The sequence below is a fragment of the Aquiflexum lacus genome (assembly GCF_015476655.1).
Lineage (GTDB): Bacteria > Bacteroidota > Bacteroidia > Cytophagales > Cyclobacteriaceae > Aquiflexum > Aquiflexum lacus.
The window spans coordinates 1-57,671 of the sequence record NZ_JABFHF010000035.1 but is presented as its reverse complement, the minus strand read 5'-3'; the positions used below and the strand labels follow the sequence as shown (position 1 = coordinate 57,671).

At 38.3% G+C, this 57,671-nt stretch carries 53 protein-coding genes and 1 tRNA gene (1 of these 54 running past the window's edge); 34 read left to right on the top strand and 20 right to left on the bottom strand.

The genetic code is table 11. The features are described from left to right. Positions 1-1,012, bottom strand: partial view of an ATP-dependent DNA ligase gene (locus HMJ38_RS22375; protein WP_194976675.1) — the 5' portion only. The gene continues 581 nt to the left of window position 1, outside the view; only the first 1,012 of its 1,593 coding nucleotides appear in the window; it begins with the start codon at positions 1,010-1,012; its stop codon lies beyond the left edge, outside the window. Positions 1,013-1,148: 136 nt separating this feature from the next. Between HMJ38_RS22375 and HMJ38_RS22370 the strand changes: the two genes are divergently transcribed. Beyond that, positions 1,149-1,661: a hypothetical protein gene (locus HMJ38_RS22370; RefSeq protein WP_194976674.1), complete on the top strand. Its 513-nt coding sequence runs from the start codon at positions 1,149-1,151 to the stop codon at positions 1,659-1,661. Between the two features lie 77 nt (positions 1,662-1,738). Here HMJ38_RS22370 and HMJ38_RS22365 read toward each other — a convergent pair whose 3' ends face one another. The 3 genes from HMJ38_RS22365 to HMJ38_RS22355 all read right to left on the bottom strand — a co-directional run bounded on the left by HMJ38_RS22365 (position 1,739) and on the right by HMJ38_RS22355 (position 5,126). Continuing rightward, complete coding sequence (locus tag HMJ38_RS22365; protein WP_194976673.1) at positions 1,739-2,155, bottom strand: hypothetical protein; 417 nt, start codon at positions 2,153-2,155, stop codon at positions 1,739-1,741. An 84-nt stretch (positions 2,156-2,239) separates the two neighbouring features. Continuing rightward, positions 2,240-2,848, bottom strand: coding sequence for a hypothetical protein (locus tag HMJ38_RS22360; protein ID WP_194976672.1), 609 nt, complete (start codon positions 2,846-2,848; stop codon positions 2,240-2,242). A gap of 28 nt (positions 2,849-2,876) precedes the next feature. Then, positions 2,877-5,126, bottom strand: a complete 2,250-nt coding sequence (locus HMJ38_RS22355) for a TonB-dependent receptor (RefSeq protein WP_228780212.1) — start codon at positions 5,124-5,126, stop codon at positions 2,877-2,879. Between the two features lie 303 nt (positions 5,127-5,429). On the opposite strand from HMJ38_RS22355, the gene HMJ38_RS22350 reads away from it, so the two are divergent. Beyond that, entirely contained in the window at positions 5,430-7,010 is a 1,581-nt protein-coding gene (locus HMJ38_RS22350; protein ID WP_194976670.1) for a S8 family peptidase, read from the top strand. A gap of 46 nt (positions 7,011-7,056) precedes the next feature. Here the strand turns inward: HMJ38_RS22350 and HMJ38_RS22345 are convergent, their stop codons facing one another. Further along, the gene (locus HMJ38_RS22345) at positions 7,057-7,287 is read right to left on the bottom strand and encodes a DUF3820 family protein (RefSeq protein ID WP_194976669.1); all 231 of its coding nucleotides are present in this window, start codon (positions 7,285-7,287) and stop codon (positions 7,057-7,059) included. Positions 7,288-7,411: 124 nt separating this feature from the next. Here HMJ38_RS22345 and HMJ38_RS22340 point away from each other — a divergent pair, with 124 nt between their 5' ends. The 3 genes from HMJ38_RS22340 (at position 7,412) to HMJ38_RS22330 (ending at position 10,765) form a co-directional block, all read left to right on the top strand. Continuing rightward, positions 7,412-8,818 carry an alpha/beta hydrolase family protein gene (locus tag HMJ38_RS22340; RefSeq protein ID WP_194976668.1) on the top strand — a complete coding sequence of 469 codons (1,407 nt, stop codon included), beginning with the start codon at positions 7,412-7,414 and terminating at the stop codon, positions 8,816-8,818. Positions 8,819-8,894: 76 nt separating this feature from the next. After that, a complete protein-coding gene (locus HMJ38_RS22335) occupies positions 8,895-9,857 on the top strand; it encodes an aldo/keto reductase (protein ID WP_194976667.1) in 963 nt (320 codons plus the stop codon). Then, positions 9,857-10,765 carry a YihY/virulence factor BrkB family protein gene (locus HMJ38_RS22330; protein WP_194976666.1) on the top strand — a complete coding sequence of 303 codons (909 nt, stop codon included), beginning with the start codon at positions 9,857-9,859 and terminating at the stop codon, positions 10,763-10,765. The genes HMJ38_RS22335 and HMJ38_RS22330 overlap by 1 nt, the downstream gene beginning before the upstream one ends. 130 nt (positions 10,766-10,895) lie before the next feature. Here HMJ38_RS22330 and HMJ38_RS22325 read toward each other — a convergent pair whose 3' ends face one another. Next, entirely contained in the window at positions 10,896-11,189 is a 294-nt protein-coding gene (locus HMJ38_RS22325) for a hypothetical protein (RefSeq protein ID WP_194976665.1), read from the bottom strand. A 176-nt stretch (positions 11,190-11,365) separates the two neighbouring features. On the opposite strand from HMJ38_RS22325, the gene HMJ38_RS22320 reads away from it, so the two are divergent. Beyond that, positions 11,366-12,619, top strand: coding sequence for a PAS domain-containing sensor histidine kinase (locus HMJ38_RS22320; protein WP_194976664.1), 1,254 nt, complete (start codon positions 11,366-11,368; stop codon positions 12,617-12,619). Positions 12,620-12,647: 28 nt separating this feature from the next. On the opposite strand, the gene tamL is transcribed toward HMJ38_RS22320, so the two are convergent. Further along, a complete protein-coding gene (gene tamL / locus HMJ38_RS22315; RefSeq protein WP_194976663.1) occupies positions 12,648-15,062 on the bottom strand; it encodes a translocation and assembly module lipoprotein TamL in 2,415 nt (804 codons plus the stop codon). 18 nt (positions 15,063-15,080) lie between these two features. Between tamL and HMJ38_RS22310 the strand changes: the two genes are divergently transcribed. Both HMJ38_RS22310 and HMJ38_RS22305 read left to right on the top strand, forming a co-directional pair. Next, positions 15,081-15,848 carry a TrmH family RNA methyltransferase gene (locus HMJ38_RS22310; protein WP_194976662.1) on the top strand — a complete coding sequence of 256 codons (768 nt, stop codon included), beginning with the start codon at positions 15,081-15,083 and terminating at the stop codon, positions 15,846-15,848. A gap of 3 nt (positions 15,849-15,851) precedes the next feature. Continuing rightward, complete coding sequence (locus HMJ38_RS22305) at positions 15,852-16,859, top strand: bile acid:sodium symporter family protein (protein WP_194976661.1); 1,008 nt, start codon at positions 15,852-15,854, stop codon at positions 16,857-16,859. Positions 16,860-17,050: 191 nt separating this feature from the next. Here the strand turns inward: HMJ38_RS22305 and HMJ38_RS22300 are convergent, their stop codons facing one another. Then, positions 17,051-18,901, bottom strand: a complete 1,851-nt coding sequence (locus HMJ38_RS22300) for a gamma-glutamyltransferase family protein (protein WP_194976660.1) — start codon at positions 18,899-18,901, stop codon at positions 17,051-17,053. A gap of 2 nt (positions 18,902-18,903) precedes the next feature. Then, positions 18,904-19,899, bottom strand: a complete 996-nt coding sequence (locus tag HMJ38_RS22295; RefSeq protein WP_317174585.1) for a carboxypeptidase-like regulatory domain-containing protein — start codon at positions 19,897-19,899, stop codon at positions 18,904-18,906. Positions 19,900-20,096: 197 nt separating this feature from the next. Between HMJ38_RS22295 and HMJ38_RS22290 the strand changes: the two genes are divergently transcribed. From HMJ38_RS22290 to HMJ38_RS22280, 3 genes are read left to right on the top strand one after another with little or no spacing between them, the layout of a single operon-like run. Next, on the top strand, positions 20,097-20,441 hold the full coding sequence (locus HMJ38_RS22290; RefSeq protein WP_194976658.1) for a DoxX family protein: 345 nt from the start codon (positions 20,097-20,099) through the stop codon (positions 20,439-20,441). An 11-nt stretch (positions 20,442-20,452) separates the two neighbouring features. Further along, positions 20,453-21,862, top strand: a complete 1,410-nt coding sequence (locus tag HMJ38_RS22285) for a DEAD/DEAH box helicase (RefSeq protein ID WP_194976657.1) — start codon at positions 20,453-20,455, stop codon at positions 21,860-21,862. Next, entirely contained in the window at positions 21,862-22,650 is a 789-nt protein-coding gene (locus HMJ38_RS22280; RefSeq protein WP_194976656.1) for a PhzF family phenazine biosynthesis protein, read from the top strand. Before HMJ38_RS22285 ends, HMJ38_RS22280 begins: the two co-directional genes overlap by 1 nt. 189 nt (positions 22,651-22,839) lie before the next feature. Here HMJ38_RS22280 and HMJ38_RS22275 read toward each other — a convergent pair whose 3' ends face one another. Together HMJ38_RS22275 and HMJ38_RS22270 are read right to left on the bottom strand one after the other, a co-directional pair. Further along, positions 22,840-23,922 carry a 3-oxoacyl-ACP synthase III family protein gene (locus HMJ38_RS22275; protein WP_194976655.1) on the bottom strand — a complete coding sequence of 361 codons (1,083 nt, stop codon included), beginning with the start codon at positions 23,920-23,922 and terminating at the stop codon, positions 22,840-22,842. A 118-nt stretch (positions 23,923-24,040) separates the two neighbouring features. Beyond that, positions 24,041-24,676 (bottom strand): peroxiredoxin, encoded by a 636-nt coding sequence (locus HMJ38_RS22270; RefSeq protein ID WP_194976654.1) that lies wholly within the window; start codon positions 24,674-24,676, stop codon positions 24,041-24,043. A gap of 382 nt (positions 24,677-25,058) precedes the next feature. Here HMJ38_RS22270 and HMJ38_RS22265 point away from each other — a divergent pair, with 382 nt between their 5' ends. From HMJ38_RS22265 to HMJ38_RS22245, 5 genes are all read left to right on the top strand, one after another. Further along, complete coding sequence (locus tag HMJ38_RS22265; RefSeq protein ID WP_194976653.1) at positions 25,059-25,391, top strand: arsenosugar biosynthesis-associated peroxidase-like protein; 333 nt, start codon at positions 25,059-25,061, stop codon at positions 25,389-25,391. 64 nt (positions 25,392-25,455) lie between these two features. Further along, positions 25,456-26,499 carry an arsenosugar biosynthesis radical SAM (seleno)protein ArsS gene (gene arsS / locus HMJ38_RS22260; RefSeq protein WP_194976652.1) on the top strand — a complete coding sequence of 348 codons (1,044 nt, stop codon included), beginning with the start codon at positions 25,456-25,458 and terminating at the stop codon, positions 26,497-26,499. Between the two features lie 3 nt (positions 26,500-26,502). Further along, a complete protein-coding gene (locus HMJ38_RS22255) occupies positions 26,503-27,129 on the top strand; it encodes a TIGR04282 family arsenosugar biosynthesis glycosyltransferase (protein WP_194976651.1) in 627 nt (208 codons plus the stop codon). Between the two features lie 10 nt (positions 27,130-27,139). After that, positions 27,140-27,742, top strand: a complete 603-nt coding sequence (locus HMJ38_RS22250; protein WP_228780210.1) for a DUF6134 family protein — start codon at positions 27,140-27,142, stop codon at positions 27,740-27,742. A 6-nt stretch (positions 27,743-27,748) separates the two neighbouring features. Further along, positions 27,749-28,441, top strand: coding sequence for a TIGR04283 family arsenosugar biosynthesis glycosyltransferase (locus HMJ38_RS22245; protein ID WP_194976650.1), 693 nt, complete (start codon positions 27,749-27,751; stop codon positions 28,439-28,441). Between the two features lie 321 nt (positions 28,442-28,762). On the opposite strand, the gene HMJ38_RS22240 is transcribed toward HMJ38_RS22245, so the two are convergent. Further along, a complete protein-coding gene (locus HMJ38_RS22240) occupies positions 28,763-30,100 on the bottom strand; it encodes an amidohydrolase (RefSeq protein WP_194976649.1) in 1,338 nt (445 codons plus the stop codon). 434 nt (positions 30,101-30,534) lie between these two features. Here HMJ38_RS22240 and HMJ38_RS22235 point away from each other — a divergent pair, with 434 nt between their 5' ends. The 3 genes from HMJ38_RS22235 to HMJ38_RS22225 all read left to right on the top strand — a co-directional run bounded on the left by HMJ38_RS22235 (position 30,535) and on the right by HMJ38_RS22225 (position 34,149). Next, positions 30,535-31,500 (top strand): YheT family hydrolase, encoded by a 966-nt coding sequence (locus HMJ38_RS22235; protein ID WP_194976648.1) that lies wholly within the window; start codon positions 30,535-30,537, stop codon positions 31,498-31,500. Between the two features lie 1,191 nt (positions 31,501-32,691). Continuing rightward, positions 32,692-32,991: a cupin domain-containing protein gene (locus tag HMJ38_RS22230; protein ID WP_194976647.1), complete on the top strand. Its 300-nt coding sequence runs from the start codon at positions 32,692-32,694 to the stop codon at positions 32,989-32,991. A 108-nt stretch (positions 32,992-33,099) separates the two neighbouring features. Further along, positions 33,100-34,149: an LLM class flavin-dependent oxidoreductase gene (locus tag HMJ38_RS22225; protein ID WP_194976646.1), complete on the top strand. Its 1,050-nt coding sequence runs from the start codon at positions 33,100-33,102 to the stop codon at positions 34,147-34,149. Here HMJ38_RS22225 and HMJ38_RS22220 read toward each other — a convergent pair. The 5 genes from HMJ38_RS22220 to lhgO form a co-directional block, all read right to left on the bottom strand. After that, complete coding sequence (locus tag HMJ38_RS22220; protein ID WP_194976645.1) at positions 34,109-35,482, bottom strand: serine hydrolase domain-containing protein; 1,374 nt, start codon at positions 35,480-35,482, stop codon at positions 34,109-34,111. The genes HMJ38_RS22225 and HMJ38_RS22220 overlap by 41 nt on opposite strands. Before the next feature lie 282 nt (positions 35,483-35,764). Next, positions 35,765-36,598, bottom strand: a complete 834-nt coding sequence (locus tag HMJ38_RS22215) for an MBL fold metallo-hydrolase (RefSeq protein ID WP_194976644.1) — start codon at positions 36,596-36,598, stop codon at positions 35,765-35,767. Beyond that, positions 36,595-36,990: a transcriptional regulator gene (locus tag HMJ38_RS22210; RefSeq protein ID WP_194976643.1), complete on the bottom strand. Its 396-nt coding sequence runs from the start codon at positions 36,988-36,990 to the stop codon at positions 36,595-36,597. Before HMJ38_RS22210 ends, HMJ38_RS22215 begins: the two co-directional genes overlap by 4 nt. Positions 36,991-37,263: 273 nt before the next feature. Further along, positions 37,264-38,076, bottom strand: a complete 813-nt coding sequence (locus tag HMJ38_RS22205; protein WP_228780209.1) for a hypothetical protein — start codon at positions 38,074-38,076, stop codon at positions 37,264-37,266. A gap of 260 nt (positions 38,077-38,336) precedes the next feature. After that, positions 38,337-39,536 (bottom strand): L-2-hydroxyglutarate oxidase, encoded by a 1,200-nt coding sequence (lhgO, locus tag HMJ38_RS22200; RefSeq protein ID WP_194976642.1) that lies wholly within the window; start codon positions 39,534-39,536, stop codon positions 38,337-38,339. A gap of 108 nt (positions 39,537-39,644) precedes the next feature. On the opposite strand from lhgO, the gene HMJ38_RS22195 reads away from it, so the two are divergent. From HMJ38_RS22195 to rplT, 5 genes are all read left to right on the top strand, one after another. After that, entirely contained in the window at positions 39,645-40,865 is a 1,221-nt protein-coding gene (locus HMJ38_RS22195; RefSeq protein ID WP_194976641.1) for a 6-bladed beta-propeller, read from the top strand. Between the two features lie 111 nt (positions 40,866-40,976). Then, on the top strand, positions 40,977-42,926 hold the full coding sequence (gene thrS / locus HMJ38_RS22190; RefSeq protein WP_194976640.1) for a threonine--tRNA ligase: 1,950 nt from the start codon (positions 40,977-40,979) through the stop codon (positions 42,924-42,926). An 88-nt stretch (positions 42,927-43,014) separates the two neighbouring features. After that, positions 43,015-43,566, top strand: a complete 552-nt coding sequence (gene infC / locus HMJ38_RS22185) for a translation initiation factor IF-3 (protein WP_194976639.1) — start codon at positions 43,015-43,017, stop codon at positions 43,564-43,566. Between the two features lie 21 nt (positions 43,567-43,587). After that, entirely contained in the window at positions 43,588-43,785 is a 198-nt protein-coding gene (rpmI, locus tag HMJ38_RS22180) for a 50S ribosomal protein L35 (RefSeq protein ID WP_194976638.1), read from the top strand. Between the two features lie 111 nt (positions 43,786-43,896). Further along, the gene (gene rplT / locus HMJ38_RS22175) at positions 43,897-44,241 is read left to right on the top strand and encodes a 50S ribosomal protein L20 (RefSeq protein WP_194976637.1); all 345 of its coding nucleotides are present in this window, start codon (positions 43,897-43,899) and stop codon (positions 44,239-44,241) included. A gap of 257 nt (positions 44,242-44,498) precedes the next feature. On the opposite strand, the gene HMJ38_RS22170 is transcribed toward rplT, so the two are convergent. Beyond that, complete coding sequence (locus tag HMJ38_RS22170; RefSeq protein ID WP_194976636.1) at positions 44,499-44,753, bottom strand: GIY-YIG nuclease family protein; 255 nt, start codon at positions 44,751-44,753, stop codon at positions 44,499-44,501. 42 nt (positions 44,754-44,795) lie between these two features. Further along, positions 44,796-44,869, bottom strand: a tRNA-Met gene (locus HMJ38_RS22165). A gap of 91 nt (positions 44,870-44,960) precedes the next feature. Here HMJ38_RS22165 and HMJ38_RS22160 point away from each other — a divergent pair. The 8 genes from HMJ38_RS22160 to bshB1 all read left to right on the top strand — a co-directional run bounded on the left by HMJ38_RS22160 (position 44,961) and on the right by bshB1 (position 53,794). Further along, positions 44,961-45,356: an START-like domain-containing protein gene (locus HMJ38_RS22160; protein ID WP_194976635.1), complete on the top strand. Its 396-nt coding sequence runs from the start codon at positions 44,961-44,963 to the stop codon at positions 45,354-45,356. Positions 45,357-45,429: 73 nt separating this feature from the next. Beyond that, complete coding sequence (locus HMJ38_RS22155; RefSeq protein WP_194976634.1) at positions 45,430-47,310, top strand: LptF/LptG family permease; 1,881 nt, start codon at positions 45,430-45,432, stop codon at positions 47,308-47,310. A gap of 64 nt (positions 47,311-47,374) precedes the next feature. Continuing rightward, positions 47,375-47,650, top strand: a complete 276-nt coding sequence (rpsO, locus tag HMJ38_RS22150) for a 30S ribosomal protein S15 (RefSeq protein WP_194976633.1) — start codon at positions 47,375-47,377, stop codon at positions 47,648-47,650. 107 nt (positions 47,651-47,757) lie between these two features. Further along, positions 47,758-49,899 carry a polyribonucleotide nucleotidyltransferase gene (gene pnp, locus HMJ38_RS22145; protein ID WP_194976632.1) on the top strand — a complete coding sequence of 714 codons (2,142 nt, stop codon included), beginning with the start codon at positions 47,758-47,760 and terminating at the stop codon, positions 49,897-49,899. Positions 49,900-49,982: 83 nt separating this feature from the next. Continuing rightward, a complete protein-coding gene (locus tag HMJ38_RS22140) occupies positions 49,983-50,846 on the top strand; it encodes a sigma-70 family RNA polymerase sigma factor (protein WP_194976631.1) in 864 nt (287 codons plus the stop codon). 194 nt (positions 50,847-51,040) lie between these two features. Further along, positions 51,041-51,985 (top strand): thioredoxin-disulfide reductase, encoded by a 945-nt coding sequence (gene trxB / locus HMJ38_RS22135; protein WP_194976630.1) that lies wholly within the window; start codon positions 51,041-51,043, stop codon positions 51,983-51,985. A 9-nt stretch (positions 51,986-51,994) separates the two neighbouring features. Then, entirely contained in the window at positions 51,995-53,032 is a 1,038-nt protein-coding gene (locus HMJ38_RS22130; protein WP_194976629.1) for a M23 family metallopeptidase, read from the top strand. Between the two features lie 45 nt (positions 53,033-53,077). Next, on the top strand, positions 53,078-53,794 hold the full coding sequence (gene bshB1, locus HMJ38_RS22125) for a bacillithiol biosynthesis deacetylase BshB1 (RefSeq protein WP_194976628.1): 717 nt from the start codon (positions 53,078-53,080) through the stop codon (positions 53,792-53,794). A gap of 1 nt (position 53,795) precedes the next feature. On the opposite strand, the gene pdxH is transcribed toward bshB1, so the two are convergent. Further along, positions 53,796-54,431, bottom strand: a complete 636-nt coding sequence (gene pdxH / locus HMJ38_RS22120) for a pyridoxamine 5'-phosphate oxidase (protein WP_194976627.1) — start codon at positions 54,429-54,431, stop codon at positions 53,796-53,798. A 90-nt stretch (positions 54,432-54,521) separates the two neighbouring features. On the opposite strand from pdxH, the gene HMJ38_RS22115 reads away from it, so the two are divergent. Together HMJ38_RS22115 and HMJ38_RS22110 are read left to right on the top strand one after the other, a co-directional pair. Continuing rightward, positions 54,522-55,091: a YqgE/AlgH family protein gene (locus tag HMJ38_RS22115; protein WP_194976626.1), complete on the top strand. Its 570-nt coding sequence runs from the start codon at positions 54,522-54,524 to the stop codon at positions 55,089-55,091. Between the two features lie 54 nt (positions 55,092-55,145). Further along, positions 55,146-57,416 (top strand): DUF349 domain-containing protein, encoded by a 2,271-nt coding sequence (locus HMJ38_RS22110; protein ID WP_228780207.1) that lies wholly within the window; start codon positions 55,146-55,148, stop codon positions 57,414-57,416. Positions 57,417-57,671 lie beyond the last annotated feature (255 nt).

The following is a 57,671-nucleotide window of genomic DNA, read 5'->3' as shown; positions in this document are numbered from 1 at the left end:
TTAATTTTTCTCTGCGGTCAGAGAGGATATAATTCCTTAAATCTATTCCATTATGTTCCATTACATCATAGGCTATAAAACTTACCGGAGCATTTTTCAGGATTTTAGGGGTTAGATTTTTTCTACCAATTCTGGTTTGCAAAATGGAAAAGGGTAGGGGCTTTCCATCCTGGTACCCAATGATCTCACCGTCCAAAACAGTCCCTTCCGGAAGATGCTGAGCCATTTCTTGAAGTTCAGGGAACTTTTCAGTAACAAGTTCTTCACCCCGGGACCAAATGAATATTTCATTTTTCCGGTTAATGACCTGTCCTCGGATACCGTCCCATTTCCATTCCACCTGCCACTCTTCAATTGCTCCAAGTTCTTCCAAATCCTTATCAATTGGATGAGCCAAATAAAAAGGATAGGGCCTTGACAGGTCAGCAGTTTTGCTTTTGGAAAGTATGAGTTCCTGAAAGCTGACTTTGTCAGGCTTCCAATCTCCCATTATCCTATGGGCGATTTCGGTTTTCTCCAATTGATAAGCGTCTGCAACAGCCTGTGTGATCAGGTTTTGGCTTACTCCAATCCGGAATCCTCCTGTGATGATTTTGATAAAAATAAAACGCTCTTCCTTTGTCATCACATCCCAGGCATGGAGAATCTGTTCCTTTTTCTCGGATTCCTCTTTTCCTTCCAAATCAATCAAATACCTGATCCAAAAGTCCAATGACCTCTCCATTGTTTTTGTATTTAAAGGTAAAAGAAGGGCTATGGTTTCAGCTAAATCCCCAACCGTTTGGTAGGATTCCTCAAAAAGCCAATCAGGAATATTAGCGAGTTCAGTACACCATGTTCGCAAAAGGCGGGTATTGACTTGTCTTTTTGGCCTTTTGTGGGTGAACAATGCAATGGCCCAAACTTTATCTTCATCAACTGCATTCATAAAAAAACTCTTCAATGCCTCTATTTTATCAGAAGTTTTATTGCTCTGATCCAAGCGCATGAAGAGGGATGCAAAATGCTCCATTATTTAATTGATGTGGTGAGAAATATATTTTCCTTATGTGATTTGGTTCACATTGCTGAAAACTATATTTACGTATCTTTAAAACGCTGATAACTTCTTAGAAAGTTAACCGTATTTAATTCAAAACACTATTCAAATGAAAAAGTTGGCTTTGGTATTCCTGATAGGTTTATTCCTCGTAGGATGCAATCAAGAAAAAGATGAGTTATACACTACAAATGAAATTGGTTATGACCTTTATCAAAGTTCGGATTTTGATTACTCCGGTAAGGTAACAGTTAGAGAATTGATTGGCGGTGAATTGGAGCTAAGCCTGGAACTTATAGGGAACAAAGAAGATTCTGACTATTTTTTCCCGGCACATCTTCACTTTGGAACTTATGATGACCCCAATGCTCCTATAGCTTTTTTGCTCAATCCCATTGACATCAAAACATTAAAAAGTGTTACTGTTTTAAGTCAGCTTTCATCCGGTACAAAACTGGACTTCAATGATTTTAGAAATTTTGATGGACATGTAAAGGTACATTTGGCAGATTCAGGACCTGAGTACCAAGTAATTCTCTCAGCCGGAAACATCGGCATAAATGACAACAGCCCGCAGGCTTTTAAGAAAGAAAACATGACAGTTTGTTCACCTTATTATTAAAAAAAATAACAACTACTTTAACTTATATTATAAAAAAGGCCCGATTTTGAAATCAGGCCTTTTTTATGATTTTCTTCTTACTTGTCCGTGATTTCATTTTCCATCAATTTTTTCATTCGCTCAGATAAGTCAGCTATTTCCTCATACATAACTTTCTGGTAATTGAGATGCTCTACATCAGAAAAGGGCTTCATGGCATTGTGCACATGATAAGCTCTCTGATGCTCATCATCATGGGAATGCTCAAAACCTGGAACTTCAATAATATCTTTGTCCCAGATTTTCAATTCATCTTTTAATTCGGAATAGTCAATTTCTGCGGCTTTAAGCTGTTTTTCAGTTTCCATCAAATCCTCCCTGATATCGAGTGATTTTTGAAGATATTCATTTGCTTCAGTTAATTCAGGAGTGATTTCCCTTGAAGTATTTGAAGAACATGCTACGAGAAGACTCACTGCAAATAAGGTAAGGAAGGCGTAAGTTAATTTATTCATGGATAGGTATATTTATTAGTGATAAATAAACCTAAATATAAAAAAAATGGCTACTTGAAGCACAAGTAGCCATTAATATTTGAATTAGTTTAATACTAGTGGAAAAGTTATATCCAAATCAGTTTCACCTCCTGCTTCCACAAAATTTTCGAAATTTGGATTATTCGCGCCCACAAAACTTTTGTTGAGGTCGTGACGCAGGATCAACCTGAATTGGGCATTGTTAAAAGAAGGTACGGAAGCAACAGTTACAAATCCCCGAAGTCCAATTGGATTACCATCACCATCCTCATCGTCATAGATATAAGTCAAAATAGGGGAACCTACAAAGGCTGATCCTAGGAAAAAAAACTGATGTTCGTCCGCTTCTTCCTCAATTTCTTCGGTGATGTCCTCATTTTCAATTCTGTTGAAAAGCGATAATTCCAAAAGGTAGGTTTTGCCAATTTCCAGATTAATGGTTTCTATTGTTGGATTATTTCCTAATTCAAGGCCATCAGGATCAGATGCTTGTACTTCAAATGGGGTACCTATAAAACCTTGAGCTGGATCCACTTCTGTAAACTTTAAGGTAACATCAGTAATCAATTCGCCTTCATTTTCATCTTCAGGATCATTGCTTTCACATGAAGAAAAAATCAAAACTGATGCTGACAACAAGAGTAATAAGATGTTAAAATTTAACTTTTTCATTGGTTTGCTTTTTTTGTTTTTGATTGATTTAAAACTCATAATTGAATTTGATAAGGACGTTTCTTCCCAACTCATGGGTGAAATACCTGAATCTATTCATATAATCTTTATAGACTTCATTCAATACATTATTGGCATACAAGCCCATATTCAGCTTATTTTTCCCCAAATTGACACTGGTCTGTGCACTAAGATTCCAGAGTTGATATCCAGGTGGGGCAGGGGCAAGGTCAAAGTCCGGTTCACGGTTTTGTCTTGCAACAGCTAAATTGCTGATGCTGAATTTGGTGTTGTTTTTAGAAGCAAAAGAAGTAATCTGATAGCTAACGCCAGTTTCTAACCTATCAGCAGGTATGAATGGTAAATAGGAATCTTCTATTAAGTTTTTGGCTCGGACGATAGACCCCCTTGAAAACACTTCCCAACGAGAAGAAACATTCCAGATGGCACTCAGATCAGTCCCTAAAAAATTGGCATCCGTTTGTAGGTATTCAAATACATTAAATGTCCCCCTTAGGGATACAAATTGCTCTTCAGTTGGGTTGAGGTAAATGTAATTATCAATACGATTGGCGTATGCTGTCAATTCAATGTTTAAACTATTGCCAGTATAATTCAAGGTATTCAGCCATTTGAAGGATTGCTCACTTTCAAAATCGGGATTTCCTATTTCTATGGCTGCCAGTCCATGGTGTAGGCCTTGGCTGAACTGTTCATTTATATTAGGTGGCCTCCAAGCAGAAGCTAAAGTCGAATTGAAAGTAAAGTTTTTTGAAAGTGCATACACTCCTCCAAAAAATGCTGAGAAATTATTTAATGTGAAATCTCTCTCCTGTAAATCACCCCGAATAATCCTTGCAGCTGCCACTTGCCTCGAATCAAATCTCAATCCACCTTCCAATTCCAGAGGTCCATTGGTGAATTTTTCTATGGCATAAATTCCCAGGTTGAGCATGTCAAAATTCGGGATCAAAGGAATAACGCCTGTACCGGGGATGTTAGAATTGGCTTGTTGCATGACTTGTGCACCCAATACACCATCCCAGTTTTTCCGGGTTTGATGGTTATAACTTAAATCTATAGAATTGGTAAAAAGTACCATGTCCAAGGAAGCTCTATTATTAAATTCACCTCTTCTCCGGTCAAACTCCTGTCTATGGTTCCTTTGGAATGAATATTGAAAATTCAGCTTTGATCCATCATTCAAATGATAATGGATTTTAGCTTTCACAAGTTGATGATCGACTTCTTGTTTGGGATTTTGAATATCATAGCTGAAACCCGTCTCTCTAAAGGGTCTACCATTTTCAATGATACTTTCCAAATCACTGAGATTTCCTGTATGAGAATCAGGTAAAATGCCAATAGTAGTCCTGAAATTACTGACATAGAGTTCAGTCCCCAATCTGCTGCGACTATATCCAATTGCTCCAGAAAAGTTTAGCTCCTGAACTCCTGTATTGGCAAGCATATAATCAGGAGTTTGAATATTTCCAGCGATTTTTGAGGATCCCTGAAGTCTATAACCGAGACCTTTGATTTTTTCCGATCCACCCGTAAAAGATGCCGCTCCATTTAATCCTAAACCATTTGAAAAACCTATCAGGTCAATTTCACCTTTTTTGATTGCCTTAACTGGTAATGGTGCAGGATTTACGAGAATAACACCTCCCATGGCATCAGCTCCAAACCGTACTGTTTCAGCACCTTTTACCACAGAGATCTCATTGGCTATAAATGGATCAATCTCCGGTGCATGGTCTGCCCCCCATTGCTGTCCTTCGAGCCTGACTCCATTGTTAAGAATCAAAATCCTATTACTGTGAAGTCCATGAATGACTGGTTTTTGGATGGTGGATCCTGAGGAGTAAGTGTTGACTCCGGGAATTTTTTTAAGTGATTCACCCAAACTTTGCCCCCTGGCTGATCTCAATACTTCACCATATATAGAGGAAACTGAATTGGTCGTGAGTAAGGCGTCCTGATGGCCATGAATTTCAACTCCGTCCAAGGCGATGTCTTCTGCAATCATTCTAAAAGTATAATTACTGTTGTTTGAAATTTCCAGTTTTTCAAAATAATCTTGATGGCCTAAGTATTGAATTTTGATTGTATATATTCCGGGACATAGATTGGAAAACCTAAATAACCCATTGAAGTCCGAAACTGTACCAATTTCACTTTCAATGATCCAAATGTATGCTGACTCTATTGGCTCAGTATTTTCAGCATGGATCACTTTTCCTCTAATGGTCAAGTTACAATCTTGCTGTGCCATAACCGGCATGACAAAGAAGATGAATATTAAAATTATACCAGTAATCCGCATATATGAAACAGAGTTGCAAAAATAAATACTCTGGAAAGGAATACCTAGCATTAATGCAACTTTGTTTCAAAAATAAGACATGAAATATTTCACCATCTAGATTATTTTAAAAGTTATTACAGAACATTATCAAAATTCTGCAAAACATTTAATTTTCTTACTTAAAATATGCTGGGTTTTTAATTAATTTATTTAAGTTACGTTGTTGAAAAATTAATGAAAACATATTATTAACCATTAACCATCCAAATCATGTTTAAAAATGTTTACCAAAAAATGTTGAGACCTGCAGTTTTTTCACTGCTGGCATTGGCAATTTCCGTTAGTTCCTGTCAGGATTCTGTCGAAGAGTTGAATATTCAGGATATTGATCAGGTAGCCTTAGGGCAGCAGGAAGGGATTATTCCCGGAAAATTCATTGTTGTTCTTCATGATGAAAGCCTCAGCTTTAGAAAATCTGACCGGTACGAGGATGTCCAAATTGGAATGCGAAAAACTGCTCATGAACTTGTTGCCCGATATAATATCGAAGAGGGTAAAGTGGAGAAAGTATTCGGCAATTTGTTGACAGGTTTTTCTGTTGAACTATCAAACCTTCAATTGGAAGCTCTTGAGAGAGATCCAATGGTGAAATATGTTGAGCCGGACGGTTATGTGAGTATCAGTGCCACCCAAAACAATGCTACTTGGGGATTGGATAGAATTGATCAGACTGCCTTGCCTCTTAATAGCACCTATGTTTACAATGCGACAGGTTCAGGCGTAAAGGCTTATATTATTGATACCGGAATAAAAACAGGTCATAATGAATTTGGGGGCAGAGCACTGCAGGGATATGATGCTTTTGGAGGAAATTCAGAAGATTGTAATGGACATGGCACCCATGTAGCAGGAACTGTTGGAGGTACTGTATATGGAGTTGCAAAAGGTGTAACGCTAGTTGGTATCAGAGTACTTGACTGTAATGGATCAGGATCATTTAGTGGAGTTATTGCAGGGATGGATTGGGTAGCCTCTGATGCAAATGGTCCCTCAGTAGCCAATATGTCCTTAGGAGGTGGCGCTAGTACAGCGGTCAATGACGCAGTAGAAAGAATGTTTAATGCAGGCGTACCGGTTATTGTTGCTGCTGGAAACGGGGATAGAAGAGGTAGGGAGCAGCCAGCCTGTAATTTTTCTCCAGCAGGAGCAGCTAGGGCCTACACTGTTGGCGCTACAACTACTTCTGACTCCAAGACATCTTGGTCCAATTATGGTGATTGTGTGGATATTTTTGCTCCAGGGGCTTCGATTACCGCAGCTTGGTATACAAGCAATACAGCTACCAATACCATTTCTGGAACTTCCATGGCTTCGCCTCATGTAGCTGGAGTTGCAGCACTTTATCTGCAAACCAATACTACAGCTTCAAGTCAGGCGGTATATAATTTCCTTACTGAAACATCCATAAAAAATATTGTTTCAAATTCCAGAACGACTAACAATCACATGTTGTATTCATTAGGAGAAAGTTCGGGAGGTACAGATCCACAACCTGAAGATCCTACCAATCCAGATCCAGAAGAGCCAACTGATCCTGGTGCTTTTAGTTTGACCGGAGAGGCAAGTAAGGTACAAGGAAGATGGCGATCAGATTTATCTTGGTCAGGAGCAACAACTGCCCAGGTTGATATTTATAGAGATGGTACCAAAATCGCAACTGTCAATAATTCAACTTCCGGATCAAATTCATACACTGATCAGACCAACAATAAAGGTGGTGGTTCTTTGACTTATCAAGTATGTGAAGCAGGATCAAATACCTGTTCGAGTACTGTTACGCTGAATTTCTAGTTTTAAAAATTAACTCATTTTAAAGATTAAAGGCCATTCTGAAATTTCAGATTGGCCTTTTTTTATGCATCTCCTTTAGTTCATACAAAATAGATTCGAGCCCGTTGAGTCTGATCTCATAAAGGGTATGGAGCCACATCCCCAATTTCCCATCCGGGAAACCCTTACCATGCATCCAAACCAAATAATGCTCAGGTATATCACAGAGGAGCCTTCCTTTGTATTTTCCAAAGGGCATTGTTTTGGTCACTAAATCCAATAAAATCTGCTTATCCATTGATTGTTGATTAGATTTGAGCTTAATTTTACTGAAGCGATATTAGCAGGATTTATTGAATAAGCAGGTCTATGCTTGTCTTTTATTATATAATTCAAATAATCCAAAACCTAATAACTTGATCATGAAAACATTAATTCTTTCTTTTTTGATTTTTATAAACTTCTCAACGGGTACGATTGCCCAAGAACTTCAAGGAAGTTGGAAAGGAACGCTAGAGGTGATGGGGCAAAAGTTGCCATTGATATTTCATTTTGATTTGGACGGGGAGGAATGGAAAGGAACAATGGATAGCCCAAATCAAGGGGCAAAAGGAATTCCCTTAAGTAAGGTTTTGTACAATGGTTTAATGCTCAATTTTGAATTGGCCGTTGGGGGAATTAGCTATGAAGGATTGTTTGTAGATGAAAATATAAAAGGCACATTCAAACAAAGTGGCATGTCTTTTCCTCTTGACCTGACAAAAGACATCAATGAGAACAATCAAAACAAACAGGTCAATAGGCCTCAACATCCTAAACCTCCATTTGAATATTTAGAAATTCCAATTGCTTTCAAAAATGAAAAGGGAGGGATTCAATTGAATGGTTTGATTACCAAACCCCATGGAGAAGGTCCTTTTCCTGCTGTCGTTTTGGTGACCGGTTCGGGACCGCAGGATAGAAACTCAGAAATTTTTGGCCATCAACCATTTTTGGTCATAGCAGATTACCTGACCAATCAGGGAATTGTCGTTTTACGATATGATGAAAGGGGAGTAGGCGAGTCTGAAGGCCAATTTTCCTCTGCAACTTCTTTGGACTTTAAAGATGATGCTTTATTTGCCTTGGAATATTTAAGGAGTCAATCATTCGTGGATAACCAAAAAGTGGGAGTGATCGGGCATAGTGAAGGAGGATTGATTGCCTGGCTGATAGGGGCAGAAAGAAGTAAAGTTGATTTTCTGGTTGCATTGGCACCACCTGTTGTTCCAATACCTGATTTGATGCTCAAGCAAACTGAAGATATTTCAAGATCCTCCGGTTCTCCACAGGAATTGGTAAGCCAACAGGTATCGATTAATAGAAAGTTTTATAATCTGATTACTACCAGTAAAAGTAGTGATGAGGCTTTGTCCGGAATACCTGACTTAGTGGATGAAATTATGAGTGGATATGGGCTCGAAAAAGAAATTTTGGAACAACAAGCCAATTCGTTGAGTTCTACTTTTGAAAAAAGCATCAATCCCTGGTTTTATAATTTCATCAAAACCAATCCTGAAGAATATATTTCCAAAATCAATGTCCCGACATTTGCGGGTTTTGGAGGGAAAGATTTACAAGTCAATGCCTCACAGAATGGTAATAGGCTAGTCGAACTTTTTCAATTGAGGTCAGATTTATTGGAATTAAAAGTTTACCCTGAACTAAACCACCTTTTCCAAAAAGCCAATACAGGAGCAGTTTCTGAATACGAAAAGATTGAGGAGACCTTTAACTTAGAGGTTCTTCAGGATATAGCATTCTTTATCAACGGGATTTCAGGAATTTAAAATTCATTTCTTTCGTTCAAAATATGAGATTATATAAATAAATTAGTGAAAAATCAAAAAATAAATAGACTGCCTTATGAAATCGATCAAATTTAGTAATGGTGATTCAATGCCAATAATTGGCCTAGGAACTTGGAAATCCAAACCGGGGGAAGTTTACCAAGCGGTCCTCTGGGCAATAGAATCAGGTTACCGTCATATTGATTGTGCAGCTATCTATGACAATGAAAATGAAGTGGGAAATGCGCTTCAATTTGCCTTTAAAAGTGGATTGGTAAGCAGAAATGAAATGTTTATTACCTCCAAGCTCTGGAATAGCAATCACCGCTTGGAAGATGTTCAACCTGCCCTAAAAAAGACACTCAAAGATCTTAAATTGGATTATTTGGATCTTTACCTGGTTCATTGGCCGATAAGTTTCAAGAAAGGTATAGGATTTGCCCAAAACAGAGAAGACTTTTTTACCTACAATGATGTCCCTTTATCCCAAACTTGGGAGGGCATGGAAGATTGCAAAAGTAAAGGACTGACAAAACACATTGGTGTATCCAATTTTAATATTTCCAAATTGGAAGAAATTTCAAGAACCGGAAGTCAAGGGCCTGAAATGAATCAGGTGGAAATGCACCCTCTCAATCCACAGCATAAATTGGTTGAATATTGTAGATCAAAGGGCATTCACATGACTGCTTATTCTCCGCTCGGATCCGGGGATAGGTCTGCATCTGTCAAAAAGTCTGATGAACCAAGTTTATTTGAAAATCCGGTAGTGGTGGAATTGGCAGATAAGTATCAAGTCAGTGCCGCACAGATTTTGATTGCTTACTCTATTCATAGGGACATTGTTGTCATTCCCAAATCTGTGAATGAAGGAAGAATTAAACAAAATCTGGCTGCGGAAGAAATTCAATTTGATAAAGAAGATTTTGAAAAATTAGAGAAAATTGATTTGAGATATCGATTCATTGATGGATCTTTTTTTACAGGTTCAAAGAGTCCTTATACGCAGCAGGATCTTTGGGAAAATGATATCAGCTAATGATTCAGAAGTTAAAAAAATTAACGGTTTTTCAAATAATCAAGGACAGCTTTAAGGATTTCTTCTCAGGGGAATCAATGGGACTGGCAGCTGGAACTGCATTTTATACTATTTTTAGTTTGCCTGCATTATTGATCATTATTCTAAATATAGGAACAACCTTATATTCAGAAACAGAGATCAAAAATGAAATCTTGCAGCAAATTGAAGAATTGGCAGGAGAGGAAAGCAGATCTACTTTGGAAAATATTCTGGACAATTTTAACAAGGAATCCAATGGTGTTATCTCAAATTTTGTAGCTTTTTTGATTCTTGCGTTCAGTGCCACTACGGTATTTGTTAGCCTTCAAAACGCCATCAATCACATTTGGCATATCAAGCCCAAGCCGGAAAAGGGGATAATTAAATTTATTGTCAACCGACTGTTAAGTTTTTCTTTGGTTGCATCTATCGGGTTTATTCTTTTGGTATCACTTATATTGGATGCTGTACTGGTAATTGTTAATAATTACTTTATCGAAAATGTGATGGATTTGCCGATCAACATGATTACAATTGCAAATTTTGTGCTCTCACAGATTATTTTAGTTGTTGTTTTTGCATTGATGTACAAGATACTTCCCGATGCAAAGGTGAGGTGGAAAGATACTTGGATAGGGGCTATTATAACCATGGTGCTATTTGGTGTTGGGAAGTACTTAATTGGTATTTACATGGGAAACAGTGATTTGGGGTCGTCCTATGGGGCGGCAGGTTCTTTGGTGATTTTACTGATTTGGGTTTATTATTCTTTGATAATTTTCTTATTTGGTGCACAAATCACCTATTACATCGCAGAACATTTAGGCGGTGGTATTAGCCCGAAAGACCAAGCTATCAAAGTTCAAATGAGGGAGATTGAAGATTGAAATGTTGCTGAAGTTTGATTACCCTAACTGCCAAAAGGTAAGGAATTACCGGGTGTTTTAGTTTTCAAGCAGGAATTAAATTCAATTACTGTTTTTCTGAAATCATTTCGTCCATTCATGTCAAGAAACATTAAGTTTCATCTAAAATTCTACTGACTAAATTCTTCCACTCTTCATTCAGGCTTAAATCAGGCCTTGATTCTCCTGATCTTTTATACCAATAATCAGCGTTCCATAAGTCTCCTTCTTTTCGGTGGAGGTAGGCATGAACTCTCGCTGATAATTGATCAGAGGGACCATCTGCCAGGTCATGTGCTTTTTTCCAATCCCCTTTGCCGTCGTGCCACAAGGCTTCTAATTGGGATGATATACCCTTAGGAGGATTTTTGTCTTTTAAAGACGCTATAAATTGACCAAGTTTCATAAAATATTATAATTAGTAAAGTTTCAGCCAGCCTTTTTGCGACAGTTGTTTACTGACAAAGCAGCGTGTAACCATGTTTGCATATTATGTATTCAGTAAATGATACAAGTTATATATAATTCTATATAATTTCTTTCTTGGGTATTTTTTCAATCTTGCAAGTTAAATTTATTGCTATGAATTATAATTTTTCGACTTTACAAAACACTGATATTGAAATGCTAAAAGAAAAAATAATCCCAAAGGAACCTAAATCCAAATATATACCCTCCTCCGAATTCTACAGTCAAATAATTGATAGCCTTCAGGATTATTCTGTTTTTACTCTTGATAAAGATTTAAAAATCAATAGTTGGAATTCGGGTTCCAAAAATATTTTCGGCTGGGAAACCGATGAAATTATAGGAGAGAGTTTTGGCATCATATTTACAAAAGAAGATTTAGAAATGGGTATTGAAAATCAAGAAATTCAAATCGCACTTTCCAAAGGAAGGGCTACAGATGATCGCTGGCATGTAAAGAAAGATAATAGTAGATTTTTTGCTCATGGATTGGTTTTTCCTCATAAAGATGAAAATGGAGAAATAATAGGATTTGTCAAAATCTTGAGAGACCTGACTGAGATGAAGAAATCTGAAAAGGTTATCGAAACTTACATCAAAGACCTAGAAGAACTCAATACCCACAAAGAAAGTGTACTTTCCATCATCTCGCATGACCTTCGGACCCCATTGACGGGAATAATTGGTTTGGCGATGCACCTAAAGGAAAATATCAAAGAAATGAGTGAAGAAGAGCTTGATGAAATGCTTGAACTTCTGCTCAAAACTTCCCGAGAAGAATTGGCAATGTTGGATTATCTTGTCGATTGGGCAAGGGTCAAATATGCCAATGAGGCCTTTACACCTCAAAAGATCTCCTTGACTAATTTTGTTCAAAAAGTATTTGATCGAATGAAAGAAACAGCACAGTTGAAAAACATTAACCTTGTTCAGCAAATAGATGAAAATGAAACTGTATTTGCAGATCAGAAAATGTTGCTTTCTGTTTTTCAAAACCTGATTTCCAATGCGATCAAGCATACTGATTCAGGAGGAGAAGTCAAGATATCTACTAGTAGGAATGAAAAAGAACTTGTTGTTCAGGTCAAAGATTCAGGTAAAGGCATGTCTAAAAAGATTTTAGAAAAACTTTTCAAACCACAGTTGAGAGCATTATCGAATCCGATGAAAAAGAATAAAGGTGCTGGTATAGGATTACTTCTATCGAAAGGCTTTTTAGAAAGAAATGGTGGGAAAATATGGGTTGAAAGTGTCGAAGGTGGAGGCTCTTCGTTCTTTTTTACGCTACCCATCAGCAAACCTATCAATGGACATTTAGTTTCTGATGGTGTTGAAACTTCTTCGTTGGGAAAAAATTCCAATATCTAAAGGCCTTCACACAGATCTGAAATCTCATTTAAAAAGGATATCCGATTCCAATATTGAAAACAGTCTGTCCTCGATCGCCTAAGAAGCTTTTGAAGAAATTGCCTAATATAAATCTTTCTCCAAGTGGTCTTGCGGGGTCCACGGCTTTGACACCCATATCTAATCTTAGGACAAGAAAATCAAAATCCATCCTTAATCCCAATCCAGTCCCGACGGCTATTTCTTTGTAAAATCTATTGAATTCAAAATTTGCTCCGGGCCTTGTAGGATCTTCATTGAAAGTCCAACTGTTTCCAAGGTCTATGAAAAATGCACCATCAAAATATCCATATATTTTTGATCTGAATTCAAACATTCCTTCGAACAAAATATCACCAGGCTGTTCAAATCTATAATCAAAAGAGCCATCTTCAAAGGTATTAGGGGTGAAGGAACCTGGTCCTAGCCGTCTTGGTTGCCAAGCCCGAATTCCGGTGCTTCCTCCAGCAAAGAAATATTTTTCATAAGGCAAAATCCCATTGCTCACACCATAAGGCTTGGCCATACCAAGATTGAGCCGGTAAGCAAATGTCTGCTGTCTCGTAATCGGAACATATCGTCTAAAATCTGCTTGAAACTTGAGAAACTGGAAATATGCAAGACTTCTTGCCTCGACAAAATCCGTATTGACAAAGTTCAAGGTTGTGCCACCACTTTCCAGAAACAGCCTGAATAAAGAAGCCCTGTTTCTTTGAAATGCGCCATACTGGTTAAAGTTGAAAATCACTTGCCCAGAAATACTACTTACATAGGAGGGTAAAAATGAATTGATCAGGTTGTTTCCTTGGTCTTGAAGTCCTTCCAATAATATCCTGAATTCATCACTGAGGCTGGAGCGAATGAAATTGGCATCAAGGACATTAAGCGTATATTGCTGCTTCAGGTTTCTGGTGTTCCAGTTGTAGCTAATTACACCATTGACACTTTCTCGGATATATTCTGGCCTGTTAACATAATTGTAGCCGATCAGGGTCCTAGTTCTAGGGTTATATCTTCCGAATCTTTCAAGGGAATTAATGCTTAAGGGGAGCAAAAACTGCGGAAATATGATGGAAGCGGAAGTATTGAGTTCGCGGCTTCGAAAAACTCCTCCTTCACCTGTCGCTGATACCACACCTTCCAAACCCGCTCTGAAAAAGAACTCAAAAATCTCGGACCCACGGAAAAGATTTCTGTTTCTGAGAGAATGGCTGAAAAATGGTCCTGGAACCTGTTCTGTAATACTGGCACCCACTTGATTGGTGATTTGGTATTTTTGATTGGGTTGGGTATAGATTCTTGGCCTAAGGATGTTCCCAATGGTATCAAAGGCAATATTGACAAATCTAAAGAGGTCAAGGTTGGCCAGTTGTCTTTGGGTCTCAATGACGTCAGTTCTGTTGTAAAGGTCTCCTTTTGACATGAAAATCCGGGAAGAAATTATTTTTTCAGAGTATTTATCCTCATAAACTTCAAAGTTGATATCCTGATAAATATGCTTACTTCCTGAGTCAATAAATTCATTTGATGGAGGATCAATGGAAAAATAAATTGAATCAAGGGTATATACCTGATGGTTATCTGCATACACAGGTTTTCGGATCACCTGTTCAACATTGACTGTTTTTTCTACAGTATCCTTATAAATGTTGTATTCAATATAAGACCTAGAAAAAGTGTAGTACCCATTTTCTTTTAAAAGATCTTCAACCCGTTGCCTTTCTTTGGATATGTTGCTTTGTTCATAGATCCGAGAGGATTTGATATTTGTGTTGGCATTATTTTTCAACAAAAGATCATAAATGTCATCGTCATCAGATCTTGTGTAAAATGTATCAATAATATAGGGCTCATTTTCAATTATATAATAAGTGATTTTAGCTTTCTTTTTTGATTTGGTAACCTCATAGTCGGTCTCAGCATCAAAGAATCCATTGTTGAACAAATAAAATTCCATTTGTTTACTGCTTTCCGCTGTAATGGCACTGTCATAAATGACTCTTGGATTTCCTGTTCTCATGTAAAAATTACCAAACTCCAACTTTTTTTCAATCGCAGCTATATTGGTATTGAGTTTATTGAGTCTTTTAATCTGATTTCTATCCAGCTTATTTTCTTCATCGATTTCGATCAGGTTTCTCCTTTCTTCCTCCAAATTCGCCTTCCTATTGAGATGCTTGGTACTGTCGAAAGTCCATTCTCCAAAGCGGTAAAGTGAAACTCCCACAGAAGTATTGATTAAAGGGATTCTGGTGTTTGGATTTTGCCGGATTAGGTTTTGCAGGGATGATTTATCACTTCTCTTTACACCGCTTAAATTGACATCATAAACCAAATACTGACCTTCTTTAAGCCCTTTGGTCAAAGAACAGCCTGAAATAAAAATAAGCAGAAAGAGAAAGTTTATATATTTGGCTTTATTCACTATTTGGCAATTAACCGAATGTTAAGCAAAAATACGCTTAAGTTTATTAAATCCTTGCACCAGAAAAAATTCCGGAAACAGGAAAACGCTTTTTTTGTGGAAGGTGGCAAAAATGTAACGGAATTACTGGCTTCAAATTTTCAGGTCAGCCATCTTTTGTTTACATCTAAATTTGCTGATGAAAACCAATCTGTCATCAATAAGTTTACTGGGGAAGCTATTGAAGTAAATCAAAAAACATTGGAGTCCTTAGGTTCTTTCCAAACCAATGATTCCGCTTTGGCAGTTGCTTCCATTAAATCCAACGAACGAATTGAATTGAGTTCAAATGATTGGGCTATTGCCCTTGATGATGTCAGAGATCCTGGAAATTTAGGGACAATTATCAGGATTTCAGATTGGTATGGGATCAATAATATCATCCTTTCCAACGAGTCAGCTGATTTTTACAATCCAAAAGTCCTACATGCAAGCATGGGCAGTTTTACACGGGTCAATATATTTTATACAGATCTCAAGCCTTATTTAATGGCATCAAAACTTCCTGTTTATGGTGCTTTTCTGGAAGGCGAAAATATTTACAAACAAGGTTTTGGGAAGTCGGGTATCATTTTGATGGGCAATGAATCAAAAGGAATTTCTGACAATCTGGAAAAATTAGTCAACCAGAAAATCACGATTCCAAGATTTGGTAATGCTGAATCACTCAATGTAGCAGTGGCCACAGCTATCATCTGTGACAATGTCAGGAGGCAGTCTTTTTTGAATTCCCAAAACCCACAATAAATCATGTCCAAGTTTAAAGATACACTGAAAAGGGCCGGACTGAATACATTTTTCTTTTTGTTGGTGGGGATGATTTTTTTGGCAAAATTCTTTCCGGAGTGGGGGACATCAGAAAGTCCTTTACCGCTAAAAACCATAACAGGAGCAGGTATTTCTTTTATATTCTTTTTTTATGGCGTCAAGCTTAGCCCACAAAAGTTGAAAGAAGGTCTTTCCAATTGGAAATTACATCTCTTGGTCCAATCGACTACATTTTTGATTTTTCCTTTGATTATCTTAATCCTGTATACCATTTGGGGCAGTGAGGAAAGTTATCTTTGGATAGGAACCTTCTATTTGGCTGCTTTGCCTTCAACTGTTTCTTCCTCAGTGGTCATGGTCAGTATTGCAGGAGGTAATCTTCCTGCGGCGATTTTCAATGCCAGTATCTCCAGCATGGTAGGGATATTTATCACGCCACTTTGGATGGATTTGATATTGCCTGAATCAGCCGTTGGATTTGACCTGACGGATACTTTTATCAAACTGAGCCTCCAAATTTTGTTTCCTGTTATCATTGGATTATTTGTACATCCCTATCTGATAAAGTTTGTAAATAAATATCAGGCTGCTCTCAAAAACTTTGATCAGGCCATTATTTTATTGATTGTTTTCACCGCTTTTGCTGAATCTTTTGCTGAGAACATGTTTGAGGGGCAAAGTGCAGGTGAATTGATTTGGCTTGGAATATTGATGTTGGGTTTTTTCTTTTTGATGATGGGCTTGATGTACGTGGTTTCAAGGTTTTTCAATTTTTCCAGAGAAGACATGATCACTTTGGTTTTCTGTGGAAGTAAAAAATCCCTTGTCCAAGGTGCAGTAATGGGAAGGGTAATGTTTCCTGACCCTGTTATCTTCGGAGTCATTCTTTTACCGCTAATGGTTTATCATTCTCTTCAGTTGATGGCAGGATCAGCCATTGCGCAGAAGTTGGGGGAGGGGAAGACGCCTGTCCGCCGCCCTGGCGGATGAGATTTGAGAACCCAAAGATAAGAAACAGAAGCCAAGAGACGAGATGAGTTAGGGTTAAACCTTTGGGGTTTTCAATACCCCAAAGGTTTTTATCAGAAAATGCAGTTAAAAGTGTCAAGAATTTTCAGATCGAGACATTTATATTTCCCCCAAAATCTACATCCTTAAATCTAAATTCTAAAATTATTCAACTACCAAGCAATCCCATAATCCTCTCCATTATTACTTGATCCTCCCCAGAAGGTGCCATGTTTCCAATCAAACCAGATTCCATTAAGCGGACCTGAGGTTCGGTCTAAAAAGTCCATTTTATAACCTCGGGTTTTTAAATCACTTCTCACCCATGATGGAACCTGACTATTGAGGGTCAAACCTCCAGGTTTGATTTCATGTGCACCAAAAGATGACTGCATTTGATAACTGTTGATATTGGCTGCTTCTGCAGCCTCCTGAACCGTCATCCCAAATTCAACAATATTCAAGAACATTTGAAGTAAATTTTGGTCTTGGGTATCGGCTCCCTGCACTGCAAAGGAGAGAAATGGCTTTCCGTCTTTCAAGGCCATACTCGGCGTCAGGGTAACCCTTGGCCTTTTGCCCGGCTCGAGCACATTGTATGGATTCATTGTTTCATCAAGCACAAAACTCTGCATCCTTTGACTTAGGCCTATGCCTGTATTACCGGCAATGGCAGCAGGTATCCATCCTCCCGAAGGGGTAATTGAAACTACCCAACCTTCCGCATCGGCAGCTTGGATAGAAGTAGTACCTGCCTTGAGGAAATGATCTAAAAAGGGATCCTCAGGACCTTGAATTGGCAAATCCGGCTGATAGTAAGCCAAAGCATCTTTTCTCTTTTCAAGTAAATGCATGAAGGGATTTTTTTCGCCCTGAAAAGGGTAGGGGTCTCCGGGGCCTATTTCTTCATTGTTTTTTTCACTGATCAATTTTGCCCTTTCTTTGGCATATTCCTTTGACAATAGACCTTTCATAGGGCTTCGGGGTAAAAATTCCGGATCTCCATAGTAAAAGTCCCTGTCCGAAAAAGCTAGGCTCATGGTTTGATAAAGGGTGTTGATGTAATTGGCAGAATTATAACCCATTGACTTTAAGTCAAAGTTCTCTAAGATGTTGAGACTTTGCAGCAATGCAGGGCCTTGAGTCCACTCTTGAAGCTTGTAAACCTCAATACCCTTATAATTTACCATGAGCGGTTCCTCAATCTTGACTTTCCATTTGGCAAGATCTTCCATGGTGAATAGGCCGCCCTGTTCTCTAGTACCTTTGACAATCTCTTCAGCGATATCTCCTTTATAAAATCGCTCATTTGCTGCATAAATCGCCTCCTTTCTGGATTTTCCCTGAGCCAAAGCCTGCTTTTCTGTATCCACCAATTTTTTAAGTGTCTGATAAAGATCTTCCTGCACAAATACTTCCCCAGCAAAGGGGGCCTCTCTTTCTTCACCCAAGTGCGGTAAAAACACTTTTTTAGAATATGGCCATTCTTTGATCAGGTCTTTTCTGCTTTCAATACTGTTGGCTGCTTGGGCTTCAATGGGATATCCTTGAGCCATTTCCATGGCAGGAGCAAGAATTTGTTCCAAACTCATGGTACCATATTCTGCCAGCATGGTCATCAATCCTCCAGGAGTTCCTGGAGTCGTTGCTGCCAAGGGACCGAATTCCGGTGGGTATGGCATATCTTTTCCCTTGAAAAATTCCACAGTAGCACCTGTTGGCGCTATGCCCATGGCATTGATGGCAATCACTTTTCCCGTTTTGGGATTATATATCAGGGCCTGCGTTTCACCTCCCCAACTGAGGACATCCCACATGGTGCATACTGCGGCCAACATGGCGCAAGAAGCATCCACGGCATTTCCACCTTGGTTGAAAATCATGGCTCCTGCTGTAGCTCCTAATGGCTTTCCAGTGATGGCCATCCAATGCTTGCCGTGAAGCGGTGGTTTTTGAGTCTGGGCTTGGTTATAGCCAATCAAACCCAAGCAAAGTAAGTTGATGAAAATTATTTTTTTGATCATGGTCAATTGTCGATTAAGTCAGGTAAAAGCGGTTTAAAACCTTCAAATTTATTGTTATAATGTGTAAACAGATTGAACCAAGTGGAAGGCTCGCGCAAGTTCATATTATTATCCTTAGCAAATACCTCCATTTCTTGGGACTTCTCTCCAAAAATCTGGAAGAACTTTTTCTTTTTCTTTGGTATTTCAAATAAGTTATTGTCTTGTATGTAATAATAGACAAACCGCTTGATGATCTCATCATTTCTGTTTCCCACCATCAGTGCTGCATTGTAATTGGATTCTTTGATAGTTGCTACAGTCCTCCTTACCAAAGGCATTTTACCATCTACCAATACTTCAAAAAATCCGGCAATCGGAACTCCTTCATCCCTAAGATCCATACCATTGACAAAATATCTTGGTACCATGTGTCTTGAATCGACCCAAACGATGTTTCTGATCCTAAAACCTGGAATGGCAGTAGCTTCATCAGAATCTTCGGCCCTCAATTCAAAATTATTGGAATTGATATTGTACCTGACAAAATACCCCTCAATGATTTCATCGTCTTTATAAAGGAGAATTGAAGCTTTATTCCATTTGGTGTCAAGGTAAAAATTCCCAATCAATCGCTTTGGGTCAGGTGGAATTCCGAAGACAGAGTGACCTCCAATGAAATTTGGCCTTTTGCTGAAAAGTTCTGCAACATTTGTAGCCCGAATTGTTTTTTGAAGCGCTTCCCCGGATCCATCTTCATAGCCAAAAGGAAAAAGAGTGATAATCCCAAGGTTAAGGTCTTCGCTTACTGTGATTTGGGATTGATACGATTGGAATCCATTTACCTGGATGTTTAGTATAAATTTTTCTTCAAATACCCCTTCAATTGTAAATACTCCAACATCATTGGAAATACCGGAAAAGGCTGTTTCTTTAAGTGTAATCACCGCACCTGATATAAATTCATCATTTGCGCCGTTTCTTAAAGTCCCCTTGATGGTGTACTGCTGTGCATTCACAGTACTCAAAGCACTTCCAATTCCCAGGGTTATTATTATTAAATTTACGAGAACTTTTATTGAGTTTTTCAAAATGAAACCTCCTTGATTTAATTCTTTAATGCCCAAAAAGAGTATTTGTTTGAAATATGGTACTCTTTTCCTTACATTTATCCGTAATATAATTATTGAATTTCAATATCAGGAATAAAAATCGGATGGAGTTATTTTTTCTTTATTTAATGGGCTGCATTTATGTTTTTGCAGGATTCATGCACTTTGTCAAACCAAGAATGTATATAAGGATAATTCCGCCATACCTTCCGAACCCTAAATTTTTGAATGCCTTAGCTGGTGCTATCGAAATTATTTTGGGTTTAGGATTGTTCTTTGAAAGTACAAGATCTATTTCAGCCATTGGAATAATTTTACTTTTATTGGCAGTTTTTCCCGCTAATATTTATATGTATCAAAAAGGGGCAAAAGGAATACCAAAATGGGCCCTATTGCTTAGATTGCCCCTTCAGTTTGTGTTGATTGCTTGGGCCTATATGTATGTTTAAATAATAAGACATTGAATTTTAATGATTTTAATTTTGAATCAAGCCTTGTGGAAGGTCTTGATGCCATGGGTTTTGACAAACCCACACCGATTCAGGAATTTGCTATACCTTTGATACAACAAGGTAAAGACCTGATTGCCTGTGCTCAAACAGGAACAGGTAAAACCGCCGCCTTCATTCTACCCATCTTGAACAAAATTGCAAGGGAAGGTCAATCAGGTCTAAATACCTTGATTTTAGCACCAACCAGAGAGCTCGCGATTCAGATTGATCAACAGATTCAGGGTTTTGCTTATTTTGTGGGCATCAGTTCTATTCCTGTCTATGGAGGTGGGGATGGAATTGCTTGGGAGCAACAAAAACGTGCCATGGAAGATGGGGCAGAAATTATTGTTGCCACACCGGGAAGATTGATTGCACTATTGGCCGGAGGGAAGATACAGTTCAACAAAATTGAACATCTCATATTGGACGAAGCAGATAGGATGTTGGATATGGGATTCTCAGAAGATATTCTTAAGATCGTCAATTATCTCCCAAAAAACAGGCAGACAGTTTTATTTTCTGCCACCATGCCACCTAAGATCAGACAGTTTTCCAAACAACTTCTCCGTGATCCTGAAGAAATCAGTCTATCGGTTGGGAAAACAGCCGAGGGGGTAACCCAAGGAGCTTACTTGGTATATGATGGACAGAAAGAAGCCCTAGTCCGGGATATTCTTGGCAAGAAGGATTATGAAGCTGTCATCATCTTTGCATCTACAAAAGAGAAAGTAAAAAACCTGTATAAACTACTCAAAAAAGATTTTGAGGTAGAAGCTTTTCATTCTGATCTTGAGCAAGTTGAGCGAGAAAAGATCATGTCAAGGTTTAAGAATAAATCTTTGAAGATTCTTATAGGTACGGACATCATTTCCAGGGGAATTGATGTAGTTGGAATCGAGTTGATCATCAATTACGATACGCCAAATGATCCTGAGGATTATGTCCATCGGGTAGGTAGAACTGCAAGGGCGGACAGCAAAGGTGAAGCCATCACTTTTATCAGTGATAAGGACAAATACAAATTTGTACGCATCGAAGCGCTGATTGGGATGGAGGTTGAAAAATTGCCTTTACCAGATGGTTTTGAAAAAGGTCCGGATTACAAGGGTGGCCATTCCAATCCAGAGAGGAAGGGATTCAATAAGAAAAAGCCATTCAACAAAAACAAGAAGAAAACCCCCAGAGAATCCAATAGCAGTTCCAAGCCTGCTCCAACTGAAAACAAAAGTGTAGGTACTCCCAAAACGAAAATACCTCCAAGAGAGAATACAGCTGATCCTAAAGTCAATTTTCCCCCAAGGGAAAAAAAGGTTGAGACCAAAAAAGATAAAAACACCCCGTTTGGAAAAAGGTCAAATGTAGTGGATGATATCTGATGAATCTGAAAATATACCAAGTTGATGCATTTGCAGAGCAGGTTTTTCAAGGTAATCCTGCGGCTGTGTTGCCTTTACAAGATTGGCTTGAGGATGATCTTTTGCAAAAAATTGCATTGGAAAACAATCTTTCCGAGACCGCATTCTATGTCAAAGAAAAGGGCCAATATGTTTTAAGGTGGTTCACACCTAGTACAGAGGTGGATTTATGTGGGCACGCTACTTTAGCAGCTGCCCATGTATTGTTCAATCATGAAGGCCATAAAGGAGATTTGATCAACTTTTTTTCTCCGAGATCCGGTAAATTGACGGTCAAGAAAATCGGTAATAAAATGAGGATGGATTTTCCAAAGGATGATGTTTCAGCCATTGAATTAAATGATGAACTTCTGAAACCTTTTGATCCAAAGCCATCCAAGGCATTTAAGGGAAAAACCGATTTTGTTCTGATATTTGAAAAGGAAGAAATGATCAAAAACCTCGTATTTGACCTTCATCTTATTTCAAAAATTCAAGCAAGAGGCGTAATCGTAACAGCGCCTGGAAAAACAGTAGATTTTGTCTCTAGATTTTTTGGCCCTCAGGTTGGTGTTCCAGAAGACCCTGTTACCGGGTCAGCACATACCACCTTGACACCTATTTGGTCTGAAAAGCTTGGTAAAACTACTTTAACAGCCATACAGCTTTCGGCCAGAGGAGGCTTTCTAGCATGCGAATTAAAAGAAGATCTTGTAGAAATCAGTGGTCAAGCTGTTACTTATATGCAAGGTGAAATCAGCTTGAAATAAAAAAGGATTTTTCATTGAGAATCCACCATGATGCGATAGACAGATTGGCGATAGTGAGTTAAATGATGGAACGCTGATGACGCATTGTACTGATTGGCGCATATGCATAAATCATTGAAAAACAGATAGATCAGCGTCACCAGCGGTTTGAAAGAAACTCATTTCAAATATTGATTTTAAGCCTATCTTCTAGTTTTCAGGAATTTTATATACAAATGCATTCACGTTCATACCTGCTCCAACCGAAGCAAAGACCAAATTGTCTCCGGCTCTGAATTGGTAACCATTTAGCTCACTTCTGGCAATCTTATCATATAGGATAGGTACTGTAGCAACAGAGTTATTGCCCATTTTGGCTATGATCATGGGCATAATCCCCTCAGGTTTTTCAGTAAGTCCAAAAAGCTTCAGGGTTCTGATCAAAATCGCTTCATCCATTTTGGCATTGGCCTGATGTATCAGTACTTTACTGATATCTTTGATGTCCAAACCTGATTTTTCTATCGTCTGCTTCATCAAAACCGGTACAGTATTCAATGCATATTCATAAAGTTTCCTGCCATTCATTTTAAGAAATAAAGTGTCATCCTTAAAATCAGGATTATAGGAAACATCCATTTTCAACAAATGCGCTTGGGTAAGGGTATCCGTTCTGGTCTTGTGGCAAAGAACTCCAATAGGTTCCCCACTTTCCACTCCTTCCAACACAACTGCCCCGGCGCCATCAGAGTAAATCATGCTGTCAATATCATGTGGATCGATAATCCTCGAAAGTGTTTCGGCACCGATGATCAAGGCTCTTTTTGCATCTCCCGACTTGATAAAATAGTCTGCGTGGATGACACCTTGAACCCAACCTGGACAACCAAAAGGAAGATCATAAGCCACGCAGTCAGGATTCTCAATTTTTAGCAGGTGTTTGACCCTCGAAGCGATGGTAGGAAGAATATCCGTTTTTCGGTTATTGTACAGTATTTCTCCAAAATTTTGAGCTACAATAATATAGTCTAAAGTTTCTGGATCAATCCCTGCATCCTCAATGGCCGCTTTAGCAGCAATAAATGCCATATCTGAGGTATTCAACTCGGGACTTAAATATCTTCTTTCTTCTATTTCCGTTATTTCCTGGAATTTTCGTATGATCGCACTATTCTCTTTGGGGATTTTTTCTCCCTTTTCATTGATGAAATTATTGCTTAAAAAGTCTTCATTCTTTACAATTACATCCGGGAGATATGAACCTGATCCCTTGATTACAGAGTAAATGGACATATAAAATGATTTTGAGACGATGTATTTATTTTGGCACCCAATTAAGTAATAATATTTCAAAAAAAGGTATTCTAATTAAAAAAGAAAAGCCCTGAATTATAACAGGGCTTTTCGGTATTTAAATATTTGGCTGCGGAGTAGTCCGAAGGTAAGGTTTGATTTTAGTATGACCCTTGGGAAACTTTGCAGGAATATCTTCGTCCTTGATGCTCGGAACAATGACCACATCTTCACCATTTTTCCAATCAGCCGGGGTGGCTACAGAGTGGTAAGCTGTTAATTGTAAAGAATCGATGACTCTTAATAACTCATCAAAATTTCTTCCGGTACTTGCAGGATAGGTAAAGATCAGTTTGATTTTTTTGTCATTTCCGATTACAAATACTGACCTTACGGTTGCTTTTTCGCTGGCATTGGGATGAATCATGTCGTAGAGTTCGGCTACTTTCCTGTCCTCGTCCGCTATCAATGGGAAATTGACAGTTGTGTGCTGCGTCTCATTGATATCTTTGATCCATTCTTTATGGTCTGCCAATCCATCCACACTCAATGCCAAAACCTTGACATTTCTTTTATCGAATTCAGATTTCAATTTGGCAACAGCGCCAAGTTCCGTGGTGCAAACAGGAGTATAATCTGCAGGATGTGAAAAAAGGACTCCCCATCCATCTCCTAAATACTCGTGAAAATCAATTTTACCTTCTGTCGTCTCAGCGACAAAATTTGGAGCAATATCTCCTAATCTTAGTGACATAGTAGTTTTGGTTTAAAGTCTATAGAATTTATAGGTTAAATACAAAATGTAAATTGAATTAGTTTCAATGATGAGACTATTAATAATAAAAATTATATCAGAATCCTTTTTGGCGTAATGGTTGTATTTAGAAAGGGCTGATACGGATTAAGATAATGAACAGGAATGTGGCTTTAGCCCATTCAAATATAAATACAGAGTGTAAATAGGCTTTTGCCAAATGAGGTTGGTGAGGTTTAACAGTTATGATTTGAGTCAACTCAAATTCCGGAAAAATAAGGTTCTTTTGAAATAATTTTAATCCGAACAACCCTTCCTAAAATAGGTTTTGATTTTAATATAAATCCAATACATTTAAGCTTATCGTAAATTCAAGAAAAATATGAAGACATATTACAACCCGGAAGACTTAAAAAAATTCGGAAAAATCGGTGAATTCCAAAAATCCATGGCAGATAAATTCTTTGATTACTATGGAGAGGTTTTCAAAGAAGGTGCCTTGACAGCACGTGAAAAGGCTTTGATTGCCCTAGCTGTTGCCCATGCCATCCAATGCCCTTATTGTATTGATGCTTATACAGTTGATTCCATGGAAAAAGGTTGTGATGAAGAACAAATGATGGAAGCAGTACATGTAGCAGCTGCCATCAGAGGCGGGGCCTCATTGGTACATGGCACACAAATGATGAATAAAGTCAAGGAATTATCGATGTGAAAAATACCAATTGTCGTCTCTTTAAACATTTAATCCGTTTACACTTCACAAATGATGTTACTTAATGAAATCTTTAAAAGCACAAAATCACCCTTTGTCAAACTCTCAGTATGAGATAGAGTTGTTGGAGTCCCCTGATTTTGGAATCAGTTTTGTCCAAAAATTGGATGAATCCCAACTGTATCCCCTCAAGCCATTACACATTGAAACCCTGCAGATCAATATGGGGAAAATGTGCAATCAGGTTTGCCAACATTGCCATGTAGATGCCGGTCCTGACAGGAAAGAAATCATGACACGGGAAATCATGGAGGATTGTCTAAAGGTGATCGAAAAAAATAACATCAAATCCGTGGATCTTACAGGAGGTGCACCGGAAATGAATCCTGACTTCCGATGGTTTGTCACTGAAATAAGGAAAATCGGAAAGGATATCAATATCATCGTGAGGTGTAATCTGACCATCATCCTGGCCAACCCCAAATTCCATGACCTCCCGGAATTCTTCAAAAAAAACCGAATAGAAGTAGTTTCATCCCTTCCATATTTTTCTGCAGCAAGGACAGATGCGCAGAGAGGGGACGGGGTATTTGAAAAATCAATCAAAGCATTAAAAATGTTGAATGACGTAGGTTATGGTATCGAAAGAAGTAACCTGATTTTGAATTTGGTCTATAATCCTTCCGGCGCTTTTTTGCCGGGAAGTCAGGAAGGACTTCAGGCGGAGTTCAAAAAGAAATTGGGCAACAACTTCGGGGTAAGTTTCAATGCCTTGTTTACCATTACCAATATCCCCATCAGCAGGTTTCTGGATTATCTGATCCGGAGCGGCAATTATGAAGGATATATGGAGAAACTGATCGAATCATACAATCCCAATGCAGCAGCCAATGTGATGTGCCGTACTTCAATTTCTGTTGGTTGGGATGGGTTTCTATACGATTGCGACTTCAATCAGATGTTGGACCTCAAAGTGGAAACGCCTCAAAGCCAACATATCAGTGATTGGGATAATTTCACTTTGAAGAATAGAAATATTGTAGTCAACCAACATTGCTTTGGTTGTACGGCCGGTGCAGGTTCAAGCTGTGGGGGAGCAACTGCTTAAATTATGAAAAGTAAAAACTCAGAAAATGCCATCATTATTTTTCAGAAAAACCTCATCCACGGAAAAGTAAAAACAAGACTTGCGGCTACTATTGGTGATCAAAAAGCTTTTGAAATTTATAAAGATTTGGTTGCCTTTACCTATAAGCAGTCTATTGGCGTGAAAGATGCTGATATCTGGGTTTTTTTTTCCGACGGTTTTGAAGAAATTGATGAGGGTTTCCAAGAGCATATCACTGCCAAAATGGTTCAGGATGGCGATGATTTAGGTCAAAGAATGCAAAATGCTTTCGCTACTATCTTTAGTATGGGTTATTCGAATGCAGTCTTGATGGGCACTGATTGTCCGGAAATCACCCCTGAAACCATTGAAACAGCGCTGGATTCTCTTGAAAAAAATGAGGTCGTAGTTGGTCCTGCATTGGATGGCGGATATTATCTCATTGGGATGAACAATCTTTACCCACAATTATTTTGGCAGATGCCGTGGAGCACGGAAAATGTTTTTCCATTAACTTTAGAAACCATATATCAAAACAATCTTTCCCACTATCTACTGCCGGTGCTTTCAGATATTGATACAGAAGAAGATTGGTTGAAATTTGAATCTTTGATTTCAGAAAATAATTGAGGGTTGGCCTATGAACAAACAACAAATCAGGTTATCGTTTATTGTCATTGCATTTTTTATTTTTCAATCTGGAATGGTTTTAGGTCAGGAAGAGGTCAAGTATGATATCAGTGTGGCCGGAATATCCATTGGGGAAATGACCGCAGTCAAAAAGAAAGTAGGACAAAAAACATATTATGATATCAAAAGTGAAGTGAGTTTTTGGTTTTTTGGAAAAATCAATTTGGACTATTTGGTAAAGGCTGAATACCTGGAAAAGCAATTGATCAAGGCGGATGCCCAATCCAAAACCAATAGAGGTGATTTCAGAACTTTGATTCAATGGAATAAGGATCATTATAACGTGGATGCCAAAAATTACAAATACGAAAACAACAAACCAATTGGTAAGCCCTTGTATTTCAGTTCAGCTGTTTTTTTCTTTGAAGAACCTCTTAATACCAGAGAGTTTATGGCGGAAGGATATGGATTGGTTGCTACTATCAAAAAAGTCAAAGATTATTACGAGGCTGATGTCAATGGAAACAAAAACAAATACTACTATGTCAACGGGATTCTTGACAAGGCAGTGATGTACAGTCCGATCAAAAATTATGTGGTCAAAAGAAAATGATCATCTGTGAAACTGAGTATCATCATACCGATTTTAAATGAGTCAGAGAACTTAAAGGAATTAATTCCATTTTTTATCAATCACGAGAAGAAAGAAGAGTTAGAAGTTATTGTGGTGGATGGGGGCAGTCAGGACGATTCTGTTGAGTTAGCTTTAGGTATGGGTGTGAAAGTTGTCAAGTCCGAAGTTTGTTCCAGAGCTTGCCAGATGAATTTAGGTGTCATTCAGTCCAAAGGAGAAATCCTTTATTTTGTGCATGCCGATACAAGAGTACTCCCCTCGTTTTTTGATGATATAGTCCAGGCAATAAACAGCGGATTACCAGCAGGTTGTTATGCCTATTCCTTTGATTCAGATAGCCGACTTCTAAAGTTAAATTCCTGGTTTACCCAATTCAATGGACTCTTATCAGGCGGTGGAGATCAGACCTTGTTTATCAAAAGAGAAGTCTTTGAGGAATTAAAAGGTTTTGATGAATATTATTGCATCATGGAGGATTTTGAATTGGTGAGAAGGTTGAAAAAAAAGTACGGTTTCTATGTCATTCCCAAAAAAATCACTGTTTCTGCCAGAAAATATGAAAGCAATTCCTGGATTAGGGTTCAAATGGCCAACTTGATTGTTTTTGCACTCTTTTTTTTAAACGCCCCGCCCTCAAACCTCAAAGAGTTATATTCCAGACTTTTGGTATATAGATAAAAAAAAAGAACCGCAAAACGGTTCATTTTTTATATCATCAATACCTATGAGAAAAATTTACTGAGACAAAGGTATCATACTCTATTTTTTGTTTGGTTAAGGGAATGTGAAGTTAAAATCATTAAATCGTCTTTTTAATTTGAGAGATATTTTTTGTTATTGATATAAGCTCTGCTACGACAGACAGGTTTGCGATATAAATTGAAATAGGCGATATAATTTCCCATCATCAAACCTGAATGGCAAAATACAGCGGTAGATGAGGAAATTATTTCAACTTTATATCCATCATATTTCAACTTTATATCTATTTTTCAACATCTATTTTTTTAATATCTCCACATTCTTCAAAATATCCATCGCAAACAAACTCATGGCCTTTACGCCAGTCTTAATGGTGGGTTCAGGTAGAGGAGCGAAGTAGGGAGAGTGCAGTCCGGGTATTTCTAATCCTTCTATTTCAGCTTTTTCCAAAAATTCAGGATCTGAAGCTCCCAAGTAAAACATCGTGATGGGAATATTCCTTTCCTGCATACCAAAACGGCTGAAATCTTCTCCGATCATCTGGGCTTGCACTTCTTTGACTTTGTCTGCACCTATATTGTTCGTAAAAACATCCACCATCTGTCGGGTGAGTTCATTATCATTGATAAGGGCAGGTGTATGGGGATGTCGGATCCAATAGGTCGGCATTTTTTCCTCTGATAACCCTGCTGCTCTGGCATATTGCTCACTGATGCGTTTGATGCTGCTGACCATTTCTTCCCTTACCTCGGGTGAATAAGAACGCAGAGTCAATTGCATCACCACCTCATCAGGAATAATATTGTGGACAGTACCACCATGGATCGATCCAACAGTAACCACAGCAGGATCAATTGGCGCAATCCTTCTGCTGACTATGGTTTGATAAGCCTGTATCATTTGCGCGCTCAAGACGATCGGATCAATGCCTTTATGTGGAGCTGCCCCATGCGCACCTTCACCATACACTGTCACATTCATCATATCCACCCCTGCCATCAATGGGCCTGATTTGTACCCCAACATTCCTGCTGGCAAAAAAGGATCATCATGTAACGCAATCGCATAATCAGGGTGGGGGAAGCGTTCGTACAAACCGTCGTTCATCATATTCCATGCACCCATTCCGTTTTCTTCTGCAGGCTGACCTACCATCAAAAGCGTTCCCCTCCAAGCATGTTTGTATTCCACCATCATTTTGGCGGTTCCCACAAAAACACTCATATGGATATCATGCCCACAGGAATGGGTAATGTAGGTTTCTTTACCGTCATTGGAAATTCCTTTTTTGGTAGAAGCATAGGGAAGTCCCGTTTTTTCTTCCATAGGTAAGGCATCCATATCAGTTCGTATGAGAAGGACAGGACCTGCACCGTTTTCCAGTACCCCGACGACTCCATAGCCTCCGATATTTTCAGTTACCTCGTATCCCAAAGATTTCAATTCTTTGGCTATTCTGGCAGAAGTTTCTTTTTCTTGTAGGGACAATTCAGGGTTTAGATGTAGTGCTTTATAGAGTTGATCCAATTCAGGATAGATTTTATCAATAAAATTATCCACAGATTGGGAAAATCCTGGCTTTGGAAATATGGCGATCAGGAAAAAAAGGCAAAGGGAAAACAGGGAAACTTTCATAAACTTCTTGCATTTTACTTTTTCAAATAACGCAAATAATTCCATTTTTAGGGGTATTGATTGGATATTTGATTTTAGTATGTTCAATCTAATATTCATGATTTGGATTTACTAAACCTTAAACTTTAAACAAGTTCTATTTTGAAGGTGCGGGGAGGAATGACGGCGGACCGGGCCGGCCAGGGCCTTGCGGGCTGATAGGATTCCGCCGTCTTGACTTTTTTGGCTACTTTTTTTGTCAATGCCTGCCCCGAATCTTTCGGGGAAAAAAAGTAGCTTTATAATTAATCTTTGAAAAATTACTTTGGGTTAAGAATCCTTTTAATAATAATGATGGTAAGATTAACCATTCGAATACACTTAAAAATCTATCATTAACTCTAACCTTTCTTAGCCATATTATGAAAAACCAAGAGAAATAAGACGTAAATTTTATGCCGATTATAGAAAAATCAACGTATGGTACGCCCCCAAGAATACTCTTTAATGGACATTTTGAAACCATTATTCCCAGCATCTTTAGGAAAGTTATTGGCATTCAATATCAGCGGGAAAGAATAAATACACCAGATCAAGACTTTTTGGATTTGGATTGGTCAAAGGTGGGGAGTGACAAACTCCTGATCATCAGCCATGGATTGGAGGGGAGTTCCGAAAGACATTATGCCCGTGGTTTGGCTAAACTGTTCAATCAAAACGGATATGATGTATTGGCATGGAACAACAGGACTTGTGGGGGTGAAATGAATCTTCAACCCATCATGTACCATCATGGTGCCTCCTATGATTTGAAAACCGTGATTGATCATGTGGAAAAAACCAAAAATTACGATGCCTATTATCTGGCAGGCATCAGCATGGGCGGTGCACAAACCTTGAAATACTTGGGAGAAAATGGACTTGACCTAAATTCAAAAATCAGAAAAGCAGCGGTTTATTCCACTCCCTGCAACTTACCCGATTCTGCAGCTACTTTAAAAGAAAAAAGGAATGCTTTTTATAAAAAACGATTTCTTGGAAAACTGAAGGCAAAAATGTTTTTGAAGGGACAACAGTTTCCCGGTTTGGTGGATTTGGATTTACTGAAGACGGTTAAGGAGTTTGATACATTTGATAGCCATTTTACAGCCAAAATCCATGGATTCAAAGACGGGAATGATTTTTACCATTCAGTCAGTGCGGACAATTGGATGAAGGCTATTCAGATTCCAACCCTGATCATCAATGCCCTCAATGACCCCTTATTGATGGACAGATGCTACCCCATCGATTTGGCCAGAAACCACCCACAGCTATTTCTCGAAATGCCCAATAGGGGCGGGCATACGGGATTTATGGTCAAGGGGCAGGAGTTTACATGGGCGGAGTATAGGTTTTTGGAGTTTTTGAAAGAGACTTGAGATGTGAGATGTGAGACGTGAGACTTGAGATATGGGACCTCACTAGCGGAAGGTCGGCTTAAAAATGACAGATTTTTAGAAAAAAATGCGGTTAGATAAACCAAACCGAAATAAAGTGCGACATGAACCTTTCCTTGTCACTTCGACGTCAGGTCTTGTCCGCCGTGGCGGAAGAAGTCTGTTGCCTAAGGATTTACTTTTCTCCTTATTAATTATGTATAATGTTAATCCTTGAAAACATTCGTAACTATTTTCAAGGCCATAAAAAAAACGATGGCCCAAAGGACCATCGCTAATTAATAACTATTACCCAATCAATTTTCGGCCTAAACCGAAAAAGAAACCTTTATATTTTTAGATAACATAGATTTTTATTTAATTGTTAACGGATACTTGAAATTAAAGATTCTGTTTCGTTCCTTAAAAAACGTTAAATCATATATTAAAAAAACTGAAAATTTTTAGCTGAAGTTGGCATGCTTTGAGAACATCTTCACCACCTTATTATCCAATTCCATTTTCTCCATTTCCTTTATAAATAGTTGTTGGTAAAACATTCTTCCGTTATCCTAATTAAGTGCATTGGAAGCTGCCGCAAAAATGGGGGGGGGGAAGAGGGGTAATTCCCAAGCGGGGAGGGGGTACTTCGGAAGTACCCCTCTCCACTTCATAACCCCATCGTTGAACCCTTTTTCTCCGACATTGGACCTATTTACCCCATCGTTGGACCTTTTTGCTCCGACCTTGGACCATTTTGCTCCGACGTTGAACCTATTTACTACGACGTTGAACCTTTTTGCTCCGGCTTTTGTCCTTTTTACTCCATCGTTGGACCTTTTTACTCCGACGTTGGACCTATTTGCTCAGACGTTGCACCTTTTTGCACCATACTTGCGCCTCTGAAGTGCGACAATTGGGTTCGGAAGTACCCCAACGGATTTTTTTGGTAGTAATAAAATCGAGCCAGTCTGACCGGCTTCATTTCACGTTTCAGTCTAAATTGTATTGTGAAACTTCACCTTTTCTGTTTCACAGTATTTCTAAGCTCATTTTCACCAACTTTCAAAGCAGCACCTTTCAGAGACAAAGAATATGTAATAAACATAACTTGTTTCTCATGTTGCGTAACGCATTTTTATTCCAAGTTGTCCACCTTTACTAGATTGTGAAAATTCTTAAAAAGACAGGCACATGACAATTAAGGAAATCAAAGAAGAACTGAAAACGGCTGACAATCCTGTAGCTAAGTCCCTGCATCATGGCAAAGGTTTCAAAGTCCTTATCATAGGGTTCAGGAAAGGCATGATTTTAAAAGAACATAAAGCGCACATACAGTCAAAATTAACTGTTTTGGAAGGTGCCGTCATATACAAGGAAGCATACAAAAATATGGAGCTTAGACAATATGACGAAGTTGAAATTCCGATTGAAATAACACATGCTGTTGAGGCAATTGAAGACAGTCTTTGTATTTTGTCCCAAGGCGAATAATGACCAACTCAGTAGCTTCTTACTTTTTATATTCATAATCATAAGGTAATTTTATAAAAGCTTCCTGGCAGAGCAGTAGTTAGGCCATGGTCAATCGAAATTTTAAAAATGAAAAATCAAAAAATAGCATATTCTATTTTAGAACTAGCTCTTGTCCCGCAAGGTGCTACCATTAAGCAGACACTGAATAATTCCCTGGCATTGGCTAAGGAAGCTGAAGCCTTAAACTACAAGCGGTTTTGGTTTGCGGAGCATCACAATGCTGAACATATTGGTAGCAGTGCTACTTCCATCCTCATCGGTTATGTGGCAGAAAACACCAATACCATTAGGGTAGGGTCAGGTGGTGTGATGCTTCCCAATCACTCTCCTTTAATCATAGCCGAACAGTTTGGAACCTTGGCGCATTTATATCCCAACAGAATTGATTTAGGGCTAGGAAGAGCTCCCGGGACTGATCAGCAAACAGCGCAGGCCATAAGATCCGATTTTATGCAGGCTGCACATTCATTTCCACAGGAAATCGATAAGATACAGAGATACTTTTCCAAAGAAAATAAGCATTCAAAAGTAAGGGCTACCCTAGCTGAGGGCACGGATGTACCGCTTTACATATTAGGCTCCAGTACAGATAGTGCGCATCTGGCAGCAAAAAAAGGTTTGCCTTATGCTTTTGCCAGTCATTTTGCGGCAACCCATTTGTTCAATGCATTCAAAATTTATCACGATGAATTTCAGCCTTCTGAATTTCTGAAAGAACCATATACCCTTGCCGGTATAAATGTTTTTGTAGCGGATACCGATGAAGAAGCTGAAAAATTATTTACCACCTTGATCAGGATGTTTTTTGGTGTATTGACAGGAGAAAGGAAACCGCTACAACCCCCGACGGAAATGAACCGGGAATTGAAGGAAATCATGAACCATCCTTCTATGCAACCATTCCTGAAATATTCTTTTGTAGGAAGCAAGAAAACGGTAAAAAAGCAAATAATGGAATTTGTTGCAAAAACAGGGGTGAATGAACTCATCGCAGTATCTACCATGTATGCCTTAGAGGACCGGATTAAATCAACAAAATTATTTGGAGACTTAATGATGGAAATAAATGAGCAGGTCAAGGAACCAAATCGATTACGCTTGAAGCAAAATCATTGATACTGAATTCTCCCTTGGGCGTATAGCCAAGCCGGACGATTACCAGATCCTTTGAAGGAATCACCAAAATCCATTGCCCTTCAAATCCCCCTGCGTAAAATGCATCATTGGGCAGTTTGGATAGCAATTTTTCTTCCGGGTTGTTGGCGTTGCCGGCATTGAGCCACCATTGTGCTCCATATTCACCCATTGGAGCGGCAGCTGTTGGTGTGGTGGCGAATTCCACCCATTCTTCCGACAGGATCTGTTCGCTAAGCCAATTTCCTTTTTCCAACATCAATAACCCCAATCTCGCATAATCCCTTCCAGGCCCAAAGACAAAAGAAGACCCAACGAAGGTTCCTGAAGCATCTTTTTCCATAACAGTGTTGTGCATGCCTATTTTGTAAAACAAACCTTCATAGGGTAGGCGTTGGTATTTTTTTTCCCCAAGTTGATTGCGTAATATTTTGGAAATGATATTGGTCGTGCCGCTGGAATAATAGAAGTAAGTTCCGGGCTCATATTTCAATGGTTTAGCGGCAGCGATAGCGGGGGCATCAGGCTTCAGGAAAAGCATATTTGTTGCATCGGAAACCCCACCATAATCTTCTACCCAATCCAGACCATTGGTGGCCTGCAGCATGTTTTTTAGGTTTATAGCTTCCCTTTCATCTGTCCAATCCGGAAGCAAGCCGTTTTGATCCAAATTGAAGACACCCTTGTCCACTTGCAAACCCACCAAGTTGCTGATAATACTCTTTCCCATGGACCAACTGGTATGTTTGGTCTTGACATGATGGTCATTGCCGTAGCCTTCAGCAACCAATTGCCCTTTGTGCAGGACGACAATCATGTGGGTCAGATGGGTCTTTTTGACTGAGTCTTCAAATTCGATATCGATCAAATCCTGGATTTTCCGGTATTGGGGTAGGTTTAGGGTGGAATCGTTGAGTTTGTTACCGTTTGGCCAACTCACGGTATCCTGACTCCAAGTGGGCTTGGGTACCTCATAATATGCTTGACTTCTGACTTCCGATTCATCCATCCCGGATAATAAAGTACAGCCTTGTCCATCACGGTAGATGGCTACCCTTTGAGCCAATCCAAAAACACTTCCTGTTACTTTTTTTCCTTCCCGGTCCACTTCAAAATCCCCTAAATTGATCGGGAAAGCCCGCAATTCCTGACTCATCACCGAGCTTTCGTCCCGCTCCGCAAGGAAAATACAACTGCACATGATCTTGGAACCATATGAACTGATCAAAGGAAATGATTTCCAGGCATAGTCGATTCCGTAGCCTAATCCTGCCAAGAGGATTAGCAGAATTGAATAAAGGATTTTCTTTTTCATTAGGATGTTGGTGGGGATGAGGACGAGGGTGATTTTATGATAAAAAGAGAAATTTTAAATTTTACCTAAATGTAAATTTTATTCAAATTGACTGATCAAAAATCAGTAAAAAATGTTCAAAATTTCCTGGGATATTATTCCTATCTCATTTCGACCTTATATCAACTGTATTTCGAAACAATACCAAAAAATATCCAATATCAATCAATATCAATTATTTACAAATCAAATTCCAAACTAACTCTGTTCAACATGAGTATAGCGATAACCGAAAATTTACAATTACCCCAAATCAATATCTGTACCCTCTCTAGCAAAATCAAAATTTTCAAATTCGAAATCCTTTTGCTTTAATTTAGAAAAAATAATATCAAGCTGTTCATCGGTGCGTGAGGGATCGTGATGGAAAAACAAGAGGCGTTTCACCTCTGCAACAGCTGCAAATTTGATGGCATCTTCCATACTTGAATGTCCCCAACCGATTTTTTCCTTGTACTCATAGCCAGTATATTGAGCATCGTGAAGAAGCAAATCAGCTTTATCTGCTATATCAAATCCCGAAATCCATTTCTTATCTTCAATCATCCCTGAAAGACCTAAAGCCTGTTCATGGTCAGGAATATATGCCAGAACAGCATTTTTTCCTGTGATTCGATATCCTACGGTTGGTCCCGGATGAATCACATACTTGGATTCGATTGAAAATGGTCCAATCTGAAAACTACTTTTAGAGATATCATGGAGGAATAATTTGCAGGGAAGGTCCCGCATCATTACCGGGAAGAAGGGTGGTGAAAGAAACCTGTTCAACCTGGAATTTAGACTCTGTGTGGAACTTTCTGGAGCCCATATATGAACTTCCTTAGAAGGATCAAACAACGATCCAAAAAAACCAAGACCTTGTATATGATCAAAGTGAAGATGGGTGAGCAAAATATCAATTCTATTGGTCGGCTTTTGGGGTAAAGTGACTTTTTGCAAACCCGAACCAGCATCCAAGATGATCATCCAATCATCTTCAAGCAAAGTGACACAGGCTGTATTGCCTCCATAATAGGAGGTTTCGGAACCTGCTGTGGGAATTGAACCCCTAACTCCTTTTATAGAAACTTTCATGTATCTTTTGTTTCCCAGAAAATGGCTACAGCACCAAGAAATTTACCCATACGACCGATAATGGGATAGGAGGTAACAGATATTTTTTCAATTTTCCCCGTCAGACTTTCGATCCAAAAAACCCGGTGATGTGGAAGTTGGTCATTTAAGGTTTGCACCAAAGGCAGTCCTTCCGGAGCCAATGGATTTCTCTCTTCGTCCAATGGTTTGAATATAGTGGACCAGGTTTCTACTTTCATTTCTCCTGTTTCACCATAACGCGTTCCCAAGATCAATTCTGCTGGTTCATTGTAAAAAATTAAATTACCAATCGTATCGGTGATAAATACCGGAAGGGAAAGGCAATCTGCCAATTGACGGTTAAGAATGATTTCTATTTCATGTGATGCCATTTTTAGAGAGGGATGTCTTACATAAATATAGGAAAACAATTTAAAATATAAGGTGGCCTATTTATGGTATTCCTAATATTTAATCGATATAAGCTTTACGATATAAATGGAAATAGGCCTTCGGCGATATAATTTTCCAGATTCAACTCTTATTGATAATAATCTAACGCTATGATTACCAGAAATTATTTCAATTATATTTCAAATTATTACCACTGTATTTCAATCAATCGTTGTGAATTAATCTAGCAAAACCAGACCAATCATTATCATTTAAATCAACGGATTACTTCTTTTAACGAATTCATTATTAAATGAATAAATCAAACTGATATTCCATATCCAGTTATCAACCTCGATTTCTGAAACTATTTTTTTACTGATGATGGATCCGATGGAAATGGGAAAGTCTTTTTTGCCAATTAGAAAAGAACCACTGCCAAAATATCCGTCTTTCTCATTCATCTTGAGGTAGAATAATTGTGGTTTGGCATTTAAGAAAAACTTCTCGGAAAGCCTCACATTGGTGTGTGAAGTTCCAAAAGCCACAAATTGATTGATAGCAAAGGGAACCTTACCTAAGCTTCTACCTTGGAGATAAAGAAAGGTAATTTTGTTGTTTTCATTAAAACTATAACTCGGGGAAATTTCACCAGCAAAAAACCTTTTGGCCTCCATACTTTCAATCATCGTTCCAGTACCATCATCAACTAGGGTGTTTTCGAATATAAATGCAGGATGGGCACCAACATGCAGTTTAAACTTTTCGGATTTGATGATTTTATAACGCCACCAGAAAATAAAGGACCAAGGTTGACCATCCAAGGCAAAACGCATTTCGGGATCAAAGCTCAAGCGTTCTCCACCGAGTGACAATTCGAAGATTGCCGCGGGTCTATTCAATGAAAATGCAGGGATAAGAGAAAGTCCATTATTGGTCACACTGACATTCCCGCTGAAATGACTGATTCCTGATCGGTTCGCTTCCTGTGCATAGGTGGATTGACTAAATCCAGTCAAGAAAATAATTGCAGTCAAAGTATAAATCAAACACGCGTATGAACGTGATGGTATGGATAAATTCATGGGTAATAGAGTTGCTTTGGTCAGAAAATTTGGGATGCCATTACAATTTATTGAAAACCAATAAACTTTGGGCTAATTTCACCTGACTAAGTTAACACATGTATTTTTCTTGATTGAATGCGATTCAAATCAATCATTACAAAAATCAAACATTTGAGTGAGATGTGAGACATGAGACATGAGATTTGTGTGAAGCTCGTCTGAATGTTGGGCTATACTGAAAACTGTCTACTGAGACTGCCTACTGTTCAATCTCTCCCTCAAAACCTCCTCAAAGCCAATTCACATACAGTTCCCCCAATGGCCAAAGAACTCGTCGCAGCAGGGGAGGGGGCATTGAGGACATTGATGGCAGATTCATTTTGCCTGATGCAGAAATCATCCAAAAGTCCACCGGTACGGTCACAAGCCTGGGCACGGACTCCCGCACCACCTTCTACCAAATCCGATTCCTGAATATCGGGAATCAGTTCTTTCAGGGCATTGGTAAAGGCTGTTTTGGAGAATGAACGGTACATTTCACCCATCCCGGTTTTCCAATATTTGGCAGCTACTTTCTGGAATCCCGGCCATGCCAAGGTTTCACTCAGTTCAGCCAGGTTTACTTGAGATCTTTTATAACCTTCCCTTTTAAAAGCCAATACGGCATTAGGTCCGGCTTCCACGCCACCTTTCATCATCCTTGTAAAATGAACCCCTAAAAAAGGGAAATTAGGATCCGGAACAGGATAAATGAGATTTTTGACCAGGTATTCTCTTTCCGTTTTAATCTTATAATACTCCCCTCTGAATGGAATGATTTTGACGTCAATGGATGCGTCCTGATTCATCTGGGCGATTTTATCAGAGTACAATCCCGCGCAATTGATCACTAACTTGCCTGAAAATTCATGGTAGGCAGTACGGACCCGGGAAACACCCGATTCGGTTATGATTTTATCAACTTTATTGTTCAGAAAAATTTCTCCTCCCAGAGATTCGAATTTCTTGGCATAAGCAATGGCCACCTCTTTGTAATCTACAATTCCTGTTTGGGGAACATGTATAGCAGCTACGCCTGCGCAGTAAGGTTCATATTCCTTCAATTCATCCAAAGTAATGGAGCGTGTACCCTCTAATCCGTTTTGAAGTCCTCTTTCCAATAATCCGTTCAAAATAGGGATTTGTTCTTTTTTGGTAGCCACAACCACCTTACCTGTCAGTTCGAAAGGAATGTTTTCCTCTTCGCAGAATTTGATCAACTCATGATAGCCACTGATGCAATTGGTCGCTTTCAGAGAGCCTGGTTTGTAGTACAAGCCGGAATGTATGACACCCGAATTATTACCGGTTTGATGTTTTGCCACTTCGGATTCTTTTTCCAGAATGGCGACTTTGAGGCCAGGTTTCTGTTGTTTGATTTTTAGACTAGTTGCCAGACCCACGATTCCGCCTCCAATAATGATGATGTCGTATTGCATGAAATTTTAAGCTTTGGACAAATATAATGCTGTTTGATAATAGTTTGATTTTGGGAAGTAATTGTTTAAAAATAATTTATTAGTTATATTATCACGAAAAATAATGAAATGAAAAAATATTTAAATAAAAACTCCCTAATCATCCTTTCAATATTAACTTTCATTGCAACTGGATGCGATGAAAAACCCAAAATAGGAAAAGTTTCCGAGAGAAATGGCGTCCTTACCATCAAGGTGGATCTTAATGAAGTAAAGGAGGGAAAGTTGACCGATTATTTTGAACCTCATATAGACTATGTAATACTCGAGGACAATGATCAAACTGAAGCTCAGATTGGTGAGATTGCCAAATTAATTGGACATAGGGATAGATTGTTTGTTTTTGATTGGTGGGTTGGAAAATGTGTCCAAATCTTCGACCGTCAGGGGAATTTCATCCGGAGAATCAGAAATATGGGTGAGGGGCCGGAAAAATATCTTGAATTGGCAGATATTGATATTGTCCAAGACACCATATACTTACTAGCCCATCCCCGGAAAATCATGAAGTTTGATTTGGAAGGCAATTTTATCTCAGAATTCAACTTGGATTTTATAGGAAGAACTTTCCATTATGATTCTGTTTCTTCCCGGTTTTTTATCTATGGAGGTTCAAGATCAGATTTTTTGGTAAGGTCTGTTGATCATTCAGGCCATACAGTTGATAGTTATTTTCCTTCAAACCCTAACATATTTAATGGTGCCATGGGTGATCCATATAATTTTTACAAAGAAGAAGACGGGGTTTATTTTACCAAATCATATTTGGATACGCTTTATAAATTTAATAATAGAGCTTTTGAACCCAGGATAATATTTGATTACGGGAAGTTGAAAATGGATCACGAAAAAATGGTTAAAATGGAAAAAGAAATGGATCCGCGAGAATTTATGGATTATTTTAGAACGAACTCAGGTTTTTCATTTTCACCTTTTGGTTTCTCAAATGCCAGGTTTTTAATGACCAGATTAAGCAATTCAGACAAAGGATATGTTTCGGTATTTGACAAAAAAAACAATACTTTCGATCTGATAAATTTCTATTTGATCAATGATATAGATGACTCATTTGACTTTTACTCCCCGGTTTATAGACTGGAAGGTGATGAAGTGGCCATTGCGTATCGAGGAACATCACTTTACAACAAAGCTGTAGAAAAAAAGCAAAGCATTTCAGCTGAAGATTGGGATGTTTATCAAAAAGGTAAGGGAAAACCTTTTATTGAAGCAGCATTTTATGGAAAGGAAACTGAGAATTATGTTTTGATGATTTTGAAAACAAAAAAATAAACTAACCATATTGCCCTTATCTTTTATAACCCACAATGAATTTGCATATTTGCAGCATTAAATAAGCATCTGTTTGTAAAGATGTCATGTTTCATATACTTAATATTTTAAATGTCTCACCAACAAATCAAGATTACCCTGCCGGATGGTTCGGTCAGGGATTATGAAAAAGGAGTTTCAGGGTTACAGATTGCACTTAGTATCAGCGAGGGTTTAGCCAGAAATGTACTTGCAGCAAAAGTTAACGGGGAAGTTTGGGATGCAAACAGACCCATCCATCAGGACTCAAAAGTTCAGTTATTAACTTGGAATGACCCCGAGGGAAAAAACACTTTTTGGCATTCTTCTGCCCACATCATGGCGGAGGCATTGGAAGCACTTTATCCTGGCGTGAAATTCGGTATTGGCCCTCCGATTGAAAACGGATTTTATTATGACGTTGATTTTGGAGATAAGCCTTTGGAAGGAGCGGAACTTGAAAAAATTGAAGCCAAAATGATGGAATTGGCCAAAGCAAAAAGCGAATTCATCAGAAAGGATGTATCTAAATCTGATGCTGTAGCTTACTTCCAGGAAAAAGGGGATGAATATAAGTTAGACCTTTTGGAAGGTTTAGAGGATGGAACGATCACATTTTATGAGCAGGGAAATTTTGTGGATCTCTGTCGTGGACCGCATATCCCCAATACAGGTTTTATCAAAGCAACCAAGTTGTTGAACATCGCCGGAGCCTATTGGAGAGGGGATGAGAAAAGGAAAATGCTTACCCGTATCTATGGCATTACTTTCCCGAAAGCCAAGGAATTGCAGGATTACCTGTTTATGCTCGAAGAGGCAAAGAAAAGAGACCACAGGAAATTGGGCAGGGAATTGGAATTGTTCACTTTTTCTGAAAAAGTAGGCATGGGATTGCCTTTGTGGCTGCCTAAAGGTACGTTATTAAGGGAACGCCTTGTCAATTTCATGAAAAAGGCACAGGACAAGTCGGGATATCAGCAGGTAGTTACCCCACATATTGGCCACAAGGCTTTGTATGAGACCTCCGGGCATTATGAGAAATACGGGAAGGATTCATTTCAGCCGATACATACACCGAATGAGGGTGAGGAGTTTTTGTTGAAACCCATGAACTGTCCCCATCACTGCGAAATCTATAAGCACAAACCCAGATCCTACAAAGACCTTCCTATAAGATATGCTGAATTCGGTACTGTTTATAGGTACGAACAAAGCGGTGAATTGCATGGATTGACCCGAGTTCGTGGTTTTACCCAAGATGATGCACATATATTCTGTAGGCCGGATCAGGTTAAGGAGGAGTTTATCAAAGTAATTGACTTGGTGCTTTATGTATTTAAGGCGTTGGGTTTTTCGGATTATACCGCGCAGATCTCCTTGAGGGATCCTCTTGATAGGGACAAATATATTGGTACCGATGAAGCTTGGAACAAGGCTGAATCGGCTATCATTGAAGCTGCTGCCGAAAAAGGGCTAGAAACGGTTACAGAATTAGGTGAGGCTGCTTTTTATGGTCCAAAATTGGATTTTATGGTCAAAGATGCTTTGGGCAGAAAATGGCAATTGGGTACCATTCAGGTTGATTATAATTTACCGGAAAGATTCCAATTGGAATATATTGGGTCTGACAATCAAAAACACCGTCCGGTCATGATTCATAGAGCACCATTTGGTTCTTTGGAGCGTTTTGTAGCTGTTCTGATAGAACATTGCGCAGGTAACTTCCCATTGTGGTTGTCACCGGATCAGATTACCATTCTACCCATTTCTGAAAAATATATAGCATATGCAGAGCAGGTTAGAAGTGCTTTGGAAGATTCTGATATCATCGGGATGATTGACAACAGGGACGAAAAAATCGGAAGAAAAATCCGAGATGCTGAAGTTAAAAAAATCCCGTTCATGCTCATCGTCGGTGAAAAAGAACAGATGGAAGGTATGGTTTCGGTAAGGAAGCATGGTCAAGGAGACCTAGGTAATTATACTCCGGAGGGCTTTGCGGCTTACTTCAAGGGTATAATTGAAGAATCATTAAACAATTAAATAAATACGGTATTAATTAGGGACTTTTTTTATATCTCAAATTTATTCCGATATTTGCAGGCAATTTCATTAAACAACCATAAGTATTTTGAAAGGAAGAACCCCGTTCAGACAGAGACAAGAAGAACCGTACAAGGTAAATGACAAGATAAGGTCAAGAGAAGTCAGAGTAGTAGGAGATTTCGTAGAAGGCGGCAACGCTGTACTCTCCTTGGCTGACGCCTTAAAAGTTGCTAAAGAAAACGAACTTGATCTCGTTGAGATTTCCCCAAATGCCAGTCCACCTGTTTGTAAGGTGATTGACTACGCAAAATTCAAATATGAACAGAAAAAGAAGCAAAAGGAAATCAAAGCCAACGCTGCTAAGACTGTTCTTAAAGAAATCAGGTTTGGTCCGAATACCGACGACCATGATTTCAATTTCAAGTTGAAGCATGCGATCAACTTTCTTAAAGAAGGTGCGAAAGTAAAGGCTTATGTACATTTTGTAGGTAGGTCAATTGTATTTAAAGAAAGAGGAGAGATGCTGCTATTGAAGTTTGCGCAGGAATTGGAGGAATATGGACAGGTGGAACAACTTCCAAAAATGGAGGGGAAAAGAATGTTTCTTTTCTTAGCGCCAAAAGCCAGTAAGAAATAATTTCAACAAACAAATACAGTTATGCCTAAAGTAAAAACTAAATCAAGTGCGAAAAAACGGTTTACCCTAACAGGTACCGGTAAAATCAGAAGGAAGCATGCTTACAAAAGCCACATTCTGACCAAGAAATCAACCAAAAGGAAGAAAAACCTTACTAAAATGGGCTTGGTTCATGAGTCAGACGAAGGCAGAGTAAAAGCAATGTTGAGAATAGGTTAAACCATTTTCAATCCTTCAAAATCTATTAAGGTTATTTATTCACCAGACGCTTAGGTTACCAAGACCATTCATATAAACCTGAAGGCACCTAGAGTCAAAAATTTAAAAATTATGCCAAGATCAGTAAATTCGGTTGCTTCAAGAGCTAGAAGAAAAAAAGTATTGAAAGCAACAAAGGGCTACTTCGGAAGAGGAAAGAACGTTTGGACAGTAGCAAAAAACAAGTATGAAAAAGGTTTACAATACGCTTACAGAGATAGAAAAGCCAAGAAAAGAGAATTCAGGGCTTTATGGATCCAGCGTATTAATGCGGGTGCCAGACAATTTGGTATCTCATATTCTCAGTTTATGGGTATGTTGAAAAAAGCTGATATCGAATTGAACAGAAAAGTTCTAGCTGATTTGGCAATGAATCACCCAGAGGCATTCAAAGCTGTAGTTGAAAAAGTTAAGTAAGTAGGCACTGACTTACCTTAATCAAAGCCCCGAAATTCGGGGCTTTTTTTTGCTTATTTTCTATTTAACAAGGTCTATTTGGGAATTTTTGCTATATTACCAAAGTACAGCGTATCAAGAAAGCCAATCTTTGAAATCCAAAAACTGTTGGGATTTTAAGGTATTGGTTTTTTAATAAAAAAAGCCCCAAAAGAGGGGCTTGAGTAGCGAGGAGCAGAATAGAACTGCTGTCCGCCGCGGCGGATATGAATCCTGGGCTAAAGATATTTGGGAAGAATGTTTGATTTAATCCAATCCCTTCCTTTCCCTGATTTCAGTTCTTTCTCTCTTTGAATGGCTTGAGATTTGGTGTCGAAGAATTCTACATGAATGCAATACCATGGACGATAACGGATAGTATGTCCTTTACTTGATTTCTCGTTGTGGAACTTGAACCTTGTTATTAGGTCTGAAGTCATTCCGGTGTAGAACCGTTTCGCAGAAAAAGAGTAAAGTACGTAGACGCAGAACATTGAATTATAATTTAAAAAAAAGCCCCAAAAGAGGGGCTTGAGTAGCGAGGAGGGGAGTTGAACCCCTGACCTCAGGGTTATGAATCCTGCGCTCTAACCATCTGAGCTACCTCGCCATTTCGGACTGCAAATATGAGGTCTTATGAATATAATTGCAAGCAATTGCTTGCAAAAAAGTGAATTTTTGAAAACTAAAATTCTGAAAAAATGGTAAAGAACAAGTTTGTTGCTGATTATCAAATCAATACTTCCAGGAAAATATTATTTCCTTATTTGAGCACAGCAAGTGGATTATCCGAATGGTTTGCGGATAATGTCACTATCAACGAAGATAAAACCTATATATTCCATTTTGATGGGGAAGATCATTATGCGAGAATAGTAGCGCTTAGGACAAATATGCATGTAAAGTTTGACTTCTATGATCCCAACAATCAAGATGAGTCAGACCATTCCTATATAGAATTTAAGTTAGAGGAAAATGATCTGACACAGACTTTATTTTTGAAGGTGATTGATTACAGTGATTCATATGATGATGAAGAATTGGAATCAATTTGGGAAAGTCTGATCAATAATCTAAAAGAAATAATTGGAGGTTGAATGATTCAAAATTCAGGTATTTTGAAAATATTTGCAACCTTTGCCGTTACTAGACTTGGTATGGCCGATTTCAATGAAAAAAATAGATAAATTGATTTTGGGGTCTTTTATTGGGCCCTTCTTTTTGACCTTTATAGTCGTTGACTTTATCCTGTTGACAGTCAATATGTTGAAATATTTCGATGAAATTTTCGGCAAAGGGCTTAGTTTTTGGATATACATGGAATTGTTCTCCTATTTTGTGATCAGTATTTCTCCCATGGCCTTGCCGTTGGCAGTGCTATTGTCCTCCTTGATGACATTTGGTAATCTGGGAGAACATTTTGAACTCACTGCATTGAAAAGCAGTGGTATTTCTTTGATCAGAGCTTTGAGGCCTATTGGTATTTTTGTTGTATTCCTGAGTATTCTTGCATACCTCTCCAACAATTACCTTGTTCCAAAGGTAAATCTCAAAACTTTCAGCCTTCTTTATGATATCAGGATGAAATCACCTGCCCTTGACATCAAAGAAGGGGTTTTTTATAGTGGGATACCAAACTATAGTATCAAAGTCAATCAAAAGATGGATGAGATCAGGTTACGAGACATCATCATTTACAACCACTCCGAAGGTCAAGGAAACACTAATATCATTGTAGCTGATTCAGGTCGGATGGAACCTTTTTTCAATGAAAGCTACATGAGTATGACCTTGTATCATGGTACCAGTTATAAGGAATCAAGATCGCAAAGAGGCATTAGTGAAAAACCAGTAGATTTTAGCAGAACCAGCTTTACAGAGAATCAGATTATTTTCAATCTGGAATCCTTTCAGATGAACAGAACACCCGAAGACCTTTGGTCAACCAACCGTTCAATAAAGAATATTGCGCAGTTGAAATCAGGTTTAGATTCCATGTATACCGAAATCAATCAGATAGTCTATTATAATTATATCAATACAGAATCTTCTTTTCCCTATTATACAAGGAACAGGAAACTTACTCCGCCTGATGAAATTTTGTCTAGAAAGGAAAGAGATGATTCCATCAGGATTGCCAAAGCCGTTGCAAAACAAAAGCTCGAACTGGAAAATTTGGCTTCCAATGGAATAAGTGTAGACAGTTTGGACAATGCTGCCGGCTTATCAAGTGCTGATTCTTTGTATCTAGCAGAAAATGAGGCGATCATCCAAAATCTGGACAGCATCAGCGGAACCCCTGAAATTGAGAATGAGTCTAATGCATTGGATACCCAATCAATCATTTCAGAAGAAAAAAACCAGAATAGGAACAGTGGGAGATTGCTGACTAAAAGCAGTTTGTCAATAAGTAAATCCTTGGATTCTTTGATCAAATCAAATAAAACTGACAGTTTGATAACAACCGAAACTCCAGGAGGTATATCCAAGGTACAAAACCAAGAATTTGACGCAAAGGAATTTACAGGTTTTACTCCAGAAAAAAAATCTTGGATAGATTCCCTCGTGATCAATGGTGGTTATAAAAGTCGTGCTGCAACCATCGGGATGAACAATGCCAGAACGATAAAAAATAATTTTAACACCAAGCTTTCCCAATTAGACAATCTTGAAAGGGAGTATCGAAGATTTGAAATAGCCTGGTATCAGAAATACACCACGGCCTTTGCCTGTATCGTGATGTTTATGATTGGTGCCCCTTTGGGGGCAATCATCAAAAAAGGTGGATTGGGGATGCCGGTTTTGATTTCCATTATTTTCTTTATCGTCTATTACATGCTCACGATTACTGGGGAGAAATGGGCAAAAGAAGGATTGACAGATCCACTTTTCGGCACTTGGTTTTCCATTTTGGTATTGCTACCTATAGGGTTTTTCTTCCTAAAGCAGGCACGAAAAGATGCACGGTTATTTGAAACTGATACCTATACTGATATCTTTAAAAACATTAAGAACGGATACAATAGATTATATTCTAAAATTCGTTCTTGATTTTTAAAATCAAAATAATAGCGCTACCTTTGTGGCTGTTTTAAAATTAAAAAATTAACTAGGCATGTATTTAACTACAGAGAAAAAATCAGAGTTATTCAAGAATCATGGCAGGTTAAAAGCGGATACAGATACAGGTTCACCGGAATCCCAGATTGCGTTGTTTACCTATAGAATCCAGCACTTGACTGACCATTTGAAAACAAACAAAAAAGACCATTCATCTCGATTAGGTCTTTTAAAATTAGTTGGTAAGAGAAGAAGTCTTCTCAACTATCTTGTCAAAAACGACATTGAAAGATATAGAGCGATTATTGCTGACTTAGGAATTAGAAAGTAATCATTTTATTGTAAGGTTCTCATGAGAGAACCTTACTTTTTTATTTCCCCCGATATTAAGCCTTACTTTTAAATCTATACGTACATTATTATTCTTAAACAAAATTTATGTTACCAAACGTAATTTCAAAATCTATTGTCCTTGAGGATGGTAGAGAAATCATTATTGAAACCGGTGCATTGGCAAAGCAGGCTGATGGAGCGGTTGTTGTGAAAATGGGCAAAGCTATGTTGCTTGCCACTGTAGTTTCTAAAAAGGAGGCAGGAGAGGGAGTTGACTTCTTACCGATGTCTGTAGATTACCAAGAGAAATTTGCTGCATCGGGAAAAATACCCGGTGGATTTTTGAAAAGGGAGGGGAGGCTTTCTGATTATGAGATTTTGATCAGCCGAATTGTAGATAGGGCGATCAGACCTATTTTTCCAGACGATTATCATGCTGATACCAATATTGCCATCACATTAATGTCCGCAGATGAGGATGTTTTGCCAGATTGTCTTGCAGGATTGGCAGCATCTGCCGCACTTGCTGTTTCTGATATTCCATTTAATGGTCCCATTTCCGAGGTTAGGGTCGGAAAAGTTGATGGAAAGCTGACCATTAATCCTACCCCAAAGCAACTTGAAACTGCTTCAATGGAATTCATTGTGGCTGGTTCTGAGGAATTTATATTGATGGTTGAAGGAGAAGCAAATGAAATTTCTGAAGATGAAATGGTTGAAGCCATTCAGTTTGCTCATGAAGAGATCAAAAAACATTGTAAGGTTCAAAAAGAATTGACCATTGCTGTCGGGAAAGAGGTAAAAAGAGAATACAATCACGAAAAATCCGATTCGGCTTTGTATGACAAGATGCACGCTGAACTTTATGGCAAATGTTATGAAGTAGTGGCCAGACAAATTGCCAATAAATCTGAAAGATCAGAATTGATCAAAGCTATCAAAGAAGGATTTATTGAAAGCCTGGGTGAGGAGCATGAATTTGAAGCCAGTTTGATCGGGCCATATTTTTCCAAAATCCATAAAGAGGCTGCCCGGAACCTGACTTTGAATGAAAAGAAAAGACTTGACGGAAGAAAGCTTGATGAGGTTAGACCAATTTGGTCTGTAGTGGATTACCTACCTTCAGCCCATGGATCAGCTATTTTCACCAGAGGTGAAACACAATCCATCACTACCTGTACACTAGGTACCAAAATGGATGAACAAATGGTAGACGGTGCCATGATTTCAGGCTATAATAAGTTTTTCCTTCACTATAATTTCCCGGGCTTCTCAACTGGAGAGGTGAAAATAAACAGAGGTCCAGGAAGAAGAGAAGTAGGGCATGGTAATTTAGCCATGAGGGCGTTGAAAAAGGTTTTACCAGCAGGTGATGACAATCCTTATACAATAAGAATTGTTTCTGATATCCTGGAATCTAACGGTTCATCTTCGATGGCGACTGTTTGTGCAGGATCTCTCGCTTTGATGGACGCGGGTATCCAAATTAAATCTCCTGTTACCGGTATCGCTATGGGAATGATCTCTGATGCTAAAACTGGAAATTATTCTATTTTATCCGATATTCTTGGAGATGAAGATCACTTGGGTGATATGGATTTTAAAGTAACAGGAACCGAGAAGGGTATAACTGCATGTCAGATGGACCTTAAAGTAGAAGGACTTGATTACAGTGTTTTGAAAGAAGCCTTGTATCAGGCGAGGGCAGGTAGACTTTACATCATGGAGGAAATCAAAAAAACCCTTTCTGCACCTAAACCTGATCTTAAACCACATACGCCTAGGTCCTTTATGATGAGTATTCCTAAAGAACTGATAGGTGCTGTCATAGGTCCAGGAGGAAAAGTGATTCAGGAAATTCAGAAAGATACAGGAGCTACCATTATTATTGAAGAAAAAGATAACCAAGGTAAGATCAATATCTTCTCAAACAATCAGGATTCGATGAATGCTGCCATTTCCAGAATCAGGGCTATTGTGGCGCAACCTGAGATTGGGGAAACCTATACCGGTATTGTCAAAAACATTATGCCTTTTGGTGCGTTTGTAGAGTTCATGCCGGGCAAGGATGGTTTACTACATATTTCTGAAATCAAATGGGAACGCCTTGAAAATATGGAGGGTGTTCTTGAACCAGGTGAAGAAATTATGGTAAAATTGATAGATGTCGATAAAAAGACCGGTAAATTCAAGCTTTCAAGAAAAGTTTTGATACCCAAGCCCGAAAAAACAGATAAAAAAGATTAAGTGAATGAAGTATTTATTACTTTGAACTTTATTTAATTTGAATTCTGTTAATAATTAATTCATAACTGAAAATATATTCTTGAATGAGGCAGCTAAAAATTAGCAAACAGATCACCAATAGAGAAAGTCAATCTTTGGACAAATATCTCCAAGAGATTGGTAAGGTTGATCTTCTTACCGCTGATGAGGAAGTAGTACTGGCAAAAAGAATCCGTGAAGGGGATCAGCTTGCTTTGGAAAAACTTACAAAAGCCAATCTCCGATTTGTGGTATCCGTAGCCAAACAATATCAGAATCAAGGTCTTTCGCTTGGCGATCTGATCAATGAGGGTAACCTTGGTTTGATCAAAGCAGCACAAAGATTTGATGAAACCCGAGGTTTTAAATTTATTTCTTATGCTGTTTGGTGGATCAGACAATCAATTTTGCAGGCTTTGGCCGAGCAATCAAGGATTGTAAGACTTCCTTTGAATAGGGTAGGTTCTCTGAACAAAATAAGCAAGACATTTAGTGAACTTGAACAAAAATTTGAAAGAGAACCATCTCCGGAAGAATTGGCTGAAGTTCTTGAGGTGACAGCAGGAGAGATCGTTGATACCATGAAAATTTCAGGTAGGCACGTTTCAATGGATGCCCCTTTTGTGCAAGGAGAAGAGAACAGCCTCTTGGATGTCTTAGAAAATGACGGTGATGAAAAACCTGATGATGGCTTGATGACAGATTCATTGAGAAAAGAAGTGCAAAGGGCCTTGTCAACACTCACGCAACGTGAAGCTGACGTGATCACTCTTTATTTCGGTCTCAATGGTGAGCATGCAATGACTTTGGAAGAAATAGGTGAAAAATTTAACCTCACAAGAGAAAGAGTCAGACAAATTAAAGAAAAGGCAATCAGGAGGTTAAGGCACACTTCAAGAAGTAAAACTTTAAAACCATACCTTGGATAATTTATCCAATAGTATTTGAATATTTTAAAAGGGGATCATTCCCCTTTTTTTATTTGCCTTTCCTTGAGAATATCAAAATGAAAAATAATCCACTGACCTTCACGATATCGGGTAGGATTAGGGAATTTTAACACCCATTAACTTTGTTGTGAAAGGTATTTTAACAAAATTTGCCAACTTCAAAAAACAATCAAATGACTTCAGAAATTGAAAAAACCAAAGTCTTGATCATTGGTTCCGGACCTGCTGGATATACTGCTGCAATATATGCTTCACGAGCTGGCCTTAGTCCAATTTTATATACAGGTGCCCAACCGGGAGGGCAATTGACCATTACCACTGATGTTGAAAATTATCCTGGATATCCTGATGGAATTATGGGGCCTGAAATGATGGAAGATTTCAGAAAGCAGGCAGAGAGATTTGGAACACAGGTAAGATACGGAATGGCGACGGCTGTAGATTTTAGCGGTCATCCTCATAAAGTTATCATTGATGATCAAATTACCATTCATGCTGATACAGTAATCATTTCCACTGGCGCTTCAGCCAAATGGCTGGGAATCGAAAGTGAAGAAAGACTGAATGGAAAGGGTGTTTCAGCATGTGCAGTTTGTGATGGTTTCTTTTTTAAGGGCCAGGATGTGGCGATTGTTGGGGCAGGGGATACTGCCTGCGAAGAAGCTTCCTATCTGTCAAATATATGTACCAAAGTTTACATGATAGTGCGAAGGGATGAAATGCGTGCCTCCCAAATAATGCAAAACAGGGTGATGAAAAACCCCAAAATAGAAATTTTATGGAATACAGAAACCGTTGAAATCCTTGGAGAAGATGAAGTGACAGGAGTTACTGTAAAAAACAATGTGACCAACCTAACTCAAGTACTCAAAATATCCGGTTTTTTTGTAGCCATAGGACATGAACCCAATACAGGTATTTTCAAAGGAATCATTGATATGGATGAAACTGGATATATCTTAACCGTGCCTGGCAGTACGCGCACCAATATCGAAGGTGTATTTGCAAGTGGTGATGCACAGGATCATATATATAGGCAGGCTGTAACTGCTGCGGGAACGGGATGTATGGCTGCTTTAGATGCAGAAAGATATTTGGCTTCTAAGGAATTGTCATAATCAGCAATAATGAAATTAAAAGGTCTTTGGATTATTTTATTGGTTTATTTGGGGATGGGATTACAAATATCTCATGCCCAAAATTTTCCAAAAATCATCAAAAAATCCAAACCCAAAAGTAATATTCAGAATAATCCCCTTTCGCGGGATTTAAGGCTTTTTGATTCTGAAAAGTACCTTCAGGAATTGACACGAGAAACCGATTCTTTGCTTTATAAAGACTATATAAATCTAAAAAAGCGACTGAGTATTGTTGCTGAGGATACGCTTTCATTGGTTTGGGCACCAACCAATCAATTGGTACGGGTTTCAGAACAAATTCTCATTGATAGCATTTGGGTAACTGCTTTTGAGTATTATTCTTCTTGGGACAGTAAAAAAATCAATATTTATGATTTCAATCCAAAAGATTTTAAAGATAGCATATTGATAAAACTCTACGATCCTTTTTTTGGAACCGACTGGAAACTCCCATTGAACGAAACCAGGATAACATCAGAATTTGGATTCAGAAGATACCGATGGCATCATGGCACAGATTTAAAGCTCACAACCGGAGATCCTGTTTACAGTGCATTCGACGGAATAGTCAGGATGAGATCATATGATAGAAATGGGTATGGTTATTATATTGTGGTGAGACATAAAAATGGTCTTGAAACCCTTTATGGACATTTATCAAAATTTTCGGTAGAAGTAGGACAGGAGGTAAAAGCCGGTGAAACAATAGGTTTAGGTGGAAGTACAGGAAGAAGTACTGGACCACACCTTCACTTTGAAATCAGGTATCAAGGTCTCTCCATCAACCCTACAGAAATTTTTGATTTTAATATCGGAAGGATAAGAAATGAATTTTACACCATCACCTCTTCCAGTTTTGACCATGTTATAAAAGCACAACAAGCTGTTTACCATAGAGTGAGAAGTGGAGAGAATCTGAGTGTCATCGGCAGACGCTATGGCGTCAGGGTCAGCACAATTACCCGCCTCAATAATATTTCGACCAATTCTGTACTTAGGGTGGGGCAGAGGTTAAGGATCAGATAGTAAACTGAAGGGAGAAAAGGTCTTCATACTAAAATTCAAAAATTTATGAAATTAGATATCTTAGTAATTGCAGCACATCCGGATGATGCTGAATTGGCCTGTTCAGGAACAATAGCTTATCAAATTTCAAAAGGTTATAAAGTCGGTATTGTAGACCTCACCCAAGGTGAAATGGGTACAAGGGGAACACCGGAAACTAGAATTTTGGAAGCTCAAAATGCTGCTTCGATCTTAGGCTTGTCAGCAAGAGAAAATCTCAAATTCAAGGATATTTATTTTCTAGATGATGCAGCACATCAAATAGAGGTTATTAAAATAATCCGAAAATATCGTCCGGAAATTGTATTGGCAAATGCTGTTTCCGATAGACATCCCGATCATGGTAAAGGGGGGAGTTTGGTATCAAATGCATGTTTTATGAGTGGTTTAAGGAAAGTGGAAACAATTTACAATGACTCAATTCAAAGTCCATGGAGGCCAAAATTTGTCTATCACTATATCCAAAATAATTATATCAAACCTGATTTCGTAGTAGACATTACAGATTTTTGGGAAATGAAAATTGCCAGTATCAAGGCATTTAAATCGCAATTTTACGATCCTGAAAACAAGGAACCTTCGAGTTTTATCTCCTCAGAAGAGTTTTTGGATTTTATCGAAGCAAGGGCCCGTGAATTTGGACATAGCATCAATGTGAAATTCGGAGAAGGTTTTACCGTAGAGAAAATGATTGGAGTTAAAGATTTATTCGATCTCAAATAACTTAAGGAGCCAACCTCTGAATTTTCCAGTTTCCTGTAGTTTCTTTTGTGTATAATATCCTGTCATGCAATCGACTAGGTCTCCCTTGCCAAAACTCCACCTCACTGGGTATTAATCTATACCCTCCCCAATTTTCCGGTCTTTTAATTGAATTTTGATCAAGTTCCTCTCTTAACTTATTTTCCTGGTCTTCTATAAACTGCCTATTGGGAATCGGGCTGCTTTGTGGAGATGCCAAGGCACCAATTTGGCTGGAAAAGGGTCTTGACAAAAAATATTCATCTGATTCAACTGAAGTAATTTTTGAAACTTTTCCTATTACCCTCACCTGTCTTTCCAGTTCAGGCCAGAAAAAGGTGAGTGCAGCATAGGAATGGTCATTTAATTCTCTCCCTTTTGCACTTGAATAATTTGTAAAAAAAATAAATCCCTGATCCACACCTTTAAGCAGCACAATTCTTGCATTGGGTAAACCATCATTTCTAACAGTAGACAATGTCATGGCATTAGCCTCCATTACCCTGGCTTTTAGTGCTTCATCAAACCAAGTTTTAAACTGATCTAAAGGATAGGCCATTACTTCGTTTTCATCTAGCGATTGGAGTGAATATTCTATACGGATATCTGAGATTTTCATGTCATTGGAAATTTAATCTTAAAAGTATCATTCTTATTGCATTTATGAAATTTAGATATAACTTAAGCGCAGAATCTAAACAAATTTTTTATGAATCTTAATTCAAAGAACATACCAAAGGCAGGACATCTTTTAATTTCTGAACCGTTTTTGCAAGATGAGAATTTTGTAAGATCTGTTATATTGGTCTGTGAAAACAATGAAAATGGATCCTTTGGTCTTGTTCTGAATAAACTTTCAATTTTAAAACTTTGTGAAATTGTTGATGACTTGAATTTTATGGACAGCGATGTGTATGTGGGAGGACCTGTAGAGCAGAACACACTCCACTTTATCTACTCCGGAGAGCAAATGTTGACTGGAAGCATACAGCTAGGTCAAGACTTGTGGTGGGGTGGTGAATTCCAGGAATTGATCCAAAAATTAAAGAACAAAGAGATTTTAAATGAAAACATAAGATTTTTTATTGGTTATTCCGGTTGGTCTGAAGGTCAATTGACAAATGAATTACAAGAGAATACTTGGATTGTATGTGAAAAAATTGATTCGAACAGTATTTTTTATGACTCTCCCGAAGAAATATGGAGAAATATTCTAAAAAATATGGGAGGCGAATACCAGCTGTTGGCAAATTATCCGATTGACCCAAGATTAAATTGAAGCAATTTTATTACTTTTGTTTACAACAGCCATTAAAAAAGTACCAGTTTGATTATGAGCAATGATAAAGAAATGTCTGATAAAGACAAGGTGACCCATGCCCAAGAAGAAATTCAGAAAGCGGAAGGTAAAGATGAAAACAGTGAAAAAATTGAAAGTTCCAATTCAGAAAATCCTGAAAAAGGCGAAAACGAGTTAGCTAAAGAAGATGCAGTCTTAGAATCAGCAAAAACTGAGGATATAAAGCAAGTAATCGATGAAAGTGGACCGGTTTCAGAGATAAAATCCAACGAAGCAATTGCGCCGCTGGATGAAAAGAATGTTTCATTAGTGGAATCGAAAGTTGAAAGCACTATAGAACCTGAAATAGACACTAAAAAAGATGCTGGTGAAACAGCCAAACCAATAGTTGAAGAAATTTCTTTGGAAGAATCAACTGATTCAGTAGCAACAGAAATAACCTTAACAGAAGTTTCGGTAACTGAAACTGAAAATATTGAAGAAAGTCAAATACCTATAAACGCCGAAGATACAACTCCCGAGACTTCCTCAGAAGTAAAGGATGATACTCAATCTGATGAGGAAAATGAAGAGCAAGGTGAAATCGAAGAAGATACACATGTAGATTATTCAAATTACACTAAAAAACAACTTTTATCAAGCTTTAAGGAATTACTTTTAAATGACAAATTTTTTAAAAATGATACTTCTCTGGCTGAAATAAAAAGTCAATTTGAGGAAATATTCAACCATGAAAAAGAAGAAGCTTTAAATGATTTTGTGACTAATGGTGGAAATGCAGATGATTTTGAGTATCGCCCCACAGACGAGGACAAGGCCATGTTTGTGGTGTTCAATGAATTTAGGGAGAGAAAATCTTTGTTTTTCAAAGAACAGGAGAGACAGAAGGAAAAAAACCTATCTGCAAAAAACCAGATTCTTGATAAGTTGAGAGAATTGGTAGACGGAGAAGAAACAACCCACAGTATCAATACCATTAAGCAAATACAAGACGAATGGAAAAAAATAGGTCCTGTACCTGGTTCTCAAAATAGAAATCTTTGGGCCTCCTATAATGCACTGATGGACCGTTTCTATGATAATAGAAGTATATATTTTGAACTGAAGGAACTGGACCGAAAGAAAAATCTAGAACAAAAACTTGAGATTTGTGAGAAAGCGGAATCACTGTTTGCTTTGCCTGACCTTAAAGAAGCCATCAAAATCTTAAATGACCTTCATGAGGAATTCAAACACATAGGACCTGTACCGAGAGATGAACAGGAGGACCTTTGGAATAGGTTTAAATCGGCATCAGATGCAGTGTATTCGAGAAGGAAGGAGTTTTATGACAATCAGAAGGGAACACTAATAGAAAACCTCGCTAAAAAACAGGATTTAATTCTTAAACTGGAAAGCTATAAGGATTTCAGTGCGAGTAAAATCAAAGACTGGAATGTGAAGACTAAAGAAGTTTTGGCTATTCAGAAAGATTGGGAAGCGATAGGTCCTATTCCCCGAGAAAATGGTAAAGATATAAACAAACAATTCTGGGGACATTTCAAGCAGTTTTTCCAAAATAAGAATCATTTCTTCAAAGAACTGGATGAAATCAGACTATCCAATAAAGTTAAGGCCGAAGAATTAATTGAAAAAGCAACTGCCCTTCAAGAAAGTACCGATTGGCAGCAAACTGCCAGTCAATTGATTTCATTGCAGCAAGAGTGGAAAAAAATCGGTCCAACTCCTGAAAAAGTTAGAGATGAGCTTTATAAAAAGTTTAAATTAGCATGTGATACCTTCTTTGAAAACAGAAGAAACTCCACCAAACAAATCAACAAGGAGTTTGATGAAAACCTTAAAACCAAAGAAGCCCTATGCCAAAAAATAATTGAAGATTCCAAAGGATCCGATTTATCAGAATCAGCACTTGAGGCACTTATTTCCGAGTTCAATGCAATTGGATTTGTTCCTAGGAAAAACATGAAAGAAATTATGGCCAAGTTTAATGAAGCTGTGGATACTTATGTGAAAAATATGGGTATTGGAGGAGGAGAAAAGGAAGAGTTTTTATTCCGACTCAATCTCAACAAGCTTCAAACTGACCCTAATAGTAACAGGGTTCTCAACAAAAAAGAGCATGGCATTAGGAAACAGATTTCAGACTTGGAAAATAATATCACGCTTTGGAAAAATAACTTAGAATTCTTTGCAGCATCAAAGACCGCAGATAAGCTGAAGGACCAATTTGATGAAAAAATTAGAAAGGCAGAAACAGAGGTTGAGAAGTTAAAGAAAAAGCTGACCATCATCAGGGAATTTTAATGCTCTCATAAATAAGGAGATAAACATTATCTCCTTATTTTTTTTTAAAAACCTTTTGCACCCTTCATCTATCCACATATATTTGCACCACGTTTAAATGAAACGGGTTTAAAATATAAAATATGTGCCTCCTTATCCCGATAGTTATCGGGATGGTAGAGCAAATTGATAATACCAGATTTATGCCTCCTTAGCTCAGCTGGTAGAGCAACTGACTTGTAATCAGTAGGTCGTTGGTTCGATCCCGACAGGAGG

Excerpts from the sequence above, each read along its gene's own strand:
- arsS (WP_194976652.1), top strand. The coding sequence starts at position 25,456 with ATGAAATCTTTAAAAGCACAAAATCACCCTTTGTCAAACTCTCAGTAT.
- HMJ38_RS22170 (WP_194976636.1), bottom strand. The coding sequence starts at position 44,753 with ATGTTCTGCGTCTACGTACTTTACTCTTTTTCTGCGAAACGGTTCTAC.
- HMJ38_RS22310 (WP_194976662.1), top strand. The coding sequence starts at position 15,081 with ATGTTAAGCAAAAATACGCTTAAGTTTATTAAATCCTTGCACCAGAAA.
- HMJ38_RS22365 (WP_194976673.1), bottom strand. The coding sequence starts at position 2,155 with ATGAATAAATTAACTTACGCCTTCCTTACCTTATTTGCAGTGAGTCTT.
- HMJ38_RS22115 (WP_194976626.1), top strand. The coding sequence starts at position 54,522 with ATGAATCTTAATTCAAAGAACATACCAAAGGCAGGACATCTTTTAATT.
- rpmI (WP_194976638.1), top strand. The coding sequence starts at position 43,588 with ATGCCTAAAGTAAAAACTAAATCAAGTGCGAAAAAACGGTTTACCCTA.
- HMJ38_RS22280 (WP_194976656.1), top strand. The coding sequence starts at position 21,862 with ATGAATCTGAAAATATACCAAGTTGATGCATTTGCAGAGCAGGTTTTT.
- HMJ38_RS22300 (WP_194976660.1), bottom strand. The coding sequence starts at position 18,901 with ATGATCAAAAAAATAATTTTCATCAACTTACTTTGCTTGGGTTTGATT.
- HMJ38_RS22355 (WP_228780212.1), bottom strand. The coding sequence starts at position 5,126 with ATGGCACAGCAAGATTGTAACTTGACCATTAGAGGAAAAGTGATCCAT.
- thrS (WP_194976640.1), top strand. The coding sequence starts at position 40,977 with ATGTCTCACCAACAAATCAAGATTACCCTGCCGGATGGTTCGGTCAGG.
- HMJ38_RS22360 (WP_194976672.1), bottom strand. The coding sequence starts at position 2,848 with ATGAAAAAGTTAAATTTTAACATCTTATTACTCTTGTTGTCAGCATCA.
- HMJ38_RS22290 (WP_194976658.1), top strand. The coding sequence starts at position 20,097 with ATGGAGTTATTTTTTCTTTATTTAATGGGCTGCATTTATGTTTTTGCA.
- HMJ38_RS22160 (WP_194976635.1), top strand. The coding sequence starts at position 44,961 with ATGGTAAAGAACAAGTTTGTTGCTGATTATCAAATCAATACTTCCAGG.
- pnp (WP_194976632.1), top strand. The coding sequence starts at position 47,758 with ATGTTACCAAACGTAATTTCAAAATCTATTGTCCTTGAGGATGGTAGA.
- HMJ38_RS22220 (WP_194976645.1), bottom strand. The coding sequence starts at position 35,482 with ATGAAAAAGAAAATCCTTTATTCAATTCTGCTAATCCTCTTGGCAGGA.
- HMJ38_RS22325 (WP_194976665.1), bottom strand. The coding sequence starts at position 11,189 with ATGAAACTTGGTCAATTTATAGCGTCTTTAAAAGACAAAAATCCTCCT.
- lhgO (WP_194976642.1), bottom strand. The coding sequence starts at position 39,536 with ATGCAATACGACATCATCATTATTGGAGGCGGAATCGTGGGTCTGGCA.
- HMJ38_RS22215 (WP_194976644.1), bottom strand. The coding sequence starts at position 36,598 with ATGAAAGTTTCTATAAAAGGAGTTAGGGGTTCAATTCCCACAGCAGGT.
- HMJ38_RS22320 (WP_194976664.1), top strand. The coding sequence starts at position 11,366 with ATGAATTATAATTTTTCGACTTTACAAAACACTGATATTGAAATGCTA.
- HMJ38_RS22250 (WP_228780210.1), top strand. The coding sequence starts at position 27,140 with ATGAACAAACAACAAATCAGGTTATCGTTTATTGTCATTGCATTTTTT.
- HMJ38_RS22140 (WP_194976631.1), top strand. The coding sequence starts at position 49,983 with ATGAGGCAGCTAAAAATTAGCAAACAGATCACCAATAGAGAAAGTCAA.
- rplT (WP_194976637.1), top strand. The coding sequence starts at position 43,897 with ATGCCAAGATCAGTAAATTCGGTTGCTTCAAGAGCTAGAAGAAAAAAA.
- HMJ38_RS22265 (WP_194976653.1), top strand. The coding sequence starts at position 25,059 with ATGAAGACATATTACAACCCGGAAGACTTAAAAAAATTCGGAAAAATC.
- HMJ38_RS22195 (WP_194976641.1), top strand. The coding sequence starts at position 39,645 with ATGAAAAAATATTTAAATAAAAACTCCCTAATCATCCTTTCAATATTA.
- HMJ38_RS22330 (WP_194976666.1), top strand. The coding sequence starts at position 9,857 with ATGATTCAGAAGTTAAAAAAATTAACGGTTTTTCAAATAATCAAGGAC.
- HMJ38_RS22270 (WP_194976654.1), bottom strand. The coding sequence starts at position 24,676 with ATGTCACTAAGATTAGGAGATATTGCTCCAAATTTTGTCGCTGAGACG.
- rpsO (WP_194976633.1), top strand. The coding sequence starts at position 47,375 with ATGTATTTAACTACAGAGAAAAAATCAGAGTTATTCAAGAATCATGGC.
- HMJ38_RS22335 (WP_194976667.1), top strand. The coding sequence starts at position 8,895 with ATGAAATCGATCAAATTTAGTAATGGTGATTCAATGCCAATAATTGGC.
- HMJ38_RS22350 (WP_194976670.1), top strand. The coding sequence starts at position 5,430 with ATGTTTAAAAATGTTTACCAAAAAATGTTGAGACCTGCAGTTTTTTCA.
- HMJ38_RS22205 (WP_228780209.1), bottom strand. The coding sequence starts at position 38,076 with ATGAATTTATCCATACCATCACGTTCATACGCGTGTTTGATTTATACT.
- HMJ38_RS22130 (WP_194976629.1), top strand. The coding sequence starts at position 51,995 with ATGAAATTAAAAGGTCTTTGGATTATTTTATTGGTTTATTTGGGGATG.
- HMJ38_RS22275 (WP_194976655.1), bottom strand. The coding sequence starts at position 23,922 with ATGTCCATTTACTCTGTAATCAAGGGATCAGGTTCATATCTCCCGGAT.
- trxB (WP_194976630.1), top strand. The coding sequence starts at position 51,041 with ATGACTTCAGAAATTGAAAAAACCAAAGTCTTGATCATTGGTTCCGGA.
- HMJ38_RS22235 (WP_194976648.1), top strand. The coding sequence starts at position 30,535 with ATGCCGATTATAGAAAAATCAACGTATGGTACGCCCCCAAGAATACTC.
- HMJ38_RS22110 (WP_228780207.1), top strand. The coding sequence starts at position 55,146 with ATGAGCAATGATAAAGAAATGTCTGATAAAGACAAGGTGACCCATGCC.
- HMJ38_RS22370 (WP_194976674.1), top strand. The coding sequence starts at position 1,149 with ATGAAAAAGTTGGCTTTGGTATTCCTGATAGGTTTATTCCTCGTAGGA.
- HMJ38_RS22340 (WP_194976668.1), top strand. The coding sequence starts at position 7,412 with ATGAAAACATTAATTCTTTCTTTTTTGATTTTTATAAACTTCTCAACG.
- HMJ38_RS22225 (WP_194976646.1), top strand. The coding sequence starts at position 33,100 with ATGAAAAATCAAAAAATAGCATATTCTATTTTAGAACTAGCTCTTGTC.
- bshB1 (WP_194976628.1), top strand. The coding sequence starts at position 53,078 with ATGAAATTAGATATCTTAGTAATTGCAGCACATCCGGATGATGCTGAA.
- HMJ38_RS22240 (WP_194976649.1), bottom strand. The coding sequence starts at position 30,100 with ATGAAAGTTTCCCTGTTTTCCCTTTGCCTTTTTTTCCTGATCGCCATA.
- HMJ38_RS22155 (WP_194976634.1), top strand. The coding sequence starts at position 45,430 with ATGAAAAAAATAGATAAATTGATTTTGGGGTCTTTTATTGGGCCCTTC.
- HMJ38_RS22255 (WP_194976651.1), top strand. The coding sequence starts at position 26,503 with ATGAAAAGTAAAAACTCAGAAAATGCCATCATTATTTTTCAGAAAAAC.
- HMJ38_RS22305 (WP_194976661.1), top strand. The coding sequence starts at position 15,852 with ATGTCCAAGTTTAAAGATACACTGAAAAGGGCCGGACTGAATACATTT.
- HMJ38_RS22230 (WP_194976647.1), top strand. The coding sequence starts at position 32,692 with ATGACAATTAAGGAAATCAAAGAAGAACTGAAAACGGCTGACAATCCT.
- HMJ38_RS22345 (WP_194976669.1), bottom strand. The coding sequence starts at position 7,287 with ATGGATAAGCAGATTTTATTGGATTTAGTGACCAAAACAATGCCCTTT.
- HMJ38_RS22210 (WP_194976643.1), bottom strand. The coding sequence starts at position 36,990 with ATGGCATCACATGAAATAGAAATCATTCTTAACCGTCAATTGGCAGAT.
- pdxH (WP_194976627.1), bottom strand. The coding sequence starts at position 54,431 with ATGAAAATCTCAGATATCCGTATAGAATATTCACTCCAATCGCTAGAT.